This is a genomic window from Pseudomonadota bacterium (genome assembly GCA_018817425.1).
GTDB lineage: Bacteria > Desulfobacterota > Desulfobacteria > Desulfobacterales > RPRI01 > RPRI01.
The window spans coordinates 1-57,671 of sequence record JAHITX010000111.1 but is presented as its reverse complement, the minus strand read 5'-3'; the positions used below and the strand labels follow the sequence as shown (position 1 = coordinate 57,671).

Genomic DNA, 57,671 nt, shown 5'->3' with positions numbered 1-57,671 from the left:
TTCAACAGCGAAATACATTAAAGTTTGATATTGATGTTGACCCAAACATGAGTTGGGGTCCTATTGCGGTACAAAAAATCCATCTGACCTTTCGTGGCGCATATGATTCCATTTTTGATCTTCGTGCAAATGAATATGACATCAAGGATAATATGGGTGCTTCCAGATTTGATTATGGCTTGGAAGACATCAGATTCGAAGCTGATTTAAGGGAAGCCTTTATAGATATTTCATATAAAGGTCCTCTTGGAAGAGGCTTCTTCAGACCGGGAAGACAAATCGTTTCCTGGGGCGAGGGCATGCTCGAAACACTTAATGATGTTATCAACCCGCCGGATAATTCCTTCAATTTGTTTTTTCAGAATCCTGATGATGTTAAGACCCCTCTTTGGATGGGCCGGCTTAATTACAGCCTGCCCTCCACCATGACTAATCTTGCCCTTAATTTTGATTTCTTGTTGATTCCGGACATCAGACCTACTCAGTTCGGGCCTCTTGACACATTAGCAAATTCTACATCTGAGGGTCAATTGGAAGCTCCATATGCAAAAATATTGCCGTTTGCCGATAATAGGGGGGTTACAAAATTTCGGTATGACGTTCCCACCGACAATAATGAATACGGAGCCAAGGTATCTGCACAAATCGGAGACAGACTCAACCTTTCTTTTGTATATTTCAGAGATGTAGTTAATGAACCAGGCGTGGTAATGAAGGATTATAAAGTCGGAGCAATCCCGGTATTCCCACTTAGTTTGCAACCAACACCAACAACAGCATCGCTGACATATAATAAACAACATGTTTACGGTGGTTTTTTCAGCTACCAGTTGTTGATGTTTGGCATGGAAGCAATTGTAAGAGGTGAAGTTTCACATTATACTGCCTATCCTATAAGTCTTCCAAGATCAGAATATATAACGGAAAAGAATGCAGCCGGGTTCCCTGTTGCACAATACACATTTGAATACAGACCAGTCACAAAGACAATGCTTGCGATTGACAAGGATCTGCGCTTGAGGTGGCTTTCTAAAGATCTGACGAAAGTTTCAGTAGAATGGATACATAAAACTATTAATGAATGGGATAACTATTTAGGCGAATCACATTATAGTCCTTATTATGAAGGTACCACACTGTATTGGGACAATAATAATGTAATGGGAACCAATGCATCACATAGAAATAAAATGTTAAGATACGACCGCAGAAATATGAGAGAACAGGATGTGTTTATGCTTCAGATCATGACCTATTGGTGGGCATCCAAGCTTAACCCAATGCTAATAGTAGCAGTTAATCCCGGAAAACATGGTGAAGGCACTACATATATGATTAAACCTTCAATCAAGTGGTATATTACCTCCACTCTTTATACCGATCTTAAAATGCAGGCCTTTCTCGGAGACAAGGATGCCTGCTATGGTTTTGCTGATGGTATAGAAACCAGTGAGGTAACTTTAAAACTGGGATATGAATGGTAAGCCGTTATTTGATTGCCGTAAAGTTGTTTAAACAGATGTTATAAACATTGTCAGGCAATACTTGAAATAACAACAGTTTTTTGAATTTGCGAAAAAGCAAAGGAGGAAAAAGTGAAAATAAGAATTATGCGATTTTTTAACCGGACAGGATTACCGTTCATTACACTGCTTGTTTTTCTCTTGGGTATTGGTGGTACTTTGCAGGCTGCGGATTTACCCAAGTTGATAGACAAGTCTAACTGCGCTCAATACAAAGATTTACTTATTCCACCTTTATACAGGGCGGTTGAAAGGGGAGGCTGGGTTGTTACGCCTGGTAAGATAAACTTTATTTACAAGCATCCGGATGACTTTCTTGCTGCAAGCGCTAAAAATGCAGGAAAATATGACATTGACTCTGCTGGTAATTTAATCGAAAAGAGCACAGGGAAAATTGCAACAACTAATTTTTACGGCATGCCTTTTCCGAAGATTGACCGTAATGATCCCAGGGTGGCAGATAAGATTATATGGAATTTCAATTATCAGAAATATCGTTTAATAGGGACACGTCTAAATTCTTATGTTGCGTGGATTAACAAAACCGAACAGGAACGTTATTTAGAAGGATTTGATGTACGCCTTTATATGATGGGAAGGCCTCTGGGCACAGAAATAAAAAATCCTAAAAATGTTCTTACATATGAATTACAGAATGCTCTGGAGCCGATGAGTCTTAAGGGCACAAATACCATGTCCTACGTCTTTATAGACGAAAGGGATAATACCAACTATGCTTATGTGCCTGCTATCAGAAGAATACGTCAAACAGGATCAACAGCCAGGTCCGACCCATATATGGGCTCTGATGCATGGGTTGATATGAGTTACATGTGGAGCGGTAAAAACAGTACCATGAAATGGACGCTGGTGGGAGAAAAGACTATCCTTGTCAGTTTTACCAGCCCAAACATGCTTCCAATGAAGGATTTGCCGGATGGAAGCGTTCAACCTGTATACCCTTACAGCGGTACACGCTTGAAATTAGGTTTTGAAGTTCCGGGATGGACGGGTGATGCATGGGCTCCGGCTCCGGGCACGCTTACCTATATTCCAAGAAAAGTTTGGGTTATAGAACAGATGCCTAAAGATTCGTATTATAACTGGGGATTGCATATAAACTATGTTGATCAGGAAACTTATACAATATGGTATAAGGAGGTATATGACAAGGCAGGCGCATTCCATACCTGGGTTAGCATGTTGTTGCACTACAGTGAATCGCCCAGCGGCAAGACCAGCACAGCAGATTATGATACTTCGCTCTATGTTGATGAGATATATAAACACGCAACATGGTCAGGCCGTAGGGGTAATCCTGAAGCACGCATGTTCTTACCTGCGTCCAAGATGAATCCTGACTATTTTACAGTAAATAATTTCTTAATGTTGTCTAAATAAGTCTGATTTTGAAATCATTTATAATGTTTTTAACATAAAATATATGGCGAGGTGAGCCACTTTCAAAACGTTTCAGTTTGGTCAAGCTCAAGGCGGGAGAAAATTTCAACCACAGGAATGCATTGAGTATTTCGAGGATTAAAATTTGAGCCCAACGCTTAAGATCGGCCAAAATGGGGCGTTTTGAAACTGGCTCAGGTGATTTGTCCGGATGATTAAGTTAATTCTCCGTTCCTCCTTCTCTTCTCCGGGCAGGCCTCGCCATATTAATAGTAAAGATACTGCTTAATCGACTAATGCGGCCGTAGGGTTGGGTGATGGAAACTCTTAAAACATAACGAGAGGTGAATATGGGCACATCGAGCGTACCAACCGAAGGAGCTTTGCGCTTCACCGTGATAGCTAAGTATTAGAGAAAATTAGTCACTACAATTTCTGCTTTACTTCCTGTAATCAACACAAACGAAATCAACCTTACAAAATCCTGCATTATACATGATACGTGTTAACAGATAATAAATAGCAATTACAGAATATCACACCAGCAATTCTCGGTGAAATAATAAACTGCCTAAAATTTATCGTTCAAAACAAAACCTGAGATTATTTTTCGTAAAAGCAATCAGTTTATTTGGAATAATTGCATATTGCCAAAAACAGCCCAAATTTATCCGCCCCTTATTTGTATTGTTAAATTTCATGACTTTTGCTAATAATTTTTCTGTCTCTATCACAATCTTTCAGCAAACTTTTCTATATTCCTAAATCTGATGACCAAAAATTACATTCACCGAGAATTGCTGATATATACTATAACAAATTGATTTTTTATTAATTTCAAGATAATAGACAACTTAGTTTTAAAGTTTATGGGAGAAATAGCAGATGGCTTTGTATTTTCTGTAATACAGTTAGAGCTATTCACAGCACCAGAATTTCCCGATATTGACAGGATACTATTCAATATATTATTATCTTAATACTATAATCGGGTCATTTAAAACATTATTGTCAGCAAAGGGTAAAGTAAAAAGCAGAACTGGCATAGACCATGCTTTTTCCACATAACCCTAAGGTTTGCATAAAAGGTAGTTTTTTTCTATAGAATAGTTGTTCAACCGATAACGAATCAAAACTTCAGCCAAATATCATGAGGATTATCATGGAAATTGGTAACGATGCTAACTCTAATAAGACATTTGAAAGCTACCTGGACGAAATTGCGGACATTCTTGAAACAGTTCGCAAGCCATTTCTTATTATGGACTCCGACCTCAAGGTAATTTCTGCGAACCAGAGATTCTACGACACCTTCAATATTACCCCAGACCAAATTTTGCAGCATCATCTCTACTCGGCTTTGGATAATGAATGGGATATTCCCGCTCTTAGGCATTTGATTGACAATTGCTTCTCGAAAAAAGATAAGGGAGTGGATGACTATGAAATTGACCATACATTCCCCCGCTTGGGACATAAAATGTTGCGAGTAAACTCACGATGCACAACTCTTTCAACTTTAGACAAACAGGTCATTTTACTTTCCATTGAAGACTATACGAGACGGAAGCTACAAGAGCAAAAACTCCGCGAGTCTGAGGAACGCTTTCGGCGAATGTTTGAAACCTCTAACGACGGATTATTGCTCGTCAATAAAGAAACCGGAACCATAATCGATGTTAATCGGGCGCTTACTGAGTTGTTGGGTATAAATAAAGACGAGCTTCTTCAGAAAAAGATACAGAATGTGGGTATCGTCGAGAAGAACTGTGATTTACAAAAATTGCTGAAAAACCTTAGCGTCAAAGGTTTTTATACTTTTGATAATGTGTTGATAAACCTAAAAACATCAAAACCTTTTCCCGCTGAAATAACCTTCACTGACAAATCATCAGCCATTCAAGCTAATGTGCGTGACATATCCGCACGTATACATGATAAGGAGTTATTGCAAAAAAGTTTAAAAGAATGGCAAATAACCTTTAACGCTGTTCCAGACCTAATCATGATCATGGACAAGGATATGCGCATCACCAGGGCTAATGATGCCTGCACCCATTTTTTTTCCGCAGAGCCGGGAGGGCTTATAGGCCGTCATTGCTATGAAATCTTTAATGAGTTAGATGCACCTTGCCCCGATTGTCCGGTTCATGACACCCTTCAGGGACTCAAAGTCCATTCCAATATTATTATCCATAAATTCCTTGGGAAAACATTTCTTGTCTCGATCGCACCTATTCTAGGCGAAAATGGCGTGCTGGTTTCGTTGATTCATGTTGCCAGAGATATCACCGACCTTAAAAAACTGGAACATCAGCTCCAACAGACCCAGAAAATGGAGGCCATCGGTACCCTGGCCGGTGGAATAGCTCACGACTTCAACAACATCCTTACTCCTATTCTGGGTTATGCGGAGATGGCGATTGGGAGTGAATCTCCAGACAGCCCAATCATTGCTGATCTGCAACAGGTTCTTATTGCTGCAGAACGGGCCAAGGAACTGGTTAAACAAATTTTAACATTCAGCCGTCGACCTGAGGGAGAACCCAAACCGCTGAAAATCCAATTTGCACTTAAGGAGACGCTTAAACTCTTGCGCTCCTCAATCCCATCTAATATTGAAATAAGAGAAAACATTGATCAGAATTGTGATGCCATTATGGCTGATCCGATCCATATCCATCAGATATTGATGAACCTGTGCACGAATGCCTACCAAACCATGTTAAAGACCGGAGGAATATTGGGGTTTTCGCTTGCCGGAGTGGAACTTGGACCTCAAGATTTGGTAAATAAGTTTGAACTGATGCCAGGACCATATGTAATGCTTGAGGTTAGTGACTCCGGGCCAGGCATCCCCAGGGAAGTAATTGATAAAATATTTGAGCCTTATTTCACGACTAAAGATAAGAGCGGAGGAACAGGCCTGGGTTTGGCTGTTGTTCATAGTATTGTCAATAACTACAAAGGCGCTATCACGGTTTATAGTGAACTAGGAAAAGGCTCTGTTTTTCGGGTATATTTTCCTGTTATTGAAGTTGAGCCATTTCCAATAAAACCAGAAACTCCTTCCAAACCGTTAATTGGAGGATCAGAGCTGATTCTTATATTAGATGACGAAGAAATAATAGTTCGAATGGAGGAGGAAATGCTACGAAGTTTGGGCTACAAGGTTTTTACCTTCACCGACTGTGAAGTCGCCCTTAAGGTATTTCGCTCGCGACCGGATGACTTTGATTTGATTATCACCGATATGACAATGCCGAAAATGACCGGAGATCACTTTGCAAAAGAGGTGCTGAATATTAGGCCTAATATGTCAATAATTCTGTGTACTGGTTTTAATGAATTGATTTCAGAAAAAAAAGCTTACGAGTTGGGAATCCGAAAATATCTCACAAAGCCCATTCTTAAAAGAGAATTAGCGAATGCGGTGCGGCAGGTGCTTGATGCGAAATAAGGGGAGAGATTGTCTGCCAGCACCATGAACGGATGGATGGATCCGGTTACCCAAGGAAATTGACGGGTGATGACGTTCTCCTTGAGGTGCAAATTCTCGCTATTGCAGATGTGGTGAAAGCCCGGCGATTTTCCTGCAACTTTGTTGGCGCGGCTTATGCGGGTCATTACTTTCTTTCCATCCGTATTCCTCAATTCTAACAACAGCATCCTACTGAACAGTGGTAGGTGAATTGCAGTTTTTTCCGGGAAAAAATTGTTACATCGACAACTTCTTTGCTGTTTCTCAATTTAAGATATTTTTATATATCACAGTTTGATTGAAAATTATGTTGGGTAGAATATGTCTAACCATTTATTAAATAATACAAAGCAGGTAATTTTTCGTTTGTTTCTCTTCACTCAGTCACTTTCCTGCCGAAGGGGATGCCAAGTTTGCGCATTTTTGCACGAAGTGTTGAAGGATTTATTTGCAGAAGCTTTGCAGCGCCTTTTTCGCCCTCTATACGGCCACCAGTTATCTTTAATGTCTTTATAATTGCTTGTGAGTTTACTATTTCAAGACTGAAAGTACTTTCCATCTCAGGTACTGGTATCATGGTATTTGTTCGCTGTGTACTGTGTCCTATATTGTCAAAGGTAAGCGGTTGCTTTCTGTTGAGGATAAGAGAGCGCTCTACAGCATTTTGTACTTCCCTGACATTGCCGGGCCAGTTATAATTCATCAGTTTGTCAATAGCTCCCGGAGCGAGGGTAGGAACTTCTACAAAACCCATTTCCCGGTTCTTCTTCATCATGAAATATTGAACCAGTGCCGGAATATCGGCTCGCCGGTCACGAAGCGGAGGAATCACAATGGGAAAAACCTTGAGGCGGAAATAAAGATCCTCGCGGAACTTACCTTCCGCCAGCATGGTCTCCAGATTGCGGTGTGTGGCTGCGATAACGCGAATGTCAACCTTTATGGTCTCTGTTCCCCCAACCCGTTCAATTTCCTTCTCCTGGATCACCCGCAAGAGCTTGATCTGTGCCCCTGCCGTTAACTCACCGATCTCATCAAGAAAGATAGTTCCGCCCTGGGCCCGCTCGAAGCGGCCACGTTTCTGAATAAAAGCTCCTGTAAAGGCTCCCTTCTCATGTCCGAAAAGCTCACTGTCCATAAGGGATTCCGGGATAGCGCCACAATTTATCTTAATAAAGGGACCATTTCTGCGTAGCGACAGATTATGGATGGCTGTAGCTATTACTTCTTTCCCGGTTCCCGTTTCCCCCAGCAAAAGAACAGGGCTTGCCAGAGGAGCAACCTGATTGACCATTTCCATGACCTGCTTGAGGCCAAAATGTGCGCCAACGATCTCTTCTCCCGTTTGCTGCCGCAGCTCTTCCTGCAAATACCGGTTGTCATCCGTCAGGATTTCCTTGAGTCGCAAAACCTCCCGGTAACGCAGATAATTGGAAAGGGCCATAGCAAAGGGTTCATTCAAAAGCGAAAAAAGTCGTATATGTTTCTCGGAATACTTTTTACCGTCATTATTACCGATAAAAATGCCGGCGATAAAATCCCATTCAAGCTTTGGTCCGATCGCCATAAATGATGCATCATGATAGCCTATAATATCTGATATATATCCCATTAGTGGATGTTCAACTATTCGATCGACCACCAATACCTTAGGCCTCATCATTGGATTTATTTTCATTTCTTCGATTAGTTTTTTTGTTTCTGCCGTTGTGACACTTTTGATGGAGGTAAGTTCTCCTCCACTTGAATCCGCTTTTGCAATGATTTCTGCAATCTCGTGCACAGGATCATAAACAGCGATAAGCATGATATCCGCAGGGATATAGTCGCGTATAAACATAAAACAATCCCACAGTGATTTTTCGATTTCCAGACTGCTGCAAATCCGTAGCGTGGCTTCCCGGAAAAAATGGTTTTCATTTATTTTCATGGGGGTCTCCCATTATTGATGGATAAAAACTATTATATTACACAGTTTAGTATAGTACCCATAAAATGCAACAGATATAACTGTTATATTCCATAGGTAATGCTGGCGGCTTCGTTTAACTCTCTGTAATTATAAAGATAAAAATTGTGGCACGATTTAAGCTAAAGTAAAAAACTAAGATAAATTGAAATTAAACATTGATGCTTCTTTTCCAATCAGGGGGAAAGTGGAATTAACGCAAAAAGGAGAATCAGACTATGGAGAAAAACCCAAAATTATATTGGCCTGATGAAAAACACCATGGTTTTCGCCCTCAGCCGGGGGTAATGCAGTTGTGGTTTCATGATGGTATTTTTACTAACGGATATTCCATGCAGCTTATGTTTCATACTGCTCCCGCCAAGTCCAGTATTTGGCTTGATGTCTGTGAACCGGATGGAAAATTGACAAATGTAGTAACTTTTTTTGACACGGATACTATTACCGCAAAAACGGAATACTGTGATGTCAAGATGGGGGACAATTATGTATTCGGTAAATTCCCTAAATACGAGATGCATTTTCGTCATGAAAACATGGGCGCAGATTTTGTCTATGAATGCCTGACGCAACCTATTTTTGAACCACCCGACGGGGTTTATCAGGGAAGAGAGCAAGGCCCGCCAACACCATTATATTTTGGATATGCCGTTCGCCCCCGATGCCGTGTTACCGGCAAACTGATCATAGATGGTAAAGAAATCCCGGTAGAGGGAGAGGGCTATGGAGATCATGAATGGAAATACGCTCCTCCCGGTGAGTTTCAGCACCATTGCTGGTCCTGGGGAAAGGTATATCTTCCCCAGCACACATTTGTTTGGTGGGATGCGGTACTCAACCCTACCTTTGGTTTTCAAAGATGCAAGTGGCTTTGGTCTTTAAGCGGGGATAAGCTGTTTGAATATTCAAATCGTGCCGGCATGTATGTGGAATTAATCGACCTTGAATTGACGGAGTCAGGCGCCAGCCTGCCTAAAAAGATTGTTCTCAGTATTGATGAACCCAGGATTCAGGGGACGGCAACCTATAGCGTGAAGCACATAGTAAAAAACGTGCCTATTGACGCTTTTGGCAGCTTTAAAATTGATCCGGAGAAATGGAGAGGGCTAAGACATTATGCCCGGTTTATATCCGAATGTCACTCCGATTTTGAAATAGATGGCAAAAGGATTGTAGCGGACTCAATGGAATCCCATGAAGTGGGGTTATAATACTGGTTAAAAAGGAGGTTATTCATGCTTACCAAATACGATGAATTTCTTTGTCATCAGATCCCCTCCACCTTCGACCATGTGGTGGACAGTGGCGATAACTGGCGGGAAAATATCTGGTGTTGCGCATATGATATTTCCGGCAGGATTTATTTGAGTACCGTATTCGGAGTTTCGACCAATCGCAATGTAATGGATAGTTCCGGCTTGCTGACTATAGACGGTAAGACACAATATAACATCAGGGCATCGCGTGAAATGCGGCCCCGTAATGATGAAGTAAAGGTTGGCCCCCTTACCTACGAAGTAATTGAGGGAATGAAAACAGTTAAGTGGCTATTGGCGGAAAATGAGTACGGCATAAGTTGGGAAGTGGAATTCGAGGCCTGTATGCCTCCTCACGAGGAAAAGCCCCAATTTGCCCGCAGCCGTGGCCGGATGCAGGAAAACATGTACCGTTACGGGCAGACGGGACGTGCCAAAGGCTGGGTAAAAGTAGAGGGTAAAACCTATGACATCAAACCTGATACCTGGGTTGCACACAGGGACCATTCCTGGGGTCTGCGATGGCACGCTAACCTCCATGCAGAAGAGCAGGGTTTACAGCCTCCCGAACCGTTACCGGGCATCACATTCGATTGGAATATTCTTCAATTCGACAAGTGGTCTATCCTTTCAACACACCGGGAAGACTACCACGGTAAGCAATTGGATTTCAGTGGCGGTCTCTGCTATGCATACAATGACGCCAAGCCGGAGCTGAAACTGATCGGAGAAACAATAGAAATCGAGTTGGTGCCGGGTACTAAACGAATGAGAGCCGGGCGGGTTGTATATACGGCAGGCGACGGCTCAAAGATTGATATTTCCTTTCGTGTCGTAACGGTCATTTTCATACATGCAGGCGGCTATTGGCCTTACAAAGGATATCGCCTTGGAAGGTGGATGGGACCTGACTGGATCGAAGGGGAAAAGTTGGATATCACGGATACGGAAGTATTGAAGAACATTTCCGAGGGGCCCACCTATATGGTGGAATGCCGCTGTGGCAATGAGACCGGCACCGGGATGATCCAGTTTGGTATTCACGGAAAACATCATCGTTATGCGCCATAAAGGAGAATATCATGTCAAAAGATATGGACATAGAGGATATCCGGGTAAGACTAATGGACTGGTTTAAGAGCAAAATACCCCAGGCGAGCCAAATTTCGCTTTCACCTCTGAAAAAACCGGTTTCCGGACTTTCCAATCAGACTTTTTTTTTCGAACTCAGTTGGTGGGAAGCCGAGGTTATGCGGGTGGAAAATTTAGTTCTTCGCTGCGCCCCTACGGGTTTTTTGATGTTTCCCAAGTACGATATGAAAGAACAATTTATATTAATGAAGCATTTGGAGAAGACGGCTGTACCTGTTCCAAAGACGCGATGGCTGGAGGAGGATGAATCTGTAATCGGCATTCCTTTCTACATCGTGGCACAGGTTCAGGGATGGATTCCCGGTGACCATCCGCCCTACCATGTGGCAGGGCCCCTTTATGAGGCGAAACTGGAGGAAAGGGCCAGAATATGGTGGAAGGCCGTAGATACAATGGCCAAGATCCATACACTCGACTTGGAAGAGGTGGATCTTGGTTTTCTGGGGGTTCCCGGAGGTGGCGCAGACCCCATTGATCAGGAAATAGCATATTACGATAAAATGCTTGAGATGAATGAGGAGCCACCTCCACCTATACTGGAGCGTACCAGGGACTGGCTAAAAGAAAACATTTATGAACCCAGGTACGTTTCATTGTGTTGGGGTGATGCCAGGCTGGCTAACTTGATGTACCAAAGTGATGAGGTTGTAGCAGTACTGGACTGGGAAATGGCATTTCTTGGAGATCCGGAATCCGATCTGGGCTGGTTCATCCATATGGACTGGGCTACAAGCGAAGGACTACAGACCAAACCATCTCCTCGTCTTGAGGGGCTTCCGGGAGTAAAAGAAACTCTTGCCCACTATGAGCGGATAACAAATAGAAAAGTAGAGAATTTTTTCTATCATGAAGTATTTGCAACCTGGCGCATGGCAGTGGTTTACACCCGTTTGGCAAAACATCAAAGATTTATATCCAACTTTGCAAAAATCGATATTACCCGATCTCATTTTGAAAAACTAACGCGGCTATTGTCCCTGTAAGAGGCCGGATATGATCATGAACCGCAACAGCAAGCGGATCTTAAATCAATCAAAAGTTCTTACGGTTGCTGTGAAGTAATACTGTAAGACATGAGCATGCCCTGTTTTAAGATTGATATGATCTTAACATAGAGAAAAGTAATCACAGCAGCTATAGGAAAATAAGGAGGAAAAGAAAGATGAAGCATAAAAAGATATTCAAGTATTTTAAAATGTCATTATGTTCGTTATTAGTTCTGTTTTTATTTTGTGGTGCTGCTTTGGCGCTGGATTTGCCGAAAGTGATTGATAAGACTAACTGTAGTCAATTTAAAGACCTCCTCATTCCGGCCATGTACCGCGCAGTTGAAAGGGGTGATATGGTTGTTACGCCGGGAGCTATAAATTTTAAATATAAACTCTCAAACAGCTTTATTGATGCAAGTGCGAAAAATGCCGGAAAATTTGACATAAGTCCTGACGGTGATTTAGTCGAAAAAAGCACTGGGGAAATTCCATTATATAATATTTATGGTTTTCCTTTTCCAAGCATTGATCTTAAAGATCCCAAGGCAGGAAGTAAAATTATATTGAACTTTGATTTTCAGATATACCGTTTCATGGCCACAAGGTTGCGCAGGCCTATGTTATGGATAAATGAATCAGGGTTAGAACGTTATTCAGATGGTTTAGATCATCGTCTATATATGACAGGCAGACCGCCGGGGCAGGAAATAAAAAAGAATCCCGATCATGTTCTGAGATATGCATTTATAAGAGCTTTGGAGCCGATGTGTCTCAAGGGTACTAATATGATGTCCTACATTTATATGGACTCAAGGCAGGACAGCTCTTATGCCTTTGTTCCTGCAATTCGCAGGGTTCGACAAACCGGCTCAACCTCGAGGTCAGACCCATATATGGGTTCTGATGCATGGATGGATATGAACCAGGGCTGGAGTGGCAAAGACCGTTCAATGAATTGGAAGTATATTGGAGAAAAGACAGTACTTGTTCCTTTTACTAGTCCGAATATGATTCCTGTTGAGGAATTTCCGGATGGAAGGATTGCTCTAAAATATCCCTACACAGGCAGGTGCTTCAAATTGAATTATGAAATTCCGGGATTTAAGGGTGCTGCCTGGGCACCTGCAACAGGAGTTATAACCTATATTCCCAGAAAAGTTTGGATTGTTGAACAGATGCCAAAAGATCCATATTATAGTTGGGGGTTACACGTAAATTATATTGATCAGGAGACTTATACTATCTGGTATAAAGAGGTGTATGAAAAATCCGGCGAATTCCGGACATGGATGGCTAAATTTGTACATTATAGTGAGTCACCGACTGGTAAAAATACTACAGGAGATGTAGATAATCAGCTCTATGTAGATGAAAAAGCTCGGCATGCTACGATAACTAATTGCGCTAATAGTCCCGAGGCCTTTATTTATATGCCTGAATCAAAAATGAAGTCAAATTATTTTACCCTGGATAATCTTTTGCTATTGTCTAAGTAAAATATGGATATTCTAATGAGCCAGTTTCAAAACGCCCCATTTTGGCCGATCTCTGCGTTGGGTTCAAATTTCAATCCTCGAAATACTCTATGTATTCCTGTGGTTGAAATTTTCTCCCGCCTTGAGCTTGACCAAACTGAAACATTTTGAAAGTGGCTCTAATATCATCAAAAGGTAGAGGCTGTGTCTTTTTAAAAACATAAATTTTAGGAGAAAAGATATGAGTAAAAGAAGATTGGGTGAAGCAGTTGTCTTTGTTTTTGCCATTTTGGTAATATTGATTATTTTCTCTTTAAATGCATCTGCTGCAATGTCTACCAGTTTTCATGGGTTTTTTGAATCCGGTTTTGTTTTACGTGATGCAAATGGTCTTCAGTACGGCTTTTTCGATGAAGCATATGGAGTACAACAAAGAAATACTTTAAAATTCGATATTGATATTGATCCTAAAATGCAATGGGGGTCGTTTTCAGTAGAAAAATTACATCTAACGTTTCGTGGCGCTTATGATTCGATTTTTGATCTTGCTGCACAGAGATACGATATCAAAAATAATCTTGGTGCTTCAAGGTTTGATTACGGCTTAGAAGACGTAAGATTTGAAAGTGATTTAAGGGAAGCCTTTATAGATTTTTCTTATAGAGGTGATTTTGGAAACGGCTTTTTCAGGCCGGGAAGACAAATCGTTTCCTGGGGCGAGGGTCTGCTGGAAACACTTAATGATGTTATCAACCCGCCGGATACTTCTTTCAATTTATTTTTTCAGAATCCCGATGATGTTAAGACTCCTCTTTGGATGGGCCGGCTCAATTACAGTCTTCCAAAAATGACAAAAATCAGACTCAATTTTGATTTATTGTGGATTCCTGATATCAGGCCTACTCAATTCGGGCCTCTTGACACAGTAACCAATTATACATCTGAGGGTCAATTGCAAGCTCCATATGCAAGCATATTGCCGTTTGCCGATAATAAGGGGATTGCAAAATTCCGGTATAACGTTCCCACCAACAATAATGAATACGGAGCCAAGGTATCTGCATTAATCGGAGACAGACTCAACTTATCTTTTGTATATTTCAGAGATGTAGTTAATGAACCAAGCGTGATAATGAAGGATTTTGTACTCAACCCAACATTTTTTAATCTTCCGTTCCCATCAACAGCCGAGATGAATTATAACAAGCAACATGTTTACGGAGCTTATTTCAGTTACCAATTGTTGGCGTTTGGCTTGGAAGCTATCGTAAGAGGAGAGGTTTCCCGATATACGGCGTATCCTATAGGTCTTCCAAGATCAAGTTATTATTATAATGCAGCAGGAACTGAACAATATACATTTGAATATCATCCTGTTACAAAAACAATGCTTGCGATTGACAAGGATCTGCGCTTAAGGTGGCTTTCTAAAGATCTGACGAAAGTTTCAGTAGAATGGATTCATAAAACTATCAATGAATGGAATAACTATTTGAGCGATTCGCATTACGTTCCGCATTATGAAGGCACCACATTTGAAACAGCCAACCACAAAACACTCAGATACGACCGCAGAAATATGAGAGAACAAGATGTGTTCATGTTTCAAATCATGACCTATTGGTGGGCTTCCAGGCTTAATCCAATAATTATAGTAGCAGTTAATCCCGGAAAACATGGTGAAGGCAGTACGTATATGCTTAAACCTTCAATCAAGTGGTATCTTACCCCCCAGTTTTATACTGATCTGAAGCTTCAGGCCTTTTTTGGAGACAAGGATGCCTGCTACGGTTTTGGTGATGGTATAGAGACTAGTGAGGTAACCATAAGGATGGGATATGAATGGTAAGTGTTATACCAGTAACGATTTTTGGACTCGTCATTTTAATAAGCCATTGCAATATGTAAAACTGATTAAATTAATGGATTTTTCATTTAGTTCCTTTGGTGTTGGCATGGATACCGAGCTTACGCATTTTGGTTCGAAGTGTTGAAGGATTAATTTCCAGAATCTTTGCTGCGCCGTTTTCACCACCTACACGGCCATTGGACATTTGCAGGGCTTTTACAATCGCTTCTGACATTGTTTGTTCAAGACTGAAAGGGTTTTTCCCGTTACTCTCTGGTATTATTGCTTCTGTGCGGGGAATAATATCACCCAGACTATCGAAGGCCAGTGGTTGTTCCCTGCTGAGGATAAGGGCGTGCTCAACTGCATTTTGCAATTCCCGGACATTGCCGGGCCAGTTGTAGTTCATAAGTTTTTCAATTGCACCGGGTGCGAGGGTTGGGACCTTTAAAAAGCCCAGCTCTTGAGTCTTTTTCACCATAAAATATTGGATCAAAGCAGGAATATCGGCGCGTCGGTCACGCAGAGGCGAAATTACAATCGGAAAAACCCGTAGGCGGAAATATAGGTCTGTACGGAACTTGCCTTCTGCCAGCATGGTTTCCAGATTGCGGTGCGTAGCAGCAATAACCCGGATGTCAATCTTGATGGTTTCCGATCCGCCAACCCGTTCTATCTCCTTTTCCTGGATTACCCGCAAGAGTCTGATCTGTGCTCCTGGAGTTAACTCGCCGATCTCATCAAGAAAGATTGTGCCGCCATGGGCCCGCTCAAAGCGGCCGCGTTTCTGAGAAAGGGCTCCGGTAAATGAACCTTTCTCATGGCCAAATAGTTCGCTGTCCATAAGGGATTCAGGGATGGCACCGCAATTAACTTTAATAAATGGGCCGTTTCTTCTAAGCGACAGATTATGAATGGCTGTGGCTATGACCTCTTTTCCTGTTCCAGTTTCTCCCAACAAGAGAACAGGACTGGAAAGGGGCGCAACCTGGCCGACCTTTTCCATGACCTGCTTCAGACCGAAATGGGCGCCAACGATCTCTTCTCCTGCCTGCTGCAGTAACTCTTCCTGTAAGTACCGGTTGTCATCCGCAAGAACTTCTTTAAGCCGCAGTACTTCCCGGTAACGTAAATAATTGCTGAGTGCAATGGTAAAAGGTTCACTTAAAAGCGTAAATAATTGTACATGTTTTTCCGAGTATTTTTTACCTTTGTTATTACCGATAAGAATACCGGCAATAAAATCCCATTCCGGGTTTGGCCCGATTGCCATAAACGCGGCATCAGGGTGGCCAACAATATCGGACATTGGGCCCAAAATCGGATGATCGCCAATTCGGTTGGCCACCAATATCTTTGGTGTCATTTCAGGGTTTATTCGCAATTCCTCGATAAGCTTTTTAGTATCCGCCGGAGCAACAGTTTTGGCGGATATAAGTTTTCCTCCGCTTAAATCTGCTTTTGCAATGGTTTCCCCAATCCCGGTTTCCGGATCATAAATATCTATAAGTATTATATCTGCCGGGATATAGTCACGGATATAGATAAAGCAGTTCCATAGCGCTTTTTCGATCTCCAGACTACTGCAGATGCGCAGCGTAGCTTCCCGGAAAAAATAATTTTCATCTATCGGCATTAGTGTCTCCCATTATTTATGAACTCCAAAAAAGTCCGAATTTTGATAAGCAGTCAAAATAGATAGTCAAAATATAGCTTATTACAATCTGTAAAGCAATAAGCGCGAAATGCAACGCGTAAGGCGTTGCATACAATAACTTTGTTTGTTGAATTCGTTTATATGTCTGTATTTGCAAGATAAATATTTTGGCACGTTTTTGGCTAATACATAAAAAGGGAAAGTGAGGTAAATTATGATGAAACTTCTGGAGATAGTAGCTGTTCGAACATCCGGCCATTTTGCGGAGCAGGCCCGCCAATATTTGAAGGAATTTTGTAAAACTTTCAAGGGACCGGCGATTCCGGAAATGAACTTTTATATAAATTCTGCCACCAACAGTGATATCAGCGTAATTCTCCAGTGGCAGGAGCGGAAACAAACAAATACAAAAACAGATGTAGGCTTTTGTTTGGCCTGTGGTCTGAAGCGGTTTGGTCTGGTAGATCATACCTGCTGGGTTATGATGGAAGATTAATAAATTATAAATCAATAAAGAGATATTGCATGAGATATTGTAAGATAAATTTATCAATGATCAAGAAGTGGCGGACAATTTTACTTACGGTGATATTAATCTGCTACTCAAATGCCGGTATTGCTGCTGATGATGTACCGCAAATGATAACTCTTTCAGAAGGTCTGAAAATCGTTACAAAACAAGGCCGGGCTGTTAAAATCGCAGGGTTTAGCGAAAGAATTGCCGAGTCGGATGTTAATGTTGCACGTTCAGGTCTTCTGCCCAGAATCGATGCTTCTGCAGGGCATACAAGTCTGGACCGTCAACCGGCTATGACCGTAAACGGTATGGCAATCAATACTTCCGACTCCCATCACTATTCATACAGTATCAGCATACAGCAGATTCTGTTTGATTTTTATGGCAGCCTTTCACGTTATCAGGCAAGCAGTATGCTTCTTGAAGCAAAAAAATTTGATTCTGCCAGAATACGAAACTCCGCCGCTTTAGAATTTACTGTAGTGTTCTATGAATTGCTGGAGTCAGAACATCTGGTTGTTGCGGCAGACAAGGATATTGAGCGGCTGGAGGCACATTACAGGGATGCGGACAAGCTTTACAAGGCAGGTGTTACTACCAGAAATGATCTTTTGCAGGTCCAGGTACGTCTGTCAGACGCCAGACAGAAGCAACTGACACTAAAAAATCTGGAAGCCTTGCGTTCGGCGAATCTTAACAATCTACTTTTGAGACCCCTAAACAGTCCGGTCAGGGCTGAAGAGATAAATAATCCTATTTTGCCGCCTTCCAATCCTGATCTGGAACAGTTATGGATGGAAGCTTTAAAAAAGCGTGCGGAAATAAAGATTGTAGACCGGACATTAAATGCTATCAATCTTGAAACGGTTGCAAAAAAGTCGGAATTTTTGCCGAAATTTTTCGTGAGAGCATCAAATGATTATATGGAAAATTCCTACCAGCTCCATGAGAATAACTGGTCGTTGATGTTCGGGGTCAACATAAATCTTTTCGAGGGTGGACGTTCCATGGCAAACTTACAAAAAACCGGGTATCAAAAGAATCAGCTTCTGGAGCAACGGGCCAGGCTTGTTGATGAAATCAAACTGGAACTGCAGCGCTACACCCTTGATCTGCATAATGCTTATGCACGTATTCTGGCAAACCAGGATGCCGTGGATCAGGCGCAGGAAAATTTGCGTATTAACAAAAGACGATATGAGGAAGGTGAAGGTACGGCTACACAAGTACTTGATGCCGTGACCCTTATGACAAATGCCGAGACGAATCGCATCCGCTCTATTTATGATTACCGTAGAGCGGAGGCTGCGACTCATTATGCTACCGGAATCGATTTGCGGGAAATTTATAAATAAAAAAGGAGTATTTAATTGTTTGTGTCTAATCTCAGAAATAAAATATACATGATTCTGTTGTTGATGTTTTTATTTTGTCTTATCTTTGCCGGGATTTTTTACAAAGACCGTTTTCAGGCAGCTCCTTTGATAGAGGATGATACCCCTCTGGTTCGTACCATGATTGTTGATAGTACTACTGATAATATAAAAAACTATTCGTATTCAGGAGAGGTTCGCGGCCGCAGGGAAAGTCAATTAGCCTTTCAGGTAGGTGGTAAAATAATCAAGCGATATGTGGAGCTTGGTTCCATGGTCAAGCAGGGACAGATACTGATGCAGATTGATCCTCAGGATATTGCAGAAACTGTAAACAGCCAAATTGCCCGGGTTGCTGCTATTAAATCCCAATTGGACTTGGCTGAGAAAAACCTGAATCGCTATCGGCAATTGTACGAGCAGGATGTGGTCAGCCGTGCACAACTTGACCGTTATGAAAGTACTTATGAAGTAGCACAAGCAACGTATCAGCAGGCAGAGGCTCAATATGTACAGGTATCCAACCAGTTAAAATACAGTTCACTGCGTACGGATCGTTCGGGTGTGGTTTCCGGAATCAGTGCCGAGGCAGGACAAGTCGTGGGCCCCGGACAGATTGTAATAACTATGGTAGATGAGAAAGAATTAGAGATTGAAATCTATGTTCCTGAAAACCGTATTGGTGATCTTAAAAATGTTACTTTGATCAGGATTACTTTCTGGGCTCTGCCTGATTTGATTGTTGCAGGCAAAATTCGTGAAATATCGCCTATGGCGAACCCCGTTTCCCGTACTTACAAGGTTCGCGTAAGTCTGTTACAACAATTGCCGGAAATCAAACTGGGCATGACAGCTAAAGTAGAAATCGCAGCTCCGGATGATCAAACCATTATTGCATCTATTCCCCTGTCAGCTCTGTACCAAACTAAAGAAACCCCCTGTGTCTGGATAGTCCGGGAAGAAAAAGTCTGGCTCAGACCGGTCAGGACGGGCATTTTCGGAAATGGCCGGGTTCAGATCTCGGATGGTTTGAAAACAGGAGAAGTTATTGTTACAGCCGGTGTTCATAAATTGCGTGAAGGTCAGAAGGTGAAAGTTATGGAAGGTGACAAAAAGTGAAATCCTTTAATCTGACAGAATGGGCGCTGAATCATAAGCAGATAATTTACTATTTTATCTTTATTACCTTTATTGGCGGAGTCATTTCTTATCAAAACCTGGGACGCATGGAAGATCCTGACTATACTATCCGCCAGATGATCGTAAGCGTTGCCTGGCCAGGTGCCAGCGCCAGAGAGATAGAAGAGCAGGTAACAGACAAGATTGAAAAAAAGCTCCAGGAAACACCGGGTCTGGATTATCTCAAGAGTTACTCCACCCCGGGAAAATCCATTATATATGTTGCTTTAAAAGAAGATGATGTCCACGAAGACGAGGTTCGTCCAACCTGGCTTGAAGTGCGTAATATGGTCAACGATATAAAGGTAACGCTTCCTCAAGGTGTTGTTGGGCCTTTCTTTAATGATCGCTTTGATGACGTTTTTGGTTGTGTCTATGCACTTACGGGTGACGGTTTTACATATGAGGAAATGCGGGAAAGAGCTGAAAAAATCCGTCGAAACCTTTTGCGTATAAAAGATATCAAAAAAGTTGAGTTGTTGGGGGTTCAGCCCGAGATAATCACTATCGAGATAGAAAACGGCAAGCTTGCCTTATTGGGTATTGATCCGGCTGTTATCGCCCGCTTTGTTGCGGCTCAGAATGCCATGGCTCCTTCCGGCATGATGGAAACATCCACAGATAAGATATTTCTCCGTACAACAGGTATGTTTGAAAAGGTTAAGGAGCTTAAGAGTTTGCCAATTCGGGCCGGAGGACGTACCTTTCGCCTGGGTGATATTGCGGGTATCAAACGTGGTTATGCAGATCCACCGGAACCCAAGATGTTTTATAATGGTCTGCCGGCCATAGGTCTGGCAGCATCCATGGAAAAAGGTGGCAATATTCTGGACCTGGGGCAAAACCTCGATGAGGCTATAAAGCGCATCAAAAAAGAACTCCCCCTGGGTTTGGAACTAAACACGGTGTCCGATCAGCCGCAAGTTGTGAAAGCTGCGATCAATGAATTCATTAAGGTTTTGGCGGAAGCAGTAATTATTGTAATCATTGTCTGTTTCTTAAGCCTGGGGCTGCGATCCGGCCTTGTTGTCGCTCTTTGCATCCCACTGGTAATTGCAGGCGTTTTTATTGCAATGCAAATTCTGGGAATCGACCTCCATAAGATTTCTTTAGGGGCGCTTATCATTGCTTTGGGGCTTTTGGTGGATGATGCCATTATCGCCATAGAAATGATGACCGTTAAACTCGAACAGGGATGGGACCGCTTTTCTGCGGCTTCCTTTGCCTATAAAGCAACTGCTTTTCCTCTTCTGACGGGAACCCTGGTTACGAGCGCAGGTTTCATTCCCGTGTTTATTTCCAAGGGCAGTGCTTCCGAATTTACCGGAAGCATCTTTTCGGTGGTAACGATTGCTTTGCTTATTTCCTGGGTGGTTGCAGTTACTGTCACGCCGCTGATCGGATTTAGCCTCGTGAAAGTAAAACATACTCCTGCCGGTCATGAGCATAATATCTATGATACATTCTTTTACCGGTTGTTCAAAAGAATCCTGGTATGGTGCCTGACCTACCGTTGGCTGGTAATTGCGGCCACCGTGGCCAGCTTAATAGCTTCCGTTTTTTTAATGGGAAAGGTGAAGAAGGAGTTTTTTCCGGCCTCTACAAGACCGGAAGTAGTAGTCGAATTACGCCTGCCCGAAGGAGCATCGTTGCAAGCCACCGAACAGGAAGCACATGAGTTTGCAAAACATATCAGCAACGATCCGGGCATTATACAATATTCCTATTATATAGGAAAAGGAGCGCCTCGTTTCGTCCTTACCGCCGAGCCTACGCTTCCCAACACCAATTTTGCACAATTTATCATTTTAGCCAGGGACTTTGAAGCACGCAACAGGCTTGTGAAAAAAACAAAAAAAATATTTACTACCAGCTTTCCAAATGTACGCGGTATTGCCAAAGTAATTAATACCGGGCCATCCGATGCCTATCCGGTAATGATTCGTGTTTCAGGGATTAACCATCAAAAGGTTCGTGACATTGCAAAACAGGTACGTGATGTCATGGCGGCCGATAGTAATCTTAGGAATGTAAATCAGGACTGGAATGAAAAAAACAAAGTCATGCATCTAACCGTTGATCAGGACAAAGCAAGAATACTTGGAATTGACAGCCGGACTTTGTCTCTTAATCTTCAGAGTCTTCTGTCGGGCGTACCGGTTGCCGAGTTTCGGGAAAAAGACAAGACCGTAAACATTGTGATTCGTGCAGATGCAAAAAACAGGTCCGATTTATCCGGAATCAAGGATCTCAATATACACATCGGCAGGGGCCGCTTTATCCCTCTCGGTCAGATCGCGACAATAAGCTACGATGCAGAAGAAGGCTTGATCTGGCGGCGAAATCTGAAGCCGACCATCACGGTACAGGCCGGAACAATCCCCGGTGTCTTGGGAAATGATGCAACCGCAAAAGTTTTCAAAAATCTGTCAGACCTTCGCAAATCTCTTCCACAAGGCTACAGCATCGAAATCGGGGGAGCCATGGAGCTTAGCATCAAGAGTACCCGCTGGCTTCTTGAACCTGTGCCATTGATGATTCTGATTATCACAACACTTTTAATATTGCAGTTGCATAGTATTTCCAAGGTAGTACTGGTACTGCTTACGGCTCCCATGGGCATAATCGGTGTCAGCCTGGGGCTATTTCTTACGGGTCGGCCCATGGGATTTGTCGTCCAGTTTGGGATATTGGCTCTGGCAGGTATTATCATGCGCAATACCGTTATCCTGATCGACCAGATCGATCAGCAGCTTAAAGCCGGAGAATCGGTATGGAACTCGATAATAAATGCAACAGTACTTCGTTTTCGTCCTATCATGCTAACCGCAGCGGCGGCCATTTTAGCCATGATCCCCATTTCATTCAGTGTATTCTGGGGGCCTATGGCAGTAGCTATCGGCGGAGGCCTGTTTGGTGCGACAATAATGACACTTGTGTCTCTGCCGGCCATATATGCCGCATGGTACAAGGCGAAACCGTAAGATAAAACACCTTCAGCTATAATTTAAACCTTTACCTTAATTATGGCATATCATAGTTATGTTTTTTAATTCAGTGTATTCCTGTAAAAAGTAAATCTAACATTTTCATGGAAATAGTAGATTTCTAATGTAAATCATGATAACAAAATATAAATTTCAAAAGGTTTGCTAATAAATTTAGTTCCATTTTGAATAACGCCAGTCCATAAATATCAAAAATGTATAGACGAACTTATTAATATGGAAAATAAGAGCCAAAAGCGAACTTGACCCCTGGCGTATTATTGTTCATAATACAAGTTATGTTATTTTAACGTTTTCCGGAATAAATAATCCATTTTCATAGCTCTTTAGGATTTAATATGACTGAATATACTTAAGCCCCAATCTTCATATAATTGAAGCATGGGGCTTTTGTTTTTTTTAGAAATTGTGAACAATTAAACGGACATGGAATTAAGATAAACAACTGAAAAATGCACTATTCAGCATGTGTCAATTTTAACATAGATGTGACATTTTTCAATGGGGAGGTTTGCATTCTACTGCCTGGACATGTTGGGGGGCATTGTCTATTTATTATTAATTTTTTGGGTATCCTCCTAAAGGTAAAGGAGGAAAAATAAGCAGCAAACATGCATAAGCGTGCATTAAAATATCAGTACCATTTGTAATCATTGTTCAGATAGATCAACCTGTTGAACTTAACCAATTATAGGAGAGGAAAATGAAAATTCATTCACGCATTGCATTATTTAGTATTTCGGTATCTCTTTTATTTGTACTTTCTTTGCCAATCCCGTCTTTTGGCTGGGTATTTTCCAGCATTTACCCCAGTGATTCGAGCGACTCAATCCTAACATTTGGTGATGGCGTGTCTACCCAATATAGTTATAATACCGGTCCTGTTGTCAGTAATGAACAATACATACACACTAATAGTATTGACATCAACCATAACACTGGAAGCATCAAGGGATATTCAGGTTACAGTTTAGACACCGCCAGAACTGTTACACGCACCGAAAACCTGATAAACGCGATAGCAGGCACCAATGAACCTGCATATTATGCTAACATAGCGGGCGCTATCTTTTATGATTCCATTGCAAGAGGACCGGAGGAGATTGGCAACCCAGCCTATGGGACTGTCTTTATTGATGTTGAAGGTTCTTTCAATTACGAGTTTGGTGCTCCATCATTGGCGATAGTGGGCGCTGTCGGCATCACTGTGATTCCAGCAGGAGGAAATTACCTCAATAGTACGTCCTACAGCCTCAGTGGTGAATATGCAAACTCCGAAGATACAAGCATGATACCAAACGATAGTAGCATATATACGATAGAAGCTTTACAGGTCTCACTACCTTCTGGAGAGGTTCTTTATAATCCAACATTACCAGAGATCCACACAGATGTTCAATTTATAAGTCAGGATCCAGACGCTCTTAGCTTGAGAGTGAGTTTATCAGTGCCTATTCAGAACGGTGACCAATGGATGATTGACGGTTTAGTAGGTGGAGGAGCAACCCATGCATATTTAGAGGACTTTAGTGAGATTGAAATTGGCGATACTGGAGAGGTGGCTGCTGCCAGTGGGTACGTGGATTTCCAACACAGCGCAACCATAGGGATTGAATTACCTGAGGGTTTCACGTTGGAAGGAGAGAACGCACCGCCTCAAAGCATTATTAATTACTCAACCAGCCCGGTTCCTCTTCCTGGGGCTATCTGGCTACTATGTTCTGGGTTGATTGGGATTGTGGGATTTAGAAGAAAAATTTAAAAAATAATATTTAAATTTTACAATCTTAAAGAATTTAGGACAAAATTTGTGTGCTTGGGGTCAAATCCGCTTTTGGGAGCGCCGATTAAAACCGGCAGGAAGTAGTGGCTGAAAGTGCCCTATGGTGAAGGATTAACCACCCACACCAGCCCCGAGTCATGCATTAATGATGGTAACATCTTTAGTGAAGCGTTGACAGAGGAAAGTGCAGGCTGAGTATTGAGCCTCGTAACGGACATAAATTCAATGGGTAGTATTAGGAACGTAAGCAACTTATAAACTTATTTATAGAAAAGAAGACATTAATACTTTTTCAATCGAATCTTCCGACCACCTTGATTCACCGGATGAACTCTAAGCTAAGGGCGGCGAGGAACGAGCCGGTGAATTAATCGATCTTGGGCATCAGCCCATTTGATATTCCAGCCTGTAATATCGCCTGTGTGTTGTTCCATGCATACAATCCCGGAATTCTGGGATTTAAAAACAATGTATTCCTGTGGTTGAAACTTTCGCCCACCTTGACCTTGACCAAACTGAAACGTTTTGAAATTATCTCTGTTAAATTTATATTATTTTTAGCACCTTCTATGGTTTTTGGATGCATTGAGCGCTTAATTTGATATAACATATTTAATATTCGCGTTTATTATGCTATCAGTGAAAAATCTTAGATTCACTTTTCTTACTCTCATCCCTGAAGGGAAAATATTAAGATCTGTTAAATTACTTGTTGGATGGAGCACAAAAATATTATCCTGATGGATAATAAAAGGAGTTGATTATACATATCTGTTTGCATTTTCTTATTCCGGCAATTGTTGCTTTCCTGTTCTTTCGGCGGGATTGGAAATCAGCTTATTTTATAATGATTTCCACAATACTTGTAGACATCGACCATCTTATTGCAAATCCGATATATGATGGCGGGCGCTGTAGTATCGGCTTCCATCCTTTACATGGTTTTTTACCCATAGTACTTTATGTTGCACTTTGTTTTATCCCGAAACTACGTTATGTCGGCATTGGGTTGGTAATTCATATGGCCCTTGATTCATTAGATTGCCAATTGACTAATGGCTGCTGGTTTGTCTAAACACTTTAATGTAAAGCGCGCATCAACAATTATAAGCTGTATCAACAATTTTTGAAATGACCGATAAGTTGAACGGTTATTCCGGTATGCATTCCGAAAAAGTCTTGACTATTTCGGAATGCATGCCGGAATAGTCGCTATGGAAAGATACCTTACAAAATATATTAAAGAAGATTTAGATAAAAAGATTATACTGCTGACCGGACCAAGGCAAACAGGAAAGACTACATTGTCCAAAATGTTGAAAGGAGATTTTGATTATTTCAACTTTGATAATATGGACGACCGTTTGAGTTTACAAGAAAAATCCTGGGATCGATCAAAAGAACTTGTCATTTTTGATGAACTTCATAAGCTTAAAAACTGGAAGTCTTGGCTTAAAGGCGTTTATGATACGGAAGGCATTCCCCCATCTATAGTTGTTACAGGAAGCGCTAAACTTGATACATATAAGAAAGTCGGCGATTCCATGGCAGGCAGATTTTTCCAATTCAGAATGCATCCTTTGGATTTAAAGGAAATTTATAACTATTTAAACCCGGAAAATCTTGAAGATGAGCTTGATAAGCTATTGGTTATTGGTGGTTTTCCCGAACCGTTTCTTAATGGTACAACACGATTTTATAACCGCTGGAAAAAATCACATCTCGATATTATTTTGAGGCAGGATCTGATTGATCTTGAAAATGTTCAGCAGATCGTACAGATAGAAACTCTTATCCAGTTGTTAAAAAACAGAGTAGGCAGTCCGGTGTCTTACAATTCTCTGGCCCGGGATCTGCAATGCTCGGATAAAACAGTCAAAAGGTGGCTTACAATTCTTGAAAACATGTACGTCATTTTTAAAGTGCCACCATTCCATAAAAACATTGCCCGGGCGATTCAAAAAATGCCCAAATTCTATTTCTACGATACAGGGCAGGTCGTAGGCGATTCGGGTGTTAAACTGGAAAATATTGTTGCTTGTGCCTTACAAAAACAAATTTATTTTTTGGAGGATTGTATTGGAGAAACAAAACAACTTTATTATTTAATGAACAAAGATGGCAGAGATATTGATTTTTGTATTACAACTGATAATACACCTTCATTAATGCTGGAAGTAAAATGGAATGATGAAAATCTGAGTTCAAATTTCGAGATATTTAAAAAATATTTTCCACAGATAAAAATGATACAGGTAGTAAAGGAACTGAAAAGAGAAAAAACATTTCCAAATGGGGCTGAAATTCGTTTTGCCCATAAATGGCTTTCCGAGTTAAAATTGAGCTGAAAAGATCTGGCTCAGCATAAAATAATACAGGATGTAGTATTGGGTACGTAGGCAACTTATAAACTTATTTATAGAAAAGAAGACTAATACTTTTTCAATCTTTGTGAATCAGGCATCTACTGACACCGTCCGTTCGCTTCAAACTCATTGACATCAAAACGTTGTGATGTTATGATGTCACCATCTTAAATTTGGAGGTGAAATTATGGCAACATTATCAAAACGCTCAACTATCTATTTAGATCCGAATCTTCATCAGGCATTAAGGCTCAAAGCTCTTGAGACATCGCGCTCAATGTCAGAAATAATTAATGAGGCATTGAAAGAAGCTCTTGCTGAAGATGCTGAAGATATTGCTGCATTCGATCAAAGAGCTGATGAGCCTTTAATCAGCTATGAGCAAATGATCAAGAGGCTTAAAAAAGATGGCCGAATATAAAATATTTTTCAAAAAGTCGGTTTGGAAAGATTTTAAATCAATTCCGGATAAAGATTTAGCAAAGATACTTAGCTGTATTGAATCACTTGGCGATAACCCGTGCCAACCAACATGTAAAAAATTAAGCGGCCAAGAAAGATATCGTTTGAGATATGGCCGGTACCGCATAATCTATTCTATCCAAGATGACGAACTTACTGTATGGATTGTTAAAGTTGGACATCGCAAAGATGTTTACAACTGACGCGAACGAATAAAATCGGAATAGGGGGTCACCCCAATTTCGTGCCAATTTCCTTCATATAGTTTTTCCTTTGGTAATTTCCGGTATTTTGATATAGTTACATGTATTATGTTTAGAAAGAAATCATGATTACCAAGACTATTGAATCAGCAAGTTCAGGATATTGCCGTAGTTGTGGCAAAACTCATTCCATAAAACAGGGTAAGGCTAAAGAGTATTGTTTTGAATTAATGAAAACGCTGGAGGAGAAAGGGCGTATTGATTTTCATGTTCCGGAGCAGCAAGCAGACCCTCGTTTATATTTGGATTATCTACTCGGTGAGGCCAGAGGGCAAATGTTCGGTGTGCTGGAGTGTATGGATTTGGATGGGCACCCTGTAATGTTGAAGGCGTTTTCCGGTCAATATAATGCTGTTTGGAACGTGGAAGGATGGGTGCCCCCGCTTTTGGATACGGGAAAATTCGAGTCTTTGGTATGTGATGTAGACAAACAGATCAAGGCTTTGGGAAGCCGGATCAATGGAATGTCTGAAGGGGTAGAAAAGCGGGAATTGACTTACCGGCGGAAAACAATGTCGCAAAACCTGATGAAAGAGATTCACGCGCTTTACCATGTCCATAACTTCCGATCTGAGGTGAGATCCATTTTTGAGCTTTTTACAAACGGAATACCCACCGGTGCAGGGGATTGCTGTGCGCCAAAGCTGTTGAATGCTGCAGCGAAACAAAAATTGACACCCACGAGTCTTGCAGAATTTTTCTGGGGAAAAGAAAACCGTTCCGGTACCCGTCGGCAAGGAAGATTTTATACTGCCTGTCCGGAAAAGTGTCAGCCTATTTTGGGCTTTATGTTATGTGGGATCGAGCGATAAATGATCCGGGAGATGTTAGGGTAGTATTGGGGACATGCAACATATAAACATATTTATAGAAAAGATATTCAAGGTGTAGATGGGGAGCAAAAAGATAGTCGTAAATTATGGGCACTTTGAAAATCAAAATATACAAACGAGCAGATGAAACAGTGAGATATTTAAGTGAGCCAATTAATTTCCAAGATACCATCTTCTTCAAGGGTTTGGAATTCAGGGTCTCCGGTAAGAAGCAAGGCATTGTTAACCTTGGCCAGGGCCGCTGCAAAGGAATCGGCATAAGAGATTGGGTAGTTAGCTTTAAGAGAGGCTGCGGTCAAAAGGAGCTCCTCATTTATGGTTTCGACGAAAGTTATTGGAAATCTCTTGATTCGGGAATAAGCCAGATTAGCCACATCTTGGCCCTGTTCTCGAAGGGTAATATAGTAAACTTCTCCCAGATGAAGGGCATGTAAATAAAGGTGGGAAGTTCCCTTTTCTGCCTGATAGAGAAGGTCTTCTATTTTTTGGGCAAATTGTTCGTTTTCGAGATATCCTATGAGAGCAAAACTGTCCAACACATATTTAGCGTATTTTGCCAAGCCTTTTGTTCTCCTTTCTTTTTTCCAGTTGCTTCTCTTTCAGATAAGTCTTCAGCAGCTCCGAACCCTTTAGCATTCCTCTGGCAGCTTTGATGGCATCATCGGTTTCCGGAACCATTAACAAGCCTTCCTCCTTTGGAATCCACCGTATCGTTGTTGACGTAGCAATGGCGTACTTTTCCCTTAATCTTTTTGGGATCACAATTTGGCCTTTTGATGTTACCCTTGATTTGTCTGCTTCCACCTGTTTTCTCCTCCCGGTCTTTTTTGGGGTAATGATTATAAATTTTAATAATAAAGTAAGAAATTGTCAATGTTTTTATCTTACATTGTCAGGAACACATAAACTGTCCTGTATTGTAGCATGGGTAGTATTGGGCACGTATGCAACTTATAAACTAAATTATTGATAAGAAGACATTAATACTTTTTTAATCGAATCTTCCTACCACCTTGATTAACCGGATAAACTCTACGCTATGGGGCGGCTATGAACGAGCCGGTTAAATAATCGATCTTGGGCATCAACGCCCAAATAGATGTTTGACCGAATATTAAAAGGCAAACAATCTCTGAAGTATTGAAATAACTTCCAACTGGACTTTTGAATCTCTGAGCCTACGGTAGGGAATCAAGCGGTTTAAGAATGAAAATCAAAAAGACTTAATCTTATTGATTTCACCGTCGGGAATGTTTACAATTTTACAATCAACTGTTTTATAATTTAATATATTACATAATAAATAAAAACGATATGTTATAAGTATATTTGCCAGAAACTATGAGCATTTATCATTAATATTTTCTTTTTTCTGTCGGAAAACTTTACAACTTTATTTTATGCTAAAATAATTATATAACATAATGTATTCATTGATTTATAAATATAATAACAAGCTTCATGCCGGTATTTATCCTTAAATAATGTCGGAAAACTTTACATTTTGTTTATGATAGAAATATTATTTATTTTTATCAAAGTAACCCATCCATATAACCATCTGTAATTATAATACATAATAGTCAGGCTATTTATATGGCATAATAATTGCATTTCTATTATAAATTCATTATTAAATGTATTCAAAATATGCGAATGAATCTGTCAGTATTGAATATAAAAACCGGATTAGATCGCTATTCCCAAATAATCTAATATGTTAAAAAATATTGCCTATAAACGTAAAAAGACCCGGAGGAAGATGAAATGAAAAAGTATATTTTATTGCCGTTCATTCTTTTATTTTTTACAACTTCAGTATTTGCAGCAAACTTAATAACCAGCAATGTATATCTTTTAAATGTGAAGTGGGACCCGACATATTTTGCTTATGAAGGATCACAAATTATTGCAGATGTTTATGCTGACACAGGCGGCCTTAATGATATTTCTGTAATCGGGCCAAATGGAACAAGAAATATGGCCTATCTTGACTGGTCATATGCTCAAACCGGAAAACATATATATCAGGCGGTACTGGCTGTAAATCCAACCGACATCAACGACTGGGAAGCAGAATATACATTTCAATTAGGCAGCACACCATATTCCTATAATATTCCGAATGGAGCACTTACTGGTTTAGATCTTCCTGCAACATCCTGGAATGCAGCAACAAAAGTGTTATCATGGGCGCCGGTTAAAGGTGCGGATACCTATTTAATTTTTTTATGGGATAATATCGGCGGTGTTTTGACTCCGACAGACATCATCCCTTACATTAATCCATACACCACTTCATATAATATGACGGGGTTATATGAACCCTGGCAGACAGTATCCGTTATGGCACAGGATACAGCGTTCGGCTTATCATGGAATCCCGGTTTTTACTCTGTTGTTAATGAATCTGCATATTTTACGATTCTTAATCCTGTTCCCATTCCTTCTGCAATCTTGTTTTTAGGTTCAGGTTTTCTTGGATTTTTAGGAATAAGCAGAAAATACAGGAAGTCATAGGCTGTATCAAATATCAGACTTGGTTTTAACTGATGGTTTCGTAAAAGTTTTTTACGGAACCATCAGTTTCGTTTTAAGCCTCTTTTCTATTGTGATGGTCTTGTAAAAAGTCGGAAAATCAAAAAATCGTCTTTATAACATACCGTAATTATTGAGTGAGATTTTCATAAATTGCAATTTCCGGACTTTTTACGGTTTCATCGTTGCATGACCTTGGATAAATTGCATTCAATGTCTTTAGTAAAAGATAATAATGATTGCTCATCAACACATAGGCGAAAACCTCCATATCGAAACGATCCGAAGGCTCCTCAACTAATGCTGAAAACTGATACATATTTTATTACCGTCGGTATTATTTACATATTCTAAACTGCATCTAATTATTATCCAACTATTTGATAAAATATTATTATCTTGATGATTTATTGCTGAAAATCTAAAAAATATGCTCTAAAAATGTCGGATTTCTTTACATATTTACAAAAGACCTTCTTATTTATGATCAATTCAATAATTCCAAATTATTATATCTTAATTGATAACTAATGCTAATTAGAATGTTTTTAATTGTTAATTAGATATATATTTATAACTATCTGTATATTATATATTAATATAAATAAATTGATTTCGGATTCAATTTTATTTAAATAAATTATACATAATAGCTATAAATATATGTCGGACTTCTTTACAATTTATCATTTATCATAAAAACATAATTCTTATAATTCTATATTATCAAATAGATATATTGATTGGTATAATTATTGCTAAATAATTTAATCGATAAAAAATCTATTTTCCAACCAAATTGCAAACAAAATAAGTTTATTGGGAGAACTAAAATGATAAGATTCAGGTTATTTATAATTGTTATTTTATTTTTTGGTATTTCCGGGATTACGGGAGCGGCTCATGCCACACTGACCCAACCTCAAGTGGTTATTGACCCGCTGAATTCAGGAAACAAGGTGGTTCAGATCCAAGTCGAAAAACCAGATGATTATAGCTGGATTTTTATTCCTTTCAATGAGAACGTGGTTCCCAGTTATGACCAGCACCATAGCCTCACTGTCAGTTTTGATATTTATCGCCCGTATGATTTAAATCAGGAATGGCTTTGGTGGTCATGGGACAGTGATGGAGACGCGTCGATTGATCCAAATTATGGGGGTCAAGATCAATGGGGTACTTATCCTTTTATTGGAAAGGTAACGACAAATACATCCGCTACTATTTTTGACCGATGGGTAAATCTGAAAATGGTATGGGATTTATTTGAAAACCCGCAACCTTATATGTCATCCGAGTATACAGGCGACATTCATGGGTATGTTTCTTCATGGTATGATGGCACACAGATCGATATTAATTATCCATTGATAATCAATAACAGCAATTCGATTAAAGGTTATTTTTTTGGGTTGTATGGTTTCAACAATGAATTCGATATAATTTATTTAGACAATTTAATTATCGAAGGTTCACCGATATATGATTCACAAGGTTTTGAGGATTTCGAATTGGGCAATCTTGATGGTCAGGACAATTGGCAAACCAGCGCTCCTCCAGCCGTTCCAATTCCTGCTTCTTTGTTTCTTCTCGGATCAGGTATTTTGGGGTTGGCCGGGATCAGAAGACAGATTAAAAGATAATAGATTAAAGGAAATAATGATTAAAAACGATTAATATTAAAAGGAGGCAAAATGAAAAAAAGGTTTTTGGGTATTTTATTCTTTGGGGTCCTTACCCTGTTTCTTGGGGAACTGACATATGTATCTGCGGCATTGGGAAGTGGCATTTACGGTGCGGAAACATCCACTACCACATTCTATGCCCCTAGTTACTATACAAATTTTGAAGGCACTTACGCTGGCTGGCAAGGGGAAACGTATGCCCACAGTTCTTTTACAGATGATCGCGGTTCAGCAGAAGCTGAATCCACGCTCGGCCTTAATATTAACCTCAAGGCAAAAGCACTCCATCTTAGTGGGCTCGACAACGGTGCCTGGGCCACCGCACAGGCCATTCAAGGCTATACCTATACTGGCGCTGCTTCGACAACACTTAGCCTAAACGCAATTCTAACCGGAAGCCTTTACGACCCGGATGCAAGCAGTAGAGTCTATTTAGGTGCCGATATATATGTTTATCAACCGATTAATTTTGGTTACTATTATGATCCTGGAACCCTTTTAGGGGAGCTTGGGGCTAAATTATTTTATGATGAAGATTATGAAAACTCCACAATGGGTCTTGAATTTTCAGATACCATCACGGATGGTTCTGTTTCGGACTCGATTTTATTGGCCCTGGATCCAGGCCAGTCTTTCTATGTAGTATCCATTCTGCATGCCAGAGCCGTTGGGTCCAATTCCTGGGCCGATGCGTACAATACTCTTAATTTAACCTTTGATGACACTACGGATTTAGTGCTTGGTGCCACAACCGTTCCCATTCCGGGAGCTATATGGTTGATGGGCTCAGGTCTTTTGGGGATGATCGCATTAATAAGAAGGCGCAGTAATTAACTCTGTAGGAAATACCTTTTTAAAAAGCAAAGGTTGCAGCAGCCTTTGCTTTTCTTCAGCATATTCCTGCATTTTCTTGCGGTATGCCTTGTGTGGGTCGGATGCTGAAAGATAGTCCAGTATGATTGAGGATTTTAACCAGTCCGGACCTTTCTTTTTATAACCGTAAAATAGATAACTGTTCCATTTATAATCCGCCAATCTATCCACAACTCCTGCTCGAAGTGGATTGCGATGGATATAGCAGGACAACCGATTGTCAAGTTAGTTCATATTTCAAGGTTTTGACCCCGATAGTTTCTTCAAGGAATAAACGACCAAGCTGAGTAGCGGCGGCCAATGGCCTTGCCGAAGACGGAAACGCCTATGTCCAGCCGTCTACTCGAGCTCCCGGCAATTTTATAATTTTTTTCTTCGTAACCCAAAAAGACCGACGACGCAGGGACCTAACAACCAGACAGCACCTGGGAGTGGGACAGGCGACGCATCGATGGCAACACCATTATAGAATGATGACGAACCCCAACTCGTCCCCCCATTGGAAGAGTAGCGATAACCGGTGTACGAAATATCACCCGATGCTGTCGGTGCAACATTGGGATTTAAGGCATGCCAAGATAAATGATTTGTATACGTGGGACCGTCAAGCACAAACCAATATGAGGTGTTTGCGGCAAGTGTGAACGAACCAGCAATGGTAAGCGTATAGTCGTAAAAATATACTGAAGGTGATTCCGGTACATTTATCGGAGTAAAGTCCTTCAATAGTGCGCCTGGATTGCCCAAAGAGTCGCTGTAAATGCCGCCGCTCAATACGGAAGGTGACTCGGAGTTTGAAATCAAGGTGGTCATCGATACGAAATTCATAGAATTCGCCCCCATGATCAAACCCACACCCTTTGTGTTATCACCCAATGCATTCGTTCCCAAACCTGTTAATTGATCATATGAAGGATTCCCTGGGAAGTTGGACAAAATAGTGCCGGCCTGGGATTGGGCCGCAAATAGTAACAATAAAACCATTCCTGTTGCCAATTTTACTGCAAGTTTCTTTTTCATAATCATTTTCCTGTAATTTCGTTAGTTACGCTCAGCGAGCCGACCCCGCCGACTATTTATTCGCCAGCTCCGGATAACTTTATAAATGTAATGACATCCGGAAGAATAAAAAATTATTCTAATTCTCCTAAACAATCATCAATAATTTAAGTTGCTTTGAAAGTATATAATCTATTGACAGATTATTTGCAATAATATGTTTTTATATGTTAACCTTTTAATATCATTCAGTGTTTGATTTGGAATTCAGAACTTTGATATTTTCCGTATTCCGGCTTTCGCCTGTATTACGATTTGTGGAGTAACTACGAAGGTATCAATACGTATTGTTGATGGGGAATGCATTCTGCCTATCAAGCCTCAAGTCCTGCCAGCCAGTCACCTGCACGTAAAATATCTATTCCGGCCAGATGCTCTTCATTGTGAAGATGGTGAACAAGCTGGATGCTTTGGGTATTTTCAAACTGACTTGCAAAATAATGCATTGACCTTGTAGTGGTTTTATCGGAAGGGTTTTACCTCGATTAACTTATGGGGAACCCCTTCCATGACTATAACAAAATCAAAAACAAGAAGTCCGGTATGCAGATGCCAGGGAATAAGTGAAAATATATCGGGAAATTAATTTTAAAATGGACGATCACCCTTGATAACATGTGAAATCCGCATGGGTGATACCCCGATGGCGCGCGCGAACCCGGCTTGCGATATTTTCAACTCTCCTATGATTTCAGTCAGGAATTCTCCCGGATGAATTGCAGATAAATCATTCTTAATCATGATTGGTTCTTATTTAGTGATAATGGATGATTTCAACTTCATATTTGATCACACATCTGCAAAATTTAAGGATTCAACTTTTTCAAGCAAACCCAGTTGGTTTGCCGTTTTTAAATAATATGATAAAGCATTTTTCAGATTATCATTAAACTCAAACTGTAATGTTTTATAATAGCTGTCAACATCATAAGATATGCTAGGGTATTTTTGCCTGGCTTTATTTACTACCTCATCTTTTTCTTCAAACAGGCAACGGATTGATGATTTGTATGATTCTACAACGGAATTAAATTGTTCCATATATTCTTTTATTACTTGTTTCCTCACCGCAAATACGGCAAATACTACCGGATAGCCGGTTTTTTTAAGCCAAAGTTCTCCAAGGTCAAATTTGAAAATTGATGTATCAATATTGTTTGTCATTGCATCATTTCCTATACAAAGAAGCGCATCATAATCTTTTAAATCAGGGCATGGTTCTGCCGGCAGATACACCGGTTCGCAGTTATAAAATCTTTTTAAAAGAATTTTAAGAAGCACACGGGATGTATGGGAAGCATTTGAAAGTCCGATTTTTTTCCCGTTTAATTGATCGATATCTAATCTGCTGTATAGTATTACCGATCCTACATAGCCTACCGAACTTAAGCAAAATTGTGGCAAAAGGAGAACATCATCTTGTATATAAGGATAAGTTGCAGAAGATATGGGGCTTAAATCAAGCTCTTTGTCTTGCATCATTTTATTTAACTCGGAAGGAAACCCCGAAATAATACTGATATCTGCTAAAGGTTTTTTTTCAAACATATGGTAATAAAAGGGGTAGCAGTTCAAATAGTCAATATAGCCAATTCTCATAAGGCGTCTCCGAATTTACTCTGTCCAGTAATTTGCGGTAGTGCGCACAGGCGTGAGACCGGCGTTTTCAATAAGCCGCTTTAAAAACGGCTCAGATCCGTAAGCTGGCGTTTTTGCTCCTGCTGCGTGAACAACTTTTTCATCATAATAGGTGGCGGCAAAATCATCTACGCCGAAGCTTAGCAGTACCTGGGCCATTTTATCCCCAACATACATCCAGAGAGCTTTTAAGTGCATAATGTTGTGCAGAAATATCCGGCTTGTTGCATAGATTCTGATATCATCGTATCCGGTTGATGATTTGCGTTTTGAACTTATTTTGGTATTGCTTTCATGAAATAAAAGAGGAACAAATGTTTTAAAGCCGGAAGTTTCATCCTGAAGATTTCTTATTCTTGATAGATGATCTACAATGTCTTTTATATCTTCTTTATGGTTATAAAGCATGGTGGCATTTGTTTTAAGACCCAGCTCGTGAGCTGTTTTCATAATCTGAAGCCATCTTGTTCCGGAGATTTTTTTTGGTGCTATTATATTTCTTATATGGGGTGAAAAAATTTCTGCGCCTCCGCCGGGCATAGCGCCTATTCCGGCATCAATAAATCTTTTCAAAACGTTTTTTGCTGAAAGTTTATTTGTTTTTGCAAAGTAATCTATTTCAACAGCAGTAAAGGCGACTATAAAAATATCAGGTTTGATATTTTTTATTCTTCTAATCATCTGTTCAAAATAATCTATCTTAAGTTTTGGGTTCAGACCCCCAACAATATGTACTTCATCAATACCTGATAACACGGCATTTTTGACCCGTTTTTCAATTTCATCAAGAGAAAGAAGGTAGGCATCCTTATCACCCTCATCTCTTGAAAAAGCGCAAAGCGGGCAGCGCAGTTCGCATATATTGGTAAAATTAAGATTCATATTAACGCCATAAAATGCTTTATCGCCGTGCATTTTTGTGCGTAAAAAATTGCTTATTTTGCCAAGGTCAAGAATATCGTTTGTTGACAGCATATATTTTGCATCTGTTTTTGAAACAGGTATTTCTTCAAATACTTTTACTGCAATTTTATTCAGTCTCTTGTTTAAAACTGTATCCGGGAAATTTAAAAGCTTCAAAGCATATTTATCCTGTTATATGTCTAAAGATTGATTGGGTTGCCCAATTTAAAAAAAAGATTAGAAAAAACCATCTATGAAAGTGCCAATCAAAAGAAATGGGGATACATACATGTTGATTTTAAAAAATTTTTTCAAAGCCTGTTCCAGATCATGGCTTCTTGCAATAGTTTGCTGGTAGATAAAAACAAAAGCTATGCAAGTTATTGCAAGCCAGTAAGGTATGCTTTTGTCTGTAATCATTCCTGCCGCAATCATTGCAGTAAATGACAGTATATAGCAAGCGGCTGAGGCCGTAAGAGCCCTTTTTCTACCATAGACGGAAGGAAGTGAATAAAGCTTTTCTTTCCGATCAAATTCCTTGTCCAAAAGAGCATATACAATATCAAGCCCGGCAATCCATAGAAGAATTGCTCCGCCAAGTATGAAAGGAACAATAGAAAATTTTCCGGTTACCGCAAGGTAACCGCCTATTGGTGCGGCTGCTTCAACAAGTCCTAAATAAAAATGTGATGATGACGAAAACCGTTTAAAATATGAATATGTGAATAAAAGAAAAACCGCAACAAAAGACAGGTAAAAGCAAAGAGGATTTAAAAAATAAGATGAAACAATAAGAACAACAGAAGATACTGCTCCGATAAGCCAGACTTCAGCTTTTGTTGCTTCTCCTTTTGGTATGGTACGGTCTTTTGTCCTCGGATTTTTTGCATCTATATTTGCATCTATTGCCCTGTTAAATGACATTCCTGCTGTTCTTGCAGCAATCAAGGCAATTGTTGCAAGTATCCATATTGAAAGGGTTTTGACTTTTGCGCTATCAACCCCATCGGCAAAAAGAATGCCTATATACGCGAAAGGCAGAGCAAAAAGGGTTTGTTCTATCATTATAAGGTTGGAAAACTTTTTAAAACCCATATTCTTTCCAGCGTTTTGTAACCTTTTCTTTTATATCCTCAGACATGACTATTTCTTCAGGCCACTCTCTTCCCATACCTTCTTCGCGTGTTTTTCTTGTGGCGTCAATACCCATTTTCCCGCCGAAATTGGCAAAAGGAGCTGAATGGTCAAGAGCATCAAGCGGCCCTTCAGAAAAGATTAAATCTCTTTTTGGATCAACATTATTTAAAAGTTTCCAAACAACAGTGCTGGAATCCTGAAGATTAATGTCTTTATCAAAAACTGCAATAAATTTTGTAGACGACATCTGCCCAATTCCCCAGAGGGCGCTTATTATTTTTTTTGCCTGTCCCGGATGCTTCTTGTCTATAGAAACAAGAGCGCAGTTATGAAATACACCTTCTAAAGGAAGTTCCATATCAACAATTTCAGGGAAAACGAATTTTAAGAGGGTAAGAAATATTCTTTCGGTTGCCTTTGCCATGTAGCAGTCTTCCATGGGTGGCTTTCCAACAATTGTTGCCGGGTAAATCGCATCGTTTCTGCATGTTACAGCTGTTATATGAAATACCGGATAAATATCGGCTGCCGAGTAAAAACCTGTATGATCCCCGAAAGGGCCTTCAATACGTTCTTCGGCTGGATCTACATAGCCTTCAATCACAAAATCCGATTCTGCCGGTACATACAGATCCACGGTTTTGGCTTTAACAATTTCAACAGGCTTTGAATCCAGAAAGCCCGCAAAAACAAGTTCGTCAATATCGGGCGGAAGAGGTGCAGTTGCCGCATATGTAACCGAAGGTGATCCGCCAAGCGCAACAGCCACATCCATACGCCGATTAAGATTTTTATATTTATCGAAATGACGTGTTCCATCCTTATTATATTGCCAGTGCATTCCTGTTGAAGTGTTATCGTATTTCTGCATGCGATACATGCCTGCATTTTGAATTCCGGTTTCAGGATCTTTGGTAATTACTATTGGAAGGGTTATAAAAGGTCCGCCATCATCCGGCCAGCATTGAATAATGGGAAGCTTATCCAAAAGGGGACCCTCGGTAAAAACCTTTTCCTGACAAGGAGCTTTTTTTACCTTTTTGGGCATAAGCCCTGCCATTTCTTTTAAGGCAAAAAGCATCTTTATTTTTCCCATTAGTCCTTCGGGAGGGCGCATCTTTATACTGGATTCAAGACGGGCGGCTATTTCATCAAAAGAATTACATGAAAGAGCAAGTTGCATACGCTTATAACTTCCGAATGCATTAATAATAATAGGATATGAAAACCCTCTTACTTTTTCAAATAAAAGAGCAGGGCCGTCTGATTTTGAAATCCGATCGGTAATTTCTGTAATTTCAAGAATAGGATCTACTTCAGCTTTTATTCGATGCAATTCTCCCAAAGCTTCCAGTTTTTCGATAAATTCTCTTAAATTCTTATAGGGCATAATTTTTTTGCCTTTTATATATTTTCTGTATTCGTGAAATTACGGTAATGGTTTAAATCAAATATTTAACGGACTTAAAAAATACGGTATTTAGTATATAATTTTTATATAACATAATATTGTATTATATCAAAGTATTATAAATGATATACCGGGCGAATGCTTTCTGTAACTGTGTAAATATAGCAAATGGCCTGTTAGTGTCAAGCAAAGAACAAATTTGAAAGGGATTCCCGGATAATACATTTTTAAATGCTCAACAGCGGGGCATCAAAATATTTTACAAAAACATTTTTATGCATAAAACAGAAATTATCAATTTAAGTTTGTTAGTGGCAACAAACGCGATGACAAAAGAATAAAGCCTGTTTTAAAGATGTTACAATTGCTATAAGTGAGGTATAGCTATCAGGTATTGCAATGATAAAGAGGTGAAATGCAACTTGAGCGGATAGTTTTTGAGGCGCCAATTTAAAATTGTTTAATTTATTTAAAAGCATTTGACCTTAATATTAAAAGGTGTTACACACCATGTGTTTGAACTTTTTCATAAAGCTTCTGGCTGCATTTTATTAATCTCAAACTCTTGTTTTTGCCCACTGCTCTGAAACTCAATCGGCCATATTTCTGATATTTAGCAAATTATACCATATGCTATACAACCGTTTCTTGTATTTCGTAAATATATGCTCGTGCATATAGACTTTTGCTTATAAATACATTTAACTTACTGATATAACTGATGTTGAAATATTGGCATGATTTAAGCATATTGTTTATAATTATATTAAGATTAGTATTTTGCTTAGTTTTAGTTGATATGAATTTTTGTTCCTGTATGGCAAAAAAAATGTTTGTTAAGAATAAACCGTTGCTGTCGGGTAAAACCGGCGGAGGGAAAAAAGGAGGTTTGTATTTATGTCAACCCGTCCGGTGTTAGTATGCGGAGAAATAGGAGAAGGGGGCATCAGCTCTTCTACGCTTGAATTATTGGGTGCTGGAAGGAAAATTGCGGATGATTTAGGCCTTGAGCTATCATTGGTAATTATTGGAAGCAACCTTTCCGGAATAGCTGATGAAGCTGCCTCATTTGGGGCAAATAAGGTATACAAAATAGAAAGTCCTTTACTTGAAAAATTTATGCCTGACTTGTGGGTCGGTATTCTGGAAAAATTAAGTGCGCAGATTAACCCCAAAGTTTTGCTTATGAGTCATACCAATATAGGTATGGAAGTTGCTCCGAGACTGGCTTTCAGGCTAAAGGTCAGACTTGTCACAGATTGTACCGAACTGGAAACCGATAAGGCCGAAGGGCTTTTGGTTTGCACAAAACCGGTATATGGCGGAAATGCCGTTGCAGTCTTTAAATATAAAGAAGAGCCGCATTTTGCCACGGTAAGGAAAAAAGTTGTGGTTCCTGCGGAGAAAGTATCAACCAAAAGTGAGATTATCGATGTGGCGCCGGATATAGATGCATCTTCAGCTAAAGTTGAATCTGTAGAAATTGTTAAAGAAGATTCCGTTTCGCTGGATAAGGCGGATATAATTATATCCGGAGGCCGGGGAGTAGGCGGGCCTGAAGGTTTTAAGATACTTGAGGAAATGGCAGATCTGATTAGGCAATCTTCAGGTAGTGTTGTTGAAATTGCCGGCAGCAGACCGGCAGTTGATCTGGGGTGGGTGTCTTCAAGCCGTCAGGTTGGATTAACCGGTGAGAAAGTTTCACCGGAGTTATATGTGGCAATAGGTATTTCCGGAGCTACACAGCATTTGGTCGGCATGATGAGATCCAAGAAAATTGTGGCTATAAATAAAGATAAAAAAGCAAGCGTTTTTAATGTAGCCAACTATGGAATTATCGGCGATTTGAATAAGGTTCTTCCGGCATTTAACAAGAAGTGGAGGGAGTTATCATGAAAATAATAGTATGTGCAAAACAGGTTCCTGATCCCGAAGCTCCTTACACAGCAGTACAGGTAGATTCAGAGGCAAAAGCAATTAGTACGAAAGGTGTGGCACCGGTAATCAACCCTTATGATGAGAATGCTTTGGAAGCTGCTCTTCGTATTAAGGATGAAAACGGAGCTGAAGTTGTTGTTGTAAGCGTTGGGTCAAAGATTTCCCAGGCGGTATTAAGAAGATCATTGGCAGTTGGTGCCGATAATCTAGTAGTTGTGGATGATCCCCAGTTTAAAAACCTTGATAGTAATTCTATCGCTTATGTACTATCAAAGGCAATTGAAAAATTAGGAGAGTACGATCTTATTCTGACCGGGAGGCAGGGAGGCGATTGGGATTTAGGACAAACCGGGCTGATACTTGGCGAAATATTGGGAATTCCTACTGTTAATTTAGTTCGCAGTGTAAAGATTGATGGTGGTAAGGTGGTTATAGAGAAAATACTTCCTGGAGCCTACGAATTGGTTAAGTCTAACTTACCTGCTTTGTTAACGGTAAGCAGTGAAGTTGGTGAATTGAGGTATCCAATTGCCAAAATGAGAATAGCTGCCTACAAACAACCGATAACTGTGTGGAGTGCTGATGATGTCGGAGTTGATTCTGACAAATTGGTACAAATAGATATGGCGGCTCTGTTGCCACCACCGGATATGGGAAGGGATTGTCAATTTATAGAAGGCGATTCTCCCGAAGAAAAAGGTGAAAATTTAGCTTCAATTTTAAAAGGGGGGTGAGAGGTTTTAGTTTTTTGAGTTGGTTAATGTTGTGAAGTCATTATTAATTAAAGAGGAGATAAGTTATGGCTCAAAAAGATGATTTAACGAAGATCATTGGTAAAGACAATGTTTTTGATGATCAGAAAACCCTGGAGGCTTATGCCGGGGATGAGAGTTTTGTTATCCCGGTACGGCCTTCTTGTGTGGTTAAACCCACTAAGAATACTGAGGTACAGGAATTGATTAAGTGGGCTAACGAAACAGGTACACCGCTTGTTCCGGTGAGTTCAGGAGCACCTCACTATCGGGGCGACACAGTTCCCAGTACTGGTGGGGCAGTTGTTGTTGATCTTAGCGGAATGAAAAAGATCATAAGAGTTGACCGAAGAAACCGTGTTGCAATGATTGAACCCGGCGTAACATTTGGTGAGCTTGTTGATGCACTGGATAAGGAAGGCTTGGCTGCTCATATGCCGCTTGTTCCACGCAGCACGAAATCAGTTGTCGGCAGTTATCTCGAAAGAGAACCCATTACAATGCCTAGACATCACTGGGATCCGCAAGATCCGCTGCTTTGTATGGAAGTTATTTTTGGCGATGGCCATCTGTTTATGACGGGTTCGGCTGCAGGACCGGGTACACTGGCTCAGCAGTGGGAAAACAAAAGGGCGCAGATAAGACCTATGGGACCTGCTCAGACAGACTTCCAGAGAGTTGTACAAGGCTCACAGGGAACTATGGGTATTGTGACCTGGTTATCAATAAAATGCAGAGTAAAACCAGTACTTAAGAAGTCATTTTTTGTTCCGGCCCAGAAATTAGAAGACCTTATAGGGCTTGTTTATAAAATGCATAAAGTCCTTCTTGGCGATGATATCCTTATTTTAAACAACCACAATCTTGCTTGTATAATGGCTAAAGACAGCAGCGAAGTGGCAACTCTGAAAGATGCGTTACCGCCCTATGTTCTTTTTATCAGTGCAGAGGGTCGTGGCGTAATGCCTGAGGATAAAGTGGCCTATCAGGTTACAGATATTAAAAATGCCGCACAGGCAAATGGCCTTACCCCATTGGAAGCACTTCCATGTGGATTGTCGGCTGATGATGTCGCTGCCGCATTGGCTAAACCTTCCGGTGAGATTTATTGGAAAAATAAAGCCAAAGGAGCCTGTCGGGATATATTCTTCCTGACTACATTAGACCATACACCTGACTTTGTAAAAGCTATGTGCGCACAGGCTGAAAGCAAGGGTTTTTCTCCGAATGATATAGGTGTTTATATACAACCGACCGTTAATGGTACCAGCTGTCATGTGGAATTCAACTTAAATTGTGACAGCAATAATAAGGCGGAGATGGATAAGGTTAAGGGGCTTGTTAATAATAGCATGGCTTTGGCTAATATGGGAGCATTCTTTTCCAGACCATATGGCTCCTGGTCAGACATGGTTTACAGAAGAGATGGCGAAACTGCCTCTTTCCTGAGAAAAGTAAAAACAATATTTGACCCCAATAAAATTATGAACCCTGGTAAACTGTGTTTCTAGAAGGCTTTTAAGGAGGTGTTAAAAATGGCATTAATAGATTGGAAAGCTGATATGGTTCGCTGTGAAAGGTGTTCCAATTGTAAGTGGGTTCCCTGGCAGAAAGGTCCAGGTCAAGAGTTTGCTCAGGTGTGCCCCTCAATTTCAAAACATAACTTTCATGCTTATTCCGGTGCCGGAAGATATCATAGTGCACTTGCATATGTAACCGACAAAATAGAATATACAGATGGATGGTTGGATATAATATATCACTGCCAGATGTGTGGCGCCTGTGATATAACATGCAAAACCAACCGTGATATGGAGCCTCAGGAAATGTTGCTTGCATTAAGGGCTCAATGTGTTGAAGATGGTCAGCTCGTTCCGGAGCTGATGGCCGTGATGGAAGGTTTGAAAGCAGAAGACAACATGATGCAGGCCAAAAAGGCCGACAGAGGCAATTGGGCTAAAGGCCTTAAGATAAAAGATCTTACCAAGGAAAAAGGAGAGGTCCTTTACTTTGCCGGTTGCAGGATTTCATTTGATGAAAGTCTGCATAAGGTTGCAAAAACCGCTATTTCCGTTCTGCAAAAAGCCGGTGTTGATGTAGGTATCTTCGGTACGGAAGAAGCATGTTGCGGAGGCCGTTCCTATGAAATGGGATATCAGGGCGAGATCGAAAGTTTTTCCGAAAATAATGCGGCTATGTTCAAGGCGGCAGGAATCAAGAAAATAGTGGTTTCCTGTTCCGATTGTTACCATGCTTTTAAAGTGCTCTACCATAAAATCGATAGAAAGCTTGATGTTGAAGTCCTTCATATTACTGAATATATAGCTCAGCTTATCAAGGAAGGAAAGCTCAAATTTTCCAAGAATGTTCCTTTGAGAGTTACCTATCATGACCCATGCCACCTTGGCAGACTGGGAGAAGATTGGATACCCTGGAAAGGTGTAGAAAAGAAGGTAATGGGCCAGCTTTGTTTGCATGATCCCCCGAAAGTATTCCGTCGTGGAAAATACGGTATTTACGATGCTCCAAGAGATATTCTTAGAAGCATTCCGGGTGTAAAACTTACTGAGATGAAAAGAATTGAAGAATACAGTTTCTGCTGCGGTGCTGGTGGAGGATGTATGGATTCTGATCCTGACTATTCACTCTGGGTTGCCAAAGAGAGAGTTACCGAGGCAAAAACAACAGGTGCAGAAGCAATGGTAACTGCATGTGGCTGGTGCGAACGTAATTTCTCTGACGCTGTCAACGATTCGGGTGATGCACTCAAGATATTGGATATTATAGAGCTTGTCGAGCAGGCAATTTAATAATAAGGAGGTTTGAGATGGCTTTAACAAGAGAAGCTTACAGGGCACTCGAAGATATAGTAGGTCCGGAAAACATATCAGAAGAGCCGGCTAATTTGGCTGGATATGCATACGTGTTTATGGTACAGCCATATATGCAGACTCCGGCTGAAGAATACTTTATGCCTGAATGGCCGGTAGCGGCGTTGCTTCCAGGATGTACCGAAGAGGTCCAGGCTATTCAGAGAGTATGTAACAAATATGGGATAAAATCTCATGCTTTTAGTACCGGCTGGTTTCCGGGATCTTTGGCAGGAAGCCCAGACACAATAGCTCTTGATATGAGAAGAATGAATCGTATCATAGATATCGATGAAAAGAACATGATTGCAGTTATTGAACCTTATGTTGCAGTAGGTCAGCTTCATGTTGAGTGTATTAAAAAGGGACTTCGTCCGCATGTTATTGGACCAGGACCCACAACATCAAGTCTTGCCAGTCATGCTGCATGCTGCGGTATGGGGCCGAGTTCGATTAATACAAGCCACAGCTCTCGTAACATTCTGGGCGTGGAATGGGTATTGTCTACCGGTGAATTGTTAAAATTAGGATCATTGGGACAAAGCGGCGAATGGTTTAGCGCAGATGGCCCCGGACCCGGTATCAGAGGCATCATGAGAGGCTATATGGGTTCCTTCGGTGCTCTTGGAACATTCACCAAGATTTCGATTAAACTTTATCCTTGGCCAGGTCCTGACAAACACGAGAGTACAGGAAGATCTCCATGCTATGATCCTATCATTCCTGAGAGAATGAGTTCATATATTTGTTCATGGAAATCATGGGATGATATGCATGAAGCCCAGTATATGATTACCGAAGCCGAAATGACATATTCCGGTGACAGAGCTGTTGCAGCATGGCACGGTGCTATGATGACCGAATCCAACCAGGAATTCTATGAACTGTGGCAGAAAGGTATTTTGCAGAAAAATGCCTTTGCATTTGGTATAATACTTGGTGGATACAGCGACGGAGAAATAGCATACCAGGAAAAATGCTTAAAAGCGATTCTGGAAAAAACAGGCGGCTGGATAGATGAAGATCTCGAAAAAGTACCTCATGCTAAGGGCTCCAATTATTGGTGGCATCTGTGGGGCGGAGAAATTATCAAAGGTATTTTCCGCGGAACAGGTTCGTTCTTCTGTGCAGCTACAGGTGATGATACAATCGACAACGCCTGTTTTGGAAGTTACCTTGGCGATAAATTAATGAAGCCTTATGTAGACGGTGGTCAGTTCCTGCAGGAAGTTCACAATGTATGGGGTTCCAACCTGTATGAACAAGCTACTATCGGATCACATCATGAACCGCTGTATCAGTATGATCCTTTTGACATTGAGTCAACCAAAGCTGCTATTAAATTAGGCTTTGATAGTGTTGGCGCAGCTATTACAGAAGGAGTAGGGCTGGGGTTCTTTGAAAATGCAGGTGAAATGGCGCATTCGATGACAAGCCCGCATGCTCATGATTTCCATAAGTACATGAAAAAGATAAAGAGGGTTTTTGATCCGAATACTGCATCAGATCCTCATGGATATTGCGAGCCTGAATAATTATTTGAGTGTAAATATTATTCAGAGATAGAATTCATATAATATAGTATTGAAACCGTAAGTTCCGGATAAAGTTTTGTGCCGGATTTTAAAAGGGTTCCTGTGACAAGAAGCCGATTGTACCGTTTCGCAGGAACCCTTGTTCCTTTTATATATGTATAAGGAGGAACCATAAAAGTGTTCTCTTCCTTCTTTACATAAAAGTGCTTCTATCTCTTAATGAATTTAGATGGTTACTGAAATACCCGTGAGATAATTCTTATTGGAAAGATTTACCCCATGGAGTTAAGCCTTGTGAAAAGAGAGGTTAAGATATGTTTACTGATGATACTTTGAAAAAAAAGCAACTTTTGGACGAACAGTTGATGGCTGCTATGAAGGCAATGCCTGCTGAAGCAGTTCCACCCCCTCCGCCTCCTGCTACCAACTTATCGGGCATAACCCTGAAACCAAGCTATGGTCCGGATGATATAAAGGATCTTGACTTTCAGGATGTTGGAATACCAGGGAACTTCCCCTTTACCCGCGGTAATTATCCCTTTCATTATCAGGTAGAACCCATGCTTATGAATCAGGGATATGGGTTTGCTACCACAGAGGAGACCAGGGAGCGCCGTGAGTTTCTTCAGAGTCTTGGAAGCGTTTCCCAGGGCGGACTTGTTACAGCTGTAATGACATTAGATCTTCCAACTCAGAGAGGATTGGATCCCGATCATCCGGCAGCAAAAGGCAAGGTCGGTGAGTGTGGATGTTCTTTCAGCACAATTGATGACTTTGCTGAATATTTTGATGGTCTGGATATTACAAAACTTTTTACAGCGTTACTTGCTATTGATAACGCTCTTCCGATAAACGCTCTGTTTGCAGCTTATATTCTTGATCGGCGAAAAGAAAACCTTGCCGATATGTGGAATTTGCCCTGCAATCTGTTTCATCATCAGCAGTTCTGGGATGCAGCCGGGTACCCACCAAAGACAGCCTTAAAGATGTCAACCGAGCTGATCAAATGGCACGCAGATAATATGCCACTTGCATGTCCCGGTGCCTTTGATGGCTATAATTTAGGTGAATCAGGAGCAACGCCTGCTATGGAAGTTGCTTTTGCCATGGCTCACACTATTGCTGCGGTAGAAGAGTGCCAAAAAGTAGGTCTTGATCCTAATGACGTGGTTGCCAAGTATTTGGGGCATCCTCACGTTAGTCAAAACTTTTTTGAAGAAGTGGCAAAGTTGCGGGCTACCAGAAGATTGTGGGCCAAGATATTTGCTCAAAGATTTGGAGTTACCAACCCGGATGCGCTCAGGCATAAAATAATTATAGCTCAGACTGCCGGGAACGAGCTTACAGCCCAGGAAATATATAATAATATTATCCGTGTTACTGTTATGACTATGGCAGGTATGATGGCTGATATTGAGGGAATGTGGGTAGTTTCATATGATGAAGCTATAAGTATTCCAACAGAAGAGGCGGTTAAGGTTTGTGTCCGTACATATCAGATTCTACAGGAAGAGACCGATCTTCCCCATGTTACTGATCCTTTGGGAGGCTCATATTACGTTGAATGGCTGACCAATCAAATGGAGCAGGAAATCCTTAAAATTATGGATCAGATGGATCAAATGGGCGGATATCTCAAATGCTGGGAGTCAGGCTGGATAAGAGGGCAGGTACAGGAAGCGGCTGCCAAACGTTTTGATAAAATTCAGTCAGGTGAACTGGTTAAGGTTGGTGTAAACAAATACCGTGTTGAAGAAGCTAATCCTGAACCGAATATATATAGACGCCCCATTGAAATCGAAGAGAAAGCCATTGAGCGAATCAAGAAATATAAAGCAAACAGGGATCAGGAAAAAGTAAAAGCTGCTTTGGAAAATGTGAAGATAGCGGCAATTAAAGTAGATAAAGAATGGCCAAGTTCCGGTGGCGTACTTATGCCGGCTCTGGTTGAGGCTGCAAGAGCTGGGGCCACAGCCGGAGAGATGTCCAAGGTAATGCAGGAAAATTTGGGATATGGTTATTTCTCAGGATAAAAAGGGGTAGTCATGGAAACTAAAATGAAAAAAAGGATTCTTGTAACCAAAAGCGATCAGGATGCTCATGAGGTAAGTGTTAGATACCTGACCCAGTTGTTGAGAGATAAAGGTATGGAAGTTATTTTTACCCGATATAGCATAATAGATGAGGTTGTTAAAACTGCTGTTGAAGAAGATGTGGATGTGATTGCCATGAGTTTTTACAGTGCCGGTCTTGTATATGACACTACTCGTTTGATGGAACTGATGAGTGAACAGGGCATAAAAGGTGATATAAAGGTAGTTATAGGTGGTACAATCAGCGAACCGGAAAAGAGAGAACTTCTTAAAATAGGAGTTGATGAGGTTTTTATGCCTGGAGTAGGGACATTGCAGGATGTGGTTGAATGTGTAAATGCTTAAATCTTGATATTATTTATGCTTATACTTTTTAGGGGGGATGTCGTTGAAAACCAAACAAAGTAGCGCTGATCTGGTAAGAGATATGTTGAATGGCTCTGTAAGAGCAACAGCCAGACTGATAACATTAGTTGAAGCAAATGATTCTTCAGTTCCGGAGATCATGAAGCAAGTTTATCCTCATAGCGGAAAGGCCTACGTTATTGGTTTTACCGGTGCACCCGGAGCAGGTAAAAGCACTGTAGTGGGAAAACTGGCAAGATTATTAGACCAAAGTGGGAAAAAAGTAGCTATTATAGCTATTGATCCTTCTTCCCCATTCACCGGAGGAGCACTTTTGGGCGATCGTATAAGGATGATGGAAGATTTAGGCACAAAGCAAAATGTCTTTATACGAAGCCTTGGCTCCAGAGGCGAAATGGGAGGACTGTCGGAGGCCACCTATCGGGTGGCCAATGTCCTTGATGCCTTTGGGAAAGATTATATATTTGTTGAGACTGTCGGTGCCGGTCAGGCTGAAATAGAAGTTACAAAACTTGCTGATTCGGTTGTAGTAGTTCTAAGTCCTGGAATGGGAGATGAAATCCAGGCAATGAAAGCCGGAACAATGGAAATCGGAGATATCGTTGTACTCAATAAAGCAGATCAGGCAGGTGCCGATATGTTAGCGTCCTCTCTTAAAGTCGCTCTGCATTGGGCCACTAAGAATGGAGAACGAGAGCCTGTCCTGGTTAAAACAATAGCTGTACAACAAAAAGGGATAGAAGAGCTTTGGAAAGAGCTTGAGGTGTATAGAGACTATTCGATAGAAAACGGTCAGCTTAAGCAAAGAAGAGAAAAAAGAATACGGATCGAGATCTGTAAAATTATGGAAGACAAAATTATGCGTTATCTTGATAAATTTACCAGCGATTCTAAAGAGTTTGATCAAGGAATAAAAGAAGTTTCAATAGATAATAAAAATCCAAGCCAACAGGCAGAAGTGCTATTGGAAACCTTTTTGTCTTATCTGAAACAACAGGAAAATCTCAAATGAATATCCTGGCGCCTATAGATAAAGTGGATGATGTAGAAGATGTTATAAAAGCAGGGGCTAACGAGCTTTATTGCGGTGTTATATGGGATAAATGGCTGAGCAGATATACTATAGCAGCAATTAATAGGCGGCCTGCAACCATATGCAATCTTCAGTCTTTCAATGCTTTAGAAGAAGCCGTTTCTATTGCCCATTCATATAATGCATTGGTGAACCTTGCTATAAATGAACATTTTTATACCCAGGATCAATATCCAATGCTGCTTGATTATATTAAAAAAGCTATTGATGCTGGTGTTGATTCATTTATAGTTGCAGATCTGAATCTTATCCTTGCTATAAAAGATGCCGGTCTTGACACATCTATTAATGTGAGCACCGGAGTTTCCATTTTTAACTCTGAGACTGTTAAGTTTTTGCAGAAATTGGGGATTGATAAAGTAATTTTTGAAAGACATCTGACCATCGACGAAATAAGAGATATAGTAAAAAATGTAACCGGCGTAGAAACGTGTGTTTTCATATTTAATTCCCGTTGTCCAAATGTGGATGGCCTTTGTACTTTTGATCATGTTCAGTCATTGGAAAGTTCATTCAAAAATTCCTGCATGCTCCCGTATAGCTTAAGTTTATATTCGGACAAGTTGTCTAATAGAAAATCAAAATCAGCAATTGAGCATAGTAATAAGGCTGAGATTGCTTTTAAAAGACAGCAGGTATGGACCAGACTTCATATGGATGATGTTCCTTGTGGAGCGTGCGCCCTTTATGATTTTGTTGAAATGGGGGTTGATTGCGTAAAAATAGTCGGACGGGGTAATGATTTAAAACGCAAAATTAATGATGTTAAGTTTATAAGGATGTTGCTTACACTTTTAAAAGATAAAACTATTTCAAGACAGCAGTACATAGAACAGACACGGGCATTTTATAAATATGTTTATAGACTTCCGTGCAGGACTGCTATGTGTTACTATCCTGAAGTCAGAGTAGCATAGAGGAATATTCTCAGTGGATGACAGCAAAGCGATTGATCGGGCATTATATATTACAAAAGTAAATAACCTGAAACATTACGACGGAAGTTTTTCGAGAATTTATTTTGGCTGTGAGTTTTGCCAGCGGCTGCTTCCCACGGTCAATAAGCTTGAGAAGGTTCTTGATTTTGTTTCGGAGAAAAACATAGATTTTACTTTTCTTACTCCTTATGTAACAAACGAAGGGATAAAGAAATTAAAACCCCTTTTGAAAGTTATTGAAAAAACTAAACCGGATAGTGAGGTTGTTTTTAATGACTGGGGAGTATTAAATATACTTAATGAAAAGTATAAAAGCTTTGAACCGGTAATGGGAAGACTTTTGAACAAGATGAAACGCGGCCCGAGGTTAAAAGAGGTTATGAATTCATTACCGGAGAGTACTCTCAATTATTTTCGCGGTTGTTCACTAGACAGTCCTCTTTACCAAAATTTTCTGATTGATCATAAAATAAAGAGAATAGAGCTTGATAATCTTTTGCAGGGATTGGATTTAAATCTTGGTGATAGTATTATTAATACATCTTTGTATGTTCCGTATGCCTTTATAACTACTACACGCCTTTGTCTGGCAAATTCCTGTGATATTGCCGGAAAAGAGGATGAGATCGGAATTTTCCCCTGCAAGAAAGAATGCCAGAAATATACATTTCAGCATGTTCATTCGGTAATGCCTGTTCCATTGATAAGCAAAGGCAATACCATGTTTTTTAAAAACGAAAATATACCTTCTGCTGATGTGTTGGAAAATAACCATATAAACCGTATGGTTATTGAGCCGGATGTGCCTGTATAATAAAAAATCAAATTTCATATTTGAAATATAGTTTTTATTTTAGGAGATACAACCGATGGAAAAATATTATCAGGTAGTAATTGCAGGCGGTGGGCCTGCTGGTGCCGCATGCGCTAAGGCTTTATCCGATAATGGTGTTAAATCTCTGGTTCTGGAAAGAAAAAAGCTCCCTAGGCATAAATGCTGCTCTGGTATCCTTATGGGACAGACAAGGGATTTGCTTGAAAAATATTTTGGTGGACTTCCTCCGGAAAGTGTATATTGCAATCCAAAAATTATAAACCGGAATGATATTATTGCCTGGACTGAAAAAGACGGAAATTTTGTGTATGAGTGGGAAATTCCCAAGGACGGGAAGGAATTCAGTCCAGAGTTCCTAAATATATGGCGAGGTAAGTTTGACCACTGGATGCTTAAACAATCCGGGGCGGTTATAAAAGAAAGATGCAGTTTCTCCGGATTTACCGCTGATAAAGATAAGCTTAAGCTGGATGTAATGCAGGGCGGTTCAAAAACCCGGATAGAATGTTCTTATCTTGTAGGTGCAGACGGGGGTGATTCTCTTGTGCGCAGAGCATTCGATCCTTCCTTTGAAGAAAGACTGACTGAGCTTGTTGTATATCAGGTATATTACAAATGTTTAGATCCGGGCGAATTTAAAGAAGGGCCCTGGTATGTTTTTTTAGGCAATATCGGTGATTGTATGGCAAGCATACATAAGAAAGACGATGTTCTTACTCTTGTTGTCGGGGCTTTTAAAATGAAAGGCGGTTATAAACGTCTTATGAAGGAGTTTGAAGATTTCCTTGCCGCCAGATTCAAAATGAAGCTTGCCGATAAAGTCAGAAGTGAAGGCACAGCTATGAACGATATGTTTTTAAGAGGCGATTTCTGCTTTGGTGGAGGCAGGATCTTGCTTGCCGGTGAAGCTGCGGGCCTCATATATTTAAATGGCGAAGGAATCAGTGTTGCCATAGATTCCGGATACAGGGCAGGCAGCGCTATAGCAAGGTCTATAAAAGGAGAAGGAGCTGCCTTCGATATTTACTATAATGGGTCAGAAGACATCAGGAAACATGTAGGCCTTTGCGCAAGCAAGCAAACTCTTATTGCGGGACCTCCTCAGGCAGGTCTTTAATGAATTGGGTACATTGAAAATCATAGGCATTGACATAGGAAGTATTGCTACAAAATTGGTTCTGTTGAACGATGAAGGCGTCATTTATCGTGACTCTCTTAGTTTGCCTGATAAGTCGGAAGTTGTTGCTGCCAAAGCTATAGAAAAGGCGCTTGAAGCAAATTCATTATCAAGAGAGGATATAGATCTTGTTGTAGCCACCAGCCGGTCAGGCGGAGACTTGCCGTTTGCCGATATGAAAAAAGGCCTATACATGTGTTTGTTTAAGGGTGGCCTTGAGCTTTTTCCTGATGTAAAAACGATTATTGATGTCGGAGCGGAAAATACAACAATCGTTACTCTGGATAAACAAAGCCAGATAAAAGATTTTACCGTTAACGACAAATGTGCTGCAGGCGGGGGAGTATTTTTAGAGGCAATAGCAAAAGCTATGGGTTTATCTTTGGAGGAAATGGCCGCAGAAGCTATGAAAGCGGAAAAAGGGATCGATATCGCAAGTACCTGTACCATTTTTGCCGAACAGGAAATTCTTTCATATGCTTTTGAAGATCCGCCACCTCCCAGGTCTGAGATTCTGGCGGGGCTGCATGAATCACTTGCCTCACGTGTTGTCGGTTTAACCGGAAAGGTTAGGGTGATTCCCCCTGTTCTTTTATGTGGTGGAGTCTCTTTGAATCAGGCTTTTGTAAGAAGTTTTAATAAGCATATCAATGCCGAGGTATATGTAACACAAGAACCCAAATTCGTTGTTGCGCTGGGTGCTGCCGTTTTAGGGCGAAACCATATTTTTAGTCGTAAGGAAGAGGCCTATGCCGGTAGCAGGAATTGATATAGGTTCAAGGACCGCTAAAGCCGTTATTATGGAAGGAGATAAAATTATCTCCTCACACATAGGCGAAACAATTTTAAAAGGTCCTGATGTTGGCATAAAAGTATTAAATGAAGCACTGAAACTGGCCGGTATGAAACTTTCCGATCTGGAAAGTATTATGCCGACCGGTTATGGCCGGTTCCAGTTTGTCGGAGGTGAGAAACATGTATCCGAGATATCATGCCATGCGCGTGGGGTACACTGGTATTTCCCTACGGTAAGAACAATCATGGATATCGGAGGCCAGGATTCAAAGGCCATTAAATGTGATGGCGATGGACGTCTGACCAATTTTATATTAAACAGCAAATGCGCTGGCGGAACAGGCCGTTTTCTTGAGGTAATAGCCGATATCTTGGAGGTTCCTGTAGACAAGCTAGGTGAGCTTTCGTTCTCTTCACGGCAAAATATTTCATTCAGCACGATTTGTGTTATCTTTGCGAAGACCGAAGCCTTAAACATGCTTAGGGATGGAGTGCCCAAAAACGATATTGTTGCCGGTTTGCATGATTCTATTGCCAAAGTAGCCGCAAGCATGCTGGCCCAGGTATCTGTAGAGAAAGATTTCAGCCTTACCGGAGGAGTTGCAAAAAATTCTGGTGTGGTTGCAAAAATTAAGGAAAAGATAGGGCTTGAACCTCTCATTGCTCCTGATCCGCAGTTGATCGGAGCTATAGGGGCGGCTCTTTTTGCTTTTGACAGGCTTAGGCGTAGGCGAACCGCCTGATTTATAGATAGGAGAGATTTGCATAAAGATATATCTAAAGCCTTTATGCAGATGTTCTTTTAGTTAATTTTGAAAAAATCGTTTATCTTGACATATGTCGGGGGTAATGATTAATAATTTAATCTGTTTATCCCTTTAGTATAAGAGAAAGGAACAGTTTATGTCTCAACTATTAAAAACATTATCTCCATTTGAGGAGATTAACAAAGAATTCCCTTTTGCTTCACCGATAAAAGAGTGGAAAAAAAGCGGTGGGAAGGTGATCGGTTTTTTTGGCGGGGATATTCCTGAAGAGATATTATCTGCCGCCGGAGCATTGCCGGTCTGGTTAAGAGGACCCTACGGCGAAGTTCCTCTTGATGATGCAAATTCATATCTTCATATTTATACCTGTTCTCATATGAGGAGCATATATGAAGTAGCTCTTAAAGGAGGCTACGATTTTCTGGACGGAGTGATGACAACTCCCTATTGTGATGGAACCAGACGGTTGTATGATGTCTGGGAAAGATATAAGCCTATTCCGGCAATGTTTTTTTTACATACTCCTCATAAAAATATTCCGGAGGCTGAAGAGTTCTATTATGAAAATATAAAAGAATTTATAGCAAATATTGAGCGTGCCTTTCAGAAAAAGATAACGAATGAGGCTTTGCAGGAAGCCATCAAAACCTATAATCAAACCAGAAAGCTTTTTAATCAATTATTTGATTTGAGAAAAAAAGATAATCCTCCCATTACGGGAGCGGAAGTTTTTGAGATCTATAATGCATCTGCCATGATGCCCAGAAAAGCTTTTAATGTTTTATTGAAAGAATTGATTGATGAGGCAAGTACTTCTGACAGGGCATTGAATGGCGGCCTGCGTTTGATGATTAATGGAACAGCTTTGCATAATTCGGAATATATAAAAGGGATTGAGGATCTTGGAAGTATAGTTGTGGCGGATTCTCTTCTTAACGGATCTATGAGTTTTATGGATCTTGTTAGTGAAGATGAAAATCTTGATCCATTGTTGGCTATTACCCGTCATTATTTAAATAAATTTCCTGCGCCTCGTATGGCCCCATCCGAGCCGAGGTTTGACAGAATACTACAAATGGCCGAGGATTTCCATATTGATGGCATGATAACCGGCGTAGTACGTTATTGTGCTCCGCATATTTATGATGAGGTTCGTCTCAGCAAAAGATTTGAAACCCGCGGCATCCCTTCGCTAAGATTGGATCTGGAATATGGCATGGCCGCCACAGGCCAGATCAAGACGCGGGTGCAGGCTTTTATTGAGATGATTGAAGAAAAAAAAAGAAAGGGTTAATGCTATGAACCAAGATTTATGGTTTAAGGCGGTTAAAAATTTAGAAGATATAACAGACCATGTGTTGCCTAAAGTAAAATCAAGCGGGGAAAAAGCTTATTACGAGCTATATACTTCATATTTCCAAAAAGTTACTGAGGCAATGAGGTCGGGGAAAGAAATTGCCGCCCACAGCACTTTTGTTCCGCCTGAAATATTTCATGCCATGGACATGGTTCCTGTCCTTATAGTTTCGTCAAGTGGTGCAATGACCGTATGTACCCGCAATTACAAAGAGGCCATGGACACAAGCCGTGGATATGGAGTTCCTTTAGAAACATGTTCGGCTCACAGAATACAGCTGGGGCATTTTGTTGAAAAGTGGTTTCCAAAACCGAAATTTATTGTCCATATGGGAGCCGGTTGCGATGCTTTTGCCTCAAGTGGAGGGGTCTCAGCAGATATGTATGATGTTCCTGACTATTTCATTGATGTTCCATGGGAAAATTCGGAAAGAGGGGTTAAATACCTGGCAAATGAATTCGGACGGCTGATTGAATTTGTAGAAAAGGTAACCGGTCGGAAGATGGACTGGGATCGTCTGAAAGAAAATATGGCAATGACTGCTGAAATGACGCGCCTTTACATAGAGATAGCTGAGTTGCGAAAAGCTGTTCCCTCTCCGATGGAGAGCCGAAGGGCATGGCAGTCTTATTGGATGTATTGGATTAACGCCGGGACTCCGGAAGGTGTGAAATGGTTTACGATTGTAAGAGATGAAGTTAAAGCCAGGGTCGAAAAAGGTATTGGGGCGATTCCCAATGAAAAACTAAGGCTGCTGGACCTTTTTATGCCTCCGCAGTTTTCGTTTAAGCTTCAGGACTGGCTGGCAAAGGATTATGGAGCTCTTTTTGTTAATGAAAGCATTGTTTTTCAATGGGGAAAAGATGAGATGGATCCTTCGGACCCATTGGAAGCATTGGCAAAGAGATATTTTAATGCACCTATGACCAGATGTATAATGGGTTCTTCCAAAGACTTTATAAATGATTCCATTCAGGTGGTTAAGGACTATAAGATTGATGGGGCAGTGTTCTGGGCTCAGAATGCCTGCCGTCAGTCAGGAATTATAAGATCTTTAAAAGACGCTTTAAGCGAACAAGCGGGGATTCAGACACTGGTAGTAGATTGCGATATAATGGATCCGACTTTTGTTACTGTAGAAGAGATGCAGGTAAAATTAAAGGAATTTATTGAGATATTATCTGATAGAGTAGGACAAAGATCAAATTAAAAGGGGAGAATAATATGGCAGAAGAAAAGGAAAAATATATTATTGGTATAGATACCGGGGGAACCTTTACCGACACGGTTATCATTGATAAGCACGGAAAAGTAACTATCGGTAAGGCTCTTACTAACTATGGGGATCTTAAGGCCGGTGTTATCAGCTCTTTGA

Annotated in this window: 50 protein-coding genes and 1 pseudogene (1 of these 51 running past the window's edge); 38 read left to right on the top strand and 13 right to left on the bottom strand. The window is 40.6% G+C overall.

Annotated elements, in window-relative coordinates:
- The 4 genes from KKC46_18855 to KKC46_18840 all read left to right on the top strand — a co-directional run.
- On the top strand, window positions 1-1,484 hold the 3' portion of the coding sequence (locus tag KKC46_18855) for a hypothetical protein (protein ID MBU1055864.1). Its footprint begins 184 nt before the window's first position; the window shows 1,484 of its 1,668 coding nt (coding positions 185-1,668); its start codon lies beyond the left edge, outside the window; its stop codon occupies window positions 1,482-1,484.
- A 111-nt stretch (window positions 1,485-1,595) separates the two neighbouring features.
- The gene (locus KKC46_18850) at window positions 1,596-2,924 is read left to right on the top strand and encodes a DUF1329 domain-containing protein (protein MBU1055863.1); all 1,329 of its coding nucleotides are present in this window, start codon (window positions 1,596-1,598) and stop codon (window positions 2,922-2,924) included.
- A gap of 1,162 nt (window positions 2,925-4,086) precedes the next feature.
- Complete coding sequence (locus tag KKC46_18845; GenBank protein MBU1055862.1) at window positions 4,087-6,384, top strand: PAS domain-containing protein; 2,298 nt, start codon at window positions 4,087-4,089, stop codon at window positions 6,382-6,384.
- Between the two features lie 32 nt (window positions 6,385-6,416).
- On the top strand, window positions 6,417-6,584 hold the full coding sequence (locus KKC46_18840; protein ID MBU1055861.1) for a hypothetical protein: 168 nt from the start codon (window positions 6,417-6,419) through the stop codon (window positions 6,582-6,584).
- Window positions 6,585-6,781: 197 nt separating this feature from the next.
- Here KKC46_18840 and KKC46_18835 read toward each other — a convergent pair whose 3' ends face one another.
- The gene (locus KKC46_18835) at window positions 6,782-8,335 is read right to left on the bottom strand and encodes a sigma 54-interacting transcriptional regulator (GenBank protein ID MBU1055860.1); all 1,554 of its coding nucleotides are present in this window, start codon (window positions 8,333-8,335) and stop codon (window positions 6,782-6,784) included.
- 257 nt (window positions 8,336-8,592) lie between these two features.
- Here KKC46_18835 and KKC46_18830 point away from each other — a divergent pair, with 257 nt between their 5' ends.
- The 5 genes from KKC46_18830 to KKC46_18810 all read left to right on the top strand — a co-directional run bounded on the left by KKC46_18830 (window position 8,593) and on the right by KKC46_18810 (window position 15,095).
- Window positions 8,593-9,585, top strand: coding sequence for a hypothetical protein (locus tag KKC46_18830; protein ID MBU1055859.1), 993 nt, complete (start codon window positions 8,593-8,595; stop codon window positions 9,583-9,585).
- 24 nt (window positions 9,586-9,609) lie between these two features.
- The gene (locus KKC46_18825; protein MBU1055858.1) at window positions 9,610-10,701 is read left to right on the top strand and encodes a hypothetical protein; all 1,092 of its coding nucleotides are present in this window, start codon (window positions 9,610-9,612) and stop codon (window positions 10,699-10,701) included.
- Window positions 10,702-10,712: 11 nt separating this feature from the next.
- Window positions 10,713-11,765, top strand: coding sequence for a phosphotransferase family protein (locus tag KKC46_18820; GenBank protein ID MBU1055857.1), 1,053 nt, complete (start codon window positions 10,713-10,715; stop codon window positions 11,763-11,765).
- A gap of 179 nt (window positions 11,766-11,944) precedes the next feature.
- Window positions 11,945-13,267: a DUF1329 domain-containing protein gene (locus KKC46_18815; protein ID MBU1055856.1), complete on the top strand. Its 1,323-nt coding sequence runs from the start codon at window positions 11,945-11,947 to the stop codon at window positions 13,265-13,267.
- Window positions 13,268-13,487: 220 nt separating this feature from the next.
- Window positions 13,488-15,095 (top strand): hypothetical protein, encoded by a 1,608-nt coding sequence (locus KKC46_18810; GenBank protein MBU1055855.1) that lies wholly within the window; start codon window positions 13,488-13,490, stop codon window positions 15,093-15,095.
- An 82-nt stretch (window positions 15,096-15,177) separates the two neighbouring features.
- On the opposite strand, the gene KKC46_18805 is transcribed toward KKC46_18810, so the two are convergent.
- Window positions 15,178-16,731 (bottom strand): sigma 54-interacting transcriptional regulator, encoded by a 1,554-nt coding sequence (locus KKC46_18805; GenBank protein ID MBU1055854.1) that lies wholly within the window; start codon window positions 16,729-16,731, stop codon window positions 15,178-15,180.
- A gap of 235 nt (window positions 16,732-16,966) precedes the next feature.
- Here KKC46_18805 and KKC46_18800 point away from each other — a divergent pair, with 235 nt between their 5' ends.
- From KKC46_18800 to KKC46_18780, 5 genes are all read left to right on the top strand, one after another.
- Complete coding sequence (locus KKC46_18800; protein ID MBU1055853.1) at window positions 16,967-17,248, top strand: hypothetical protein; 282 nt, start codon at window positions 16,967-16,969, stop codon at window positions 17,246-17,248.
- A 29-nt stretch (window positions 17,249-17,277) separates the two neighbouring features.
- The gene (locus KKC46_18795) at window positions 17,278-18,624 is read left to right on the top strand and encodes a TolC family protein (GenBank protein ID MBU1055852.1); all 1,347 of its coding nucleotides are present in this window, start codon (window positions 17,278-17,280) and stop codon (window positions 18,622-18,624) included.
- 48 nt (window positions 18,625-18,672) lie between these two features.
- Complete coding sequence (locus KKC46_18790) at window positions 18,673-19,761, top strand: efflux RND transporter periplasmic adaptor subunit (GenBank protein MBU1055851.1); 1,089 nt, start codon at window positions 18,673-18,675, stop codon at window positions 19,759-19,761.
- Window positions 19,758-22,805, top strand: coding sequence for an efflux RND transporter permease subunit (locus KKC46_18785; protein MBU1055850.1), 3,048 nt, complete (start codon window positions 19,758-19,760; stop codon window positions 22,803-22,805). Before KKC46_18790 ends, KKC46_18785 begins: the two co-directional genes overlap by 4 nt.
- A 727-nt stretch (window positions 22,806-23,532) precedes the next feature.
- Complete coding sequence (locus tag KKC46_18780) at window positions 23,533-24,591, top strand: VPLPA-CTERM sorting domain-containing protein (GenBank protein ID MBU1055849.1); 1,059 nt, start codon at window positions 23,533-23,535, stop codon at window positions 24,589-24,591.
- Window positions 24,592-24,979: 388 nt separating this feature from the next.
- Here KKC46_18780 and KKC46_18775 read toward each other — a convergent pair whose 3' ends face one another.
- Window positions 24,980-25,222 carry a hypothetical protein gene (locus KKC46_18775; GenBank protein MBU1055848.1) on the bottom strand — a complete coding sequence of 81 codons (243 nt, stop codon included), beginning with the start codon at window positions 25,220-25,222 and terminating at the stop codon, window positions 24,980-24,982.
- Window positions 25,223-25,372: 150 nt separating this feature from the next.
- Here KKC46_18775 and KKC46_18770 point away from each other — a divergent pair, with 150 nt between their 5' ends.
- From KKC46_18770 to KKC46_18750, 5 genes are all read left to right on the top strand, one after another.
- On the top strand, window positions 25,373-25,687 hold the full coding sequence (locus tag KKC46_18770) for a hypothetical protein (protein MBU1055847.1): 315 nt from the start codon (window positions 25,373-25,375) through the stop codon (window positions 25,685-25,687).
- Between the two features lie 139 nt (window positions 25,688-25,826).
- Window positions 25,827-26,960 carry an ATP-binding protein gene (locus KKC46_18765; GenBank protein MBU1055846.1) on the top strand — a complete coding sequence of 378 codons (1,134 nt, stop codon included), beginning with the start codon at window positions 25,827-25,829 and terminating at the stop codon, window positions 26,958-26,960.
- Window positions 26,961-27,165: 205 nt separating this feature from the next.
- Window positions 27,166-27,399, top strand: a complete 234-nt coding sequence (locus KKC46_18760) for a ribbon-helix-helix protein, CopG family (protein ID MBU1055845.1) — start codon at window positions 27,166-27,168, stop codon at window positions 27,397-27,399.
- Window positions 27,386-27,643: a type II toxin-antitoxin system RelE/ParE family toxin gene (locus KKC46_18755; GenBank protein MBU1055844.1), complete on the top strand. Its 258-nt coding sequence runs from the start codon at window positions 27,386-27,388 to the stop codon at window positions 27,641-27,643. Before KKC46_18760 ends, KKC46_18755 begins: the two co-directional genes overlap by 14 nt.
- A 125-nt stretch (window positions 27,644-27,768) precedes the next feature.
- Entirely contained in the window at window positions 27,769-28,515 is a 747-nt protein-coding gene (locus KKC46_18750) for a hypothetical protein (GenBank protein ID MBU1055843.1), read from the top strand.
- A gap of 161 nt (window positions 28,516-28,676) precedes the next feature.
- Here KKC46_18750 and KKC46_18745 read toward each other — a convergent pair whose 3' ends face one another.
- Both KKC46_18745 and KKC46_18740 read right to left on the bottom strand, forming a co-directional pair.
- Window positions 28,677-29,096, bottom strand: coding sequence for a type II toxin-antitoxin system VapC family toxin (locus tag KKC46_18745; protein MBU1055842.1), 420 nt, complete (start codon window positions 29,094-29,096; stop codon window positions 28,677-28,679).
- On the bottom strand, window positions 29,080-29,340 hold the full coding sequence (locus KKC46_18740; protein ID MBU1055841.1) for an AbrB/MazE/SpoVT family DNA-binding domain-containing protein: 261 nt from the start codon (window positions 29,338-29,340) through the stop codon (window positions 29,080-29,082). The genes KKC46_18745 and KKC46_18740 overlap by 17 nt, the downstream gene beginning before the upstream one ends.
- 963 nt (window positions 29,341-30,303) lie before the next feature.
- On the opposite strand from KKC46_18740, the gene KKC46_18735 reads away from it, so the two are divergent.
- On the top strand, window positions 30,304-31,056 hold the full coding sequence (locus tag KKC46_18735; GenBank protein ID MBU1055840.1) for a hypothetical protein: 753 nt from the start codon (window positions 30,304-30,306) through the stop codon (window positions 31,054-31,056).
- A 148-nt stretch (window positions 31,057-31,204) separates the two neighbouring features.
- Here the strand turns inward: KKC46_18735 and KKC46_18730 are convergent, their stop codons facing one another.
- Window positions 31,205-31,393: a hypothetical protein gene (locus KKC46_18730; protein ID MBU1055839.1), complete on the bottom strand. Its 189-nt coding sequence runs from the start codon at window positions 31,391-31,393 to the stop codon at window positions 31,205-31,207.
- 514 nt (window positions 31,394-31,907) lie between these two features.
- On the opposite strand from KKC46_18730, the gene KKC46_18725 reads away from it, so the two are divergent.
- Both KKC46_18725 and KKC46_18720 read left to right on the top strand, forming a co-directional pair.
- Window positions 31,908-32,717, top strand: coding sequence for a VPLPA-CTERM sorting domain-containing protein (locus KKC46_18725; protein ID MBU1055838.1), 810 nt, complete (start codon window positions 31,908-31,910; stop codon window positions 32,715-32,717).
- A gap of 51 nt (window positions 32,718-32,768) precedes the next feature.
- A complete protein-coding gene (locus KKC46_18720) occupies window positions 32,769-33,593 on the top strand; it encodes a VPLPA-CTERM sorting domain-containing protein (GenBank protein ID MBU1055837.1) in 825 nt (274 codons plus the stop codon).
- Here the strand turns inward: KKC46_18720 and KKC46_18715 are convergent.
- The 7 genes and pseudogenes from KKC46_18715 to KKC46_18685 form a co-directional block, all read right to left on the bottom strand.
- Window positions 33,570-33,794 (bottom strand): hypothetical protein, encoded by a 225-nt coding sequence (locus KKC46_18715; protein MBU1055836.1) that lies wholly within the window; start codon window positions 33,792-33,794, stop codon window positions 33,570-33,572. The two genes, KKC46_18720 and KKC46_18715, sit on opposite strands and share 24 nt — an antisense overlap.
- 198 nt (window positions 33,795-33,992) lie before the next feature.
- Window positions 33,993-34,652, bottom strand: a complete 660-nt coding sequence (locus tag KKC46_18710; GenBank protein ID MBU1055835.1) for a hypothetical protein — start codon at window positions 34,650-34,652, stop codon at window positions 33,993-33,995.
- 633 nt (window positions 34,653-35,285) lie between these two features.
- Window positions 35,286-35,432, bottom strand: a pseudogene (locus KKC46_18705) (addiction module antidote protein, HigA family).
- Between the two features lie 48 nt (window positions 35,433-35,480).
- Window positions 35,481-36,290: a menaquinone biosynthesis protein gene (locus tag KKC46_18700; GenBank protein MBU1055834.1), complete on the bottom strand. Its 810-nt coding sequence runs from the start codon at window positions 36,288-36,290 to the stop codon at window positions 35,481-35,483.
- A 15-nt stretch (window positions 36,291-36,305) separates the two neighbouring features.
- Complete coding sequence (locus KKC46_18695) at window positions 36,306-37,409, bottom strand: CofH family radical SAM protein (protein ID MBU1055833.1); 1,104 nt, start codon at window positions 37,407-37,409, stop codon at window positions 36,306-36,308.
- Between the two features lie 60 nt (window positions 37,410-37,469).
- Window positions 37,470-38,327, bottom strand: a complete 858-nt coding sequence (ubiA, locus tag KKC46_18690) for a putative 4-hydroxybenzoate polyprenyltransferase (protein MBU1055832.1) — start codon at window positions 38,325-38,327, stop codon at window positions 37,470-37,472.
- On the bottom strand, window positions 38,317-39,759 hold the full coding sequence (locus KKC46_18685) for a menaquinone biosynthesis decarboxylase (GenBank protein MBU1055831.1): 1,443 nt from the start codon (window positions 39,757-39,759) through the stop codon (window positions 38,317-38,319). Before KKC46_18685 ends, ubiA begins: the two co-directional genes overlap by 11 nt.
- Window positions 39,760-40,677: 918 nt before the next feature.
- On the opposite strand from KKC46_18685, the gene KKC46_18680 reads away from it, so the two are divergent.
- From KKC46_18680 to KKC46_18605, 16 genes are all read left to right on the top strand, one after another.
- The gene (locus tag KKC46_18680; protein MBU1055830.1) at window positions 40,678-41,676 is read left to right on the top strand and encodes an electron transfer flavoprotein subunit alpha/FixB family protein; all 999 of its coding nucleotides are present in this window, start codon (window positions 40,678-40,680) and stop codon (window positions 41,674-41,676) included.
- Complete coding sequence (locus KKC46_18675) at window positions 41,673-42,452, top strand: electron transfer flavoprotein subunit beta/FixA family protein (protein ID MBU1055829.1); 780 nt, start codon at window positions 41,673-41,675, stop codon at window positions 42,450-42,452. Before KKC46_18680 ends, KKC46_18675 begins: the two co-directional genes overlap by 4 nt.
- Window positions 42,453-42,517: 65 nt before the next feature.
- A complete protein-coding gene (locus tag KKC46_18670; GenBank protein ID MBU1055828.1) occupies window positions 42,518-43,981 on the top strand; it encodes an FAD-binding oxidoreductase in 1,464 nt (487 codons plus the stop codon).
- A gap of 24 nt (window positions 43,982-44,005) precedes the next feature.
- Entirely contained in the window at window positions 44,006-45,280 is a 1,275-nt protein-coding gene (locus KKC46_18665) for a (Fe-S)-binding protein (protein MBU1055827.1), read from the top strand.
- A 17-nt stretch (window positions 45,281-45,297) separates the two neighbouring features.
- Window positions 45,298-46,875: an FAD-binding oxidoreductase gene (locus KKC46_18660; protein ID MBU1055826.1), complete on the top strand. Its 1,578-nt coding sequence runs from the start codon at window positions 45,298-45,300 to the stop codon at window positions 46,873-46,875.
- Between the two features lie 314 nt (window positions 46,876-47,189).
- The gene (locus KKC46_18655) at window positions 47,190-48,908 is read left to right on the top strand and encodes an acyl-CoA mutase large subunit family protein (GenBank protein ID MBU1055825.1); all 1,719 of its coding nucleotides are present in this window, start codon (window positions 47,190-47,192) and stop codon (window positions 48,906-48,908) included.
- Window positions 48,909-48,920: 12 nt separating this feature from the next.
- Window positions 48,921-49,313 carry a cobalamin-dependent protein gene (locus tag KKC46_18650; GenBank protein MBU1055824.1) on the top strand — a complete coding sequence of 131 codons (393 nt, stop codon included), beginning with the start codon at window positions 48,921-48,923 and terminating at the stop codon, window positions 49,311-49,313.
- An 82-nt stretch (window positions 49,314-49,395) separates the two neighbouring features.
- Window positions 49,396-50,346: a methylmalonyl Co-A mutase-associated GTPase MeaB gene (gene meaB, locus KKC46_18645; GenBank protein MBU1055823.1), complete on the top strand. Its 951-nt coding sequence runs from the start codon at window positions 49,396-49,398 to the stop codon at window positions 50,344-50,346.
- Window positions 50,343-51,344: a U32 family peptidase gene (locus KKC46_18640; GenBank protein MBU1055822.1), complete on the top strand. Its 1,002-nt coding sequence runs from the start codon at window positions 50,343-50,345 to the stop codon at window positions 51,342-51,344. Before meaB ends, KKC46_18640 begins: the two co-directional genes overlap by 4 nt.
- A gap of 13 nt (window positions 51,345-51,357) precedes the next feature.
- On the top strand, window positions 51,358-52,179 hold the full coding sequence (locus KKC46_18635) for a hypothetical protein (GenBank protein MBU1055821.1): 822 nt from the start codon (window positions 51,358-51,360) through the stop codon (window positions 52,177-52,179).
- Between the two features lie 55 nt (window positions 52,180-52,234).
- Complete coding sequence (locus KKC46_18630) at window positions 52,235-53,317, top strand: FAD-dependent monooxygenase (GenBank protein MBU1055820.1); 1,083 nt, start codon at window positions 52,235-52,237, stop codon at window positions 53,315-53,317.
- Between the two features lie 4 nt (window positions 53,318-53,321).
- Entirely contained in the window at window positions 53,322-54,146 is an 825-nt protein-coding gene (locus KKC46_18625) for a hypothetical protein (GenBank protein MBU1055819.1), read from the top strand.
- On the top strand, window positions 54,127-54,915 hold the full coding sequence (locus tag KKC46_18620; GenBank protein ID MBU1055818.1) for a 2-hydroxyglutaryl-CoA dehydratase: 789 nt from the start codon (window positions 54,127-54,129) through the stop codon (window positions 54,913-54,915). Before KKC46_18625 ends, KKC46_18620 begins: the two co-directional genes overlap by 20 nt.
- 160 nt (window positions 54,916-55,075) lie before the next feature.
- Entirely contained in the window at window positions 55,076-56,233 is a 1,158-nt protein-coding gene (locus KKC46_18615) for a 2-hydroxyacyl-CoA dehydratase family protein (protein ID MBU1055817.1), read from the top strand.
- Window positions 56,234-56,237: 4 nt separating this feature from the next.
- Window positions 56,238-57,506 carry a 2-hydroxyacyl-CoA dehydratase family protein gene (locus KKC46_18610; GenBank protein ID MBU1055816.1) on the top strand — a complete coding sequence of 423 codons (1,269 nt, stop codon included), beginning with the start codon at window positions 56,238-56,240 and terminating at the stop codon, window positions 57,504-57,506.
- Window positions 57,507-57,520: 14 nt separating this feature from the next.
- Window positions 57,521-57,671: hypothetical protein (locus tag KKC46_18605; protein ID MBU1055815.1), on the top strand; the 151-nt coding region annotated here is incomplete at its 3' end.

Excerpts from the sequence above, each read along its gene's own strand:
- KKC46_18845 (MBU1055862.1), top strand. The coding sequence starts at position 4,087 with ATGGAAATTGGTAACGATGCTAACTCTAATAAGACATTTGAAAGCTAC.
- KKC46_18840 (MBU1055861.1), top strand. The coding sequence starts at position 6,417 with ATGGATGGATCCGGTTACCCAAGGAAATTGACGGGTGATGACGTTCTC.
- KKC46_18835 (MBU1055860.1), bottom strand. The coding sequence starts at position 8,335 with ATGAAAATAAATGAAAACCATTTTTTCCGGGAAGCCACGCTACGGATT.
- KKC46_18830 (MBU1055859.1), top strand. The coding sequence starts at position 8,593 with ATGGAGAAAAACCCAAAATTATATTGGCCTGATGAAAAACACCATGGT.
- KKC46_18825 (MBU1055858.1), top strand. The coding sequence starts at position 9,610 with ATGCTTACCAAATACGATGAATTTCTTTGTCATCAGATCCCCTCCACC.
- KKC46_18820 (MBU1055857.1), top strand. The coding sequence starts at position 10,713 with ATGTCAAAAGATATGGACATAGAGGATATCCGGGTAAGACTAATGGAC.
- KKC46_18815 (MBU1055856.1), top strand. The coding sequence starts at position 11,945 with ATGAAGCATAAAAAGATATTCAAGTATTTTAAAATGTCATTATGTTCG.
- KKC46_18810 (MBU1055855.1), top strand. The coding sequence starts at position 13,488 with ATGAGTAAAAGAAGATTGGGTGAAGCAGTTGTCTTTGTTTTTGCCATT.
- KKC46_18805 (MBU1055854.1), bottom strand. The coding sequence starts at position 16,731 with ATGCCGATAGATGAAAATTATTTTTTCCGGGAAGCTACGCTGCGCATC.
- KKC46_18800 (MBU1055853.1), top strand. The coding sequence starts at position 16,967 with ATGATGAAACTTCTGGAGATAGTAGCTGTTCGAACATCCGGCCATTTT.
- KKC46_18795 (MBU1055852.1), top strand. The coding sequence starts at position 17,278 with ATGAGATATTGTAAGATAAATTTATCAATGATCAAGAAGTGGCGGACA.
- KKC46_18790 (MBU1055851.1), top strand. The coding sequence starts at position 18,673 with ATGATTCTGTTGTTGATGTTTTTATTTTGTCTTATCTTTGCCGGGATT.
- KKC46_18780 (MBU1055849.1), top strand. The coding sequence starts at position 23,533 with ATGAAAATTCATTCACGCATTGCATTATTTAGTATTTCGGTATCTCTT.
- KKC46_18775 (MBU1055848.1), bottom strand. The coding sequence starts at position 25,222 with ATGTTATATCAAATTAAGCGCTCAATGCATCCAAAAACCATAGAAGGT.
- KKC46_18765 (MBU1055846.1), top strand. The coding sequence starts at position 25,827 with ATGGAAAGATACCTTACAAAATATATTAAAGAAGATTTAGATAAAAAG.
- KKC46_18760 (MBU1055845.1), top strand. The coding sequence starts at position 27,166 with ATGGCAACATTATCAAAACGCTCAACTATCTATTTAGATCCGAATCTT.
- KKC46_18755 (MBU1055844.1), top strand. The coding sequence starts at position 27,386 with ATGGCCGAATATAAAATATTTTTCAAAAAGTCGGTTTGGAAAGATTTT.
- KKC46_18750 (MBU1055843.1), top strand. The coding sequence starts at position 27,769 with ATGATTACCAAGACTATTGAATCAGCAAGTTCAGGATATTGCCGTAGT.
- KKC46_18735 (MBU1055840.1), top strand. The coding sequence starts at position 30,304 with ATGAAAAAGTATATTTTATTGCCGTTCATTCTTTTATTTTTTACAACT.
- KKC46_18730 (MBU1055839.1), bottom strand. The coding sequence starts at position 31,393 with ATGTATCAGTTTTCAGCATTAGTTGAGGAGCCTTCGGATCGTTTCGAT.
- KKC46_18725 (MBU1055838.1), top strand. The coding sequence starts at position 31,908 with ATGATAAGATTCAGGTTATTTATAATTGTTATTTTATTTTTTGGTATT.
- KKC46_18720 (MBU1055837.1), top strand. The coding sequence starts at position 32,769 with ATGAAAAAAAGGTTTTTGGGTATTTTATTCTTTGGGGTCCTTACCCTG.
- KKC46_18710 (MBU1055835.1), bottom strand. The coding sequence starts at position 34,652 with ATGAAAAAGAAACTTGCAGTAAAATTGGCAACAGGAATGGTTTTATTG.
- KKC46_18700 (MBU1055834.1), bottom strand. The coding sequence starts at position 36,290 with ATGAGAATTGGCTATATTGACTATTTGAACTGCTACCCCTTTTATTAC.
- ubiA (MBU1055832.1), bottom strand. The coding sequence starts at position 38,327 with ATGGGTTTTAAAAAGTTTTCCAACCTTATAATGATAGAACAAACCCTT.
- KKC46_18685 (MBU1055831.1), bottom strand. The coding sequence starts at position 39,759 with ATGCCCTATAAGAATTTAAGAGAATTTATCGAAAAACTGGAAGCTTTG.
- KKC46_18680 (MBU1055830.1), top strand. The coding sequence starts at position 40,678 with ATGTCAACCCGTCCGGTGTTAGTATGCGGAGAAATAGGAGAAGGGGGC.
- KKC46_18675 (MBU1055829.1), top strand. The coding sequence starts at position 41,673 with ATGAAAATAATAGTATGTGCAAAACAGGTTCCTGATCCCGAAGCTCCT.
- KKC46_18670 (MBU1055828.1), top strand. The coding sequence starts at position 42,518 with ATGGCTCAAAAAGATGATTTAACGAAGATCATTGGTAAAGACAATGTT.
- KKC46_18665 (MBU1055827.1), top strand. The coding sequence starts at position 44,006 with ATGGCATTAATAGATTGGAAAGCTGATATGGTTCGCTGTGAAAGGTGT.
- KKC46_18660 (MBU1055826.1), top strand. The coding sequence starts at position 45,298 with ATGGCTTTAACAAGAGAAGCTTACAGGGCACTCGAAGATATAGTAGGT.
- KKC46_18655 (MBU1055825.1), top strand. The coding sequence starts at position 47,190 with ATGTTTACTGATGATACTTTGAAAAAAAAGCAACTTTTGGACGAACAG.
- KKC46_18650 (MBU1055824.1), top strand. The coding sequence starts at position 48,921 with ATGGAAACTAAAATGAAAAAAAGGATTCTTGTAACCAAAAGCGATCAG.
- meaB (MBU1055823.1), top strand. The coding sequence starts at position 49,396 with ATGTTGAATGGCTCTGTAAGAGCAACAGCCAGACTGATAACATTAGTT.
- KKC46_18640 (MBU1055822.1), top strand. The coding sequence starts at position 50,343 with ATGAATATCCTGGCGCCTATAGATAAAGTGGATGATGTAGAAGATGTT.
- KKC46_18630 (MBU1055820.1), top strand. The coding sequence starts at position 52,235 with ATGGAAAAATATTATCAGGTAGTAATTGCAGGCGGTGGGCCTGCTGGT.
- KKC46_18620 (MBU1055818.1), top strand. The coding sequence starts at position 54,127 with ATGCCGGTAGCAGGAATTGATATAGGTTCAAGGACCGCTAAAGCCGTT.
- KKC46_18615 (MBU1055817.1), top strand. The coding sequence starts at position 55,076 with ATGTCTCAACTATTAAAAACATTATCTCCATTTGAGGAGATTAACAAA.
- KKC46_18610 (MBU1055816.1), top strand. The coding sequence starts at position 56,238 with ATGAACCAAGATTTATGGTTTAAGGCGGTTAAAAATTTAGAAGATATA.